The 57,671-nt window shown below is 58.7% G+C and carries 50 protein-coding genes and 4 tRNA genes (1 of these 54 running past the window's edge); 19 read left to right on the forward strand and 35 right to left on the reverse strand.

The window, feature by feature from the left end:
* Positions 1-35 precede the first annotated feature (35 nt).
* From ACJO5Y_RS14600 to ACJO5Y_RS14610, 3 genes are all read right to left on the reverse strand, one after another.
* Complete coding sequence (locus ACJO5Y_RS14600; protein ID WP_406988199.1) at positions 36-1,487, reverse strand: sigma-54 dependent transcriptional regulator; 1,452 nt, start codon at positions 1,485-1,487, stop codon at positions 36-38.
* Between the two features lie 71 nt (positions 1,488-1,558).
* The gene (gene fliT, locus ACJO5Y_RS14605) at positions 1,559-1,888 is read right to left on the reverse strand and encodes a flagellar protein FliT (RefSeq protein WP_406988200.1); all 330 of its coding nucleotides are present in this window, start codon (positions 1,886-1,888) and stop codon (positions 1,559-1,561) included.
* A gap of 71 nt (positions 1,889-1,959) precedes the next feature.
* Positions 1,960-3,318, reverse strand: a complete 1,359-nt coding sequence (locus ACJO5Y_RS14610) for a DUF1329 domain-containing protein (RefSeq protein ID WP_406988201.1) — start codon at positions 3,316-3,318, stop codon at positions 1,960-1,962.
* 274 nt (positions 3,319-3,592) lie between these two features.
* Here ACJO5Y_RS14610 and ACJO5Y_RS14615 point away from each other — a divergent pair, with 274 nt between their 5' ends.
* Entirely contained in the window at positions 3,593-4,087 is a 495-nt protein-coding gene (locus tag ACJO5Y_RS14615; RefSeq protein ID WP_406988202.1) for a DUF6586 family protein, read from the forward strand.
* 45 nt (positions 4,088-4,132) lie between these two features.
* Positions 4,133-4,393 carry a hypothetical protein gene (locus tag ACJO5Y_RS14620; protein ID WP_406988203.1) on the forward strand — a complete coding sequence of 87 codons (261 nt, stop codon included), beginning with the start codon at positions 4,133-4,135 and terminating at the stop codon, positions 4,391-4,393.
* A gap of 22 nt (positions 4,394-4,415) precedes the next feature.
* Here the strand turns inward: ACJO5Y_RS14620 and ACJO5Y_RS14625 are convergent, their stop codons facing one another.
* Together ACJO5Y_RS14625 and lexA are read right to left on the reverse strand one after the other, a co-directional pair.
* Entirely contained in the window at positions 4,416-4,916 is a 501-nt protein-coding gene (locus ACJO5Y_RS14625; RefSeq protein WP_406988205.1) for a cell division inhibitor SulA, read from the reverse strand.
* A 33-nt stretch (positions 4,917-4,949) separates the two neighbouring features.
* Positions 4,950-5,558 carry a transcriptional repressor LexA gene (gene lexA / locus ACJO5Y_RS14630; RefSeq protein WP_406988206.1) on the reverse strand — a complete coding sequence of 203 codons (609 nt, stop codon included), beginning with the start codon at positions 5,556-5,558 and terminating at the stop codon, positions 4,950-4,952.
* A gap of 162 nt (positions 5,559-5,720) precedes the next feature.
* Between lexA and ACJO5Y_RS14635 the strand changes: the two genes are divergently transcribed.
* The 3 genes from ACJO5Y_RS14635 to ACJO5Y_RS14645 are packed head-to-tail and all read left to right on the forward strand — an operon-like array spanning position 5,721 to position 8,164.
* The gene (locus ACJO5Y_RS14635) at positions 5,721-6,722 is read left to right on the forward strand and encodes an amidoligase family protein (RefSeq protein ID WP_406988207.1); all 1,002 of its coding nucleotides are present in this window, start codon (positions 5,721-5,723) and stop codon (positions 6,720-6,722) included.
* Complete coding sequence (locus ACJO5Y_RS14640; RefSeq protein ID WP_406988208.1) at positions 6,715-7,449, forward strand: gamma-glutamyl-gamma-aminobutyrate hydrolase family protein; 735 nt, start codon at positions 6,715-6,717, stop codon at positions 7,447-7,449. Before ACJO5Y_RS14635 ends, ACJO5Y_RS14640 begins: the two co-directional genes overlap by 8 nt.
* Positions 7,450-7,477: 28 nt before the next feature.
* Complete coding sequence (locus ACJO5Y_RS14645) at positions 7,478-8,164, forward strand: SIMPL domain-containing protein (RefSeq protein ID WP_406988210.1); 687 nt, start codon at positions 7,478-7,480, stop codon at positions 8,162-8,164.
* Here ACJO5Y_RS14645 and ACJO5Y_RS14650 read toward each other — a convergent pair.
* The gene (locus ACJO5Y_RS14650) at positions 8,161-11,922 is read right to left on the reverse strand and encodes a translocation/assembly module TamB domain-containing protein (RefSeq protein ID WP_406988211.1); all 3,762 of its coding nucleotides are present in this window, start codon (positions 11,920-11,922) and stop codon (positions 8,161-8,163) included. The two genes, ACJO5Y_RS14645 and ACJO5Y_RS14650, sit on opposite strands and share 4 nt — an antisense overlap.
* A 5-nt stretch (positions 11,923-11,927) precedes the next feature.
* A complete protein-coding gene (locus tag ACJO5Y_RS14655; protein WP_504928339.1) occupies positions 11,928-13,613 on the reverse strand; it encodes an autotransporter assembly complex protein TamA in 1,686 nt (561 codons plus the stop codon).
* Between the two features lie 278 nt (positions 13,614-13,891).
* Here ACJO5Y_RS14655 and ACJO5Y_RS14660 point away from each other — a divergent pair, with 278 nt between their 5' ends.
* From ACJO5Y_RS14660 to ACJO5Y_RS14675, 4 genes are read left to right on the forward strand one after another with little or no spacing between them, the layout of a single operon-like run.
* On the forward strand, positions 13,892-15,196 hold the full coding sequence (locus tag ACJO5Y_RS14660; RefSeq protein ID WP_406988212.1) for an acyl-CoA dehydrogenase family protein: 1,305 nt from the start codon (positions 13,892-13,894) through the stop codon (positions 15,194-15,196).
* Between the two features lie 25 nt (positions 15,197-15,221).
* Positions 15,222-16,433 (forward strand): acyl-CoA dehydrogenase family protein, encoded by a 1,212-nt coding sequence (locus tag ACJO5Y_RS14665; RefSeq protein WP_406988214.1) that lies wholly within the window; start codon positions 15,222-15,224, stop codon positions 16,431-16,433.
* A 40-nt stretch (positions 16,434-16,473) separates the two neighbouring features.
* The gene (locus ACJO5Y_RS14670) at positions 16,474-17,481 is read left to right on the forward strand and encodes a hypothetical protein (protein ID WP_406988215.1); all 1,008 of its coding nucleotides are present in this window, start codon (positions 16,474-16,476) and stop codon (positions 17,479-17,481) included.
* Between the two features lie 23 nt (positions 17,482-17,504).
* On the forward strand, positions 17,505-18,995 hold the full coding sequence (locus tag ACJO5Y_RS14675; RefSeq protein WP_406988217.1) for an amidase: 1,491 nt from the start codon (positions 17,505-17,507) through the stop codon (positions 18,993-18,995).
* Between the two features lie 5 nt (positions 18,996-19,000).
* Here the strand turns inward: ACJO5Y_RS14675 and oadA are convergent, their stop codons facing one another.
* The 8 genes from oadA to ACJO5Y_RS14715 all read right to left on the reverse strand — a co-directional run bounded on the left by oadA (position 19,001) and on the right by ACJO5Y_RS14715 (position 28,241).
* Complete coding sequence (oadA, locus tag ACJO5Y_RS14680) at positions 19,001-20,797, reverse strand: sodium-extruding oxaloacetate decarboxylase subunit alpha (protein ID WP_406988219.1); 1,797 nt, start codon at positions 20,795-20,797, stop codon at positions 19,001-19,003.
* Positions 20,798-20,819: 22 nt separating this feature from the next.
* Positions 20,820-22,241, reverse strand: a complete 1,422-nt coding sequence (locus tag ACJO5Y_RS14685; RefSeq protein ID WP_406988221.1) for an acetyl-CoA carboxylase biotin carboxylase subunit — start codon at positions 22,239-22,241, stop codon at positions 20,820-20,822.
* A 64-nt stretch (positions 22,242-22,305) separates the two neighbouring features.
* Complete coding sequence (locus ACJO5Y_RS14690) at positions 22,306-22,899, reverse strand: CBS domain-containing protein (RefSeq protein WP_406988223.1); 594 nt, start codon at positions 22,897-22,899, stop codon at positions 22,306-22,308.
* A gap of 89 nt (positions 22,900-22,988) precedes the next feature.
* Positions 22,989-23,318, reverse strand: a complete 330-nt coding sequence (locus ACJO5Y_RS14695; RefSeq protein WP_406988224.1) for a hypothetical protein — start codon at positions 23,316-23,318, stop codon at positions 22,989-22,991.
* A 121-nt stretch (positions 23,319-23,439) separates the two neighbouring features.
* Positions 23,440-25,965, reverse strand: a complete 2,526-nt coding sequence (gene secD / locus ACJO5Y_RS14700; RefSeq protein ID WP_406988226.1) for a protein translocase subunit SecD — start codon at positions 25,963-25,965, stop codon at positions 23,440-23,442.
* Between the two features lie 71 nt (positions 25,966-26,036).
* Positions 26,037-26,423: a hypothetical protein gene (locus ACJO5Y_RS14705; protein WP_406988228.1), complete on the reverse strand. Its 387-nt coding sequence runs from the start codon at positions 26,421-26,423 to the stop codon at positions 26,037-26,039.
* Between the two features lie 156 nt (positions 26,424-26,579).
* Positions 26,580-26,656, reverse strand: a tRNA-Met gene (locus tag ACJO5Y_RS14710).
* 241 nt (positions 26,657-26,897) lie between these two features.
* Positions 26,898-28,241 carry an acetyl-CoA C-acetyltransferase gene (locus tag ACJO5Y_RS14715; protein ID WP_406988230.1) on the reverse strand — a complete coding sequence of 448 codons (1,344 nt, stop codon included), beginning with the start codon at positions 28,239-28,241 and terminating at the stop codon, positions 26,898-26,900.
* A 210-nt stretch (positions 28,242-28,451) separates the two neighbouring features.
* Here ACJO5Y_RS14715 and ACJO5Y_RS14720 point away from each other — a divergent pair, with 210 nt between their 5' ends.
* On the forward strand, positions 28,452-29,858 hold the full coding sequence (locus ACJO5Y_RS14720) for a 3-oxoacyl-ACP reductase (RefSeq protein ID WP_406988232.1): 1,407 nt from the start codon (positions 28,452-28,454) through the stop codon (positions 29,856-29,858).
* A 125-nt stretch (positions 29,859-29,983) separates the two neighbouring features.
* Here ACJO5Y_RS14720 and ACJO5Y_RS14725 read toward each other — a convergent pair.
* The 6 genes from ACJO5Y_RS14725 to ACJO5Y_RS14750 all read right to left on the reverse strand — a co-directional run bounded on the left by ACJO5Y_RS14725 (position 29,984) and on the right by ACJO5Y_RS14750 (position 32,771).
* Positions 29,984-30,059, reverse strand: a tRNA-Val gene (locus ACJO5Y_RS14725).
* An 11-nt stretch (positions 30,060-30,070) separates the two neighbouring features.
* Positions 30,071-30,147, reverse strand: a tRNA-Asp gene (locus tag ACJO5Y_RS14730).
* Between the two features lie 85 nt (positions 30,148-30,232).
* Positions 30,233-30,308 (reverse strand) — tRNA-Val (locus ACJO5Y_RS14735).
* Between the two features lie 192 nt (positions 30,309-30,500).
* Complete coding sequence (locus ACJO5Y_RS14740) at positions 30,501-30,770, reverse strand: hypothetical protein (RefSeq protein WP_406988234.1); 270 nt, start codon at positions 30,768-30,770, stop codon at positions 30,501-30,503.
* A 107-nt stretch (positions 30,771-30,877) separates the two neighbouring features.
* Positions 30,878-31,726 carry a DUF2846 domain-containing protein gene (locus ACJO5Y_RS14745; protein WP_406988235.1) on the reverse strand — a complete coding sequence of 283 codons (849 nt, stop codon included), beginning with the start codon at positions 31,724-31,726 and terminating at the stop codon, positions 30,878-30,880.
* 67 nt (positions 31,727-31,793) lie between these two features.
* Positions 31,794-32,771, reverse strand: coding sequence for a coiled-coil domain-containing protein (locus tag ACJO5Y_RS14750; protein WP_406988237.1), 978 nt, complete (start codon positions 32,769-32,771; stop codon positions 31,794-31,796).
* Between the two features lie 159 nt (positions 32,772-32,930).
* Between ACJO5Y_RS14750 and purE the strand changes: the two genes are divergently transcribed.
* The 6 genes from purE to ACJO5Y_RS14780 all read left to right on the forward strand — a co-directional run bounded on the left by purE (position 32,931) and on the right by ACJO5Y_RS14780 (position 40,464).
* Complete coding sequence (purE, locus tag ACJO5Y_RS14755; protein WP_406988238.1) at positions 32,931-33,422, forward strand: 5-(carboxyamino)imidazole ribonucleotide mutase; 492 nt, start codon at positions 32,931-32,933, stop codon at positions 33,420-33,422.
* A gap of 369 nt (positions 33,423-33,791) precedes the next feature.
* Positions 33,792-34,910, forward strand: a complete 1,119-nt coding sequence (locus ACJO5Y_RS14760) for a 5-(carboxyamino)imidazole ribonucleotide synthase (RefSeq protein ID WP_406988239.1) — start codon at positions 33,792-33,794, stop codon at positions 34,908-34,910.
* A 72-nt stretch (positions 34,911-34,982) separates the two neighbouring features.
* Entirely contained in the window at positions 34,983-35,561 is a 579-nt protein-coding gene (gene sodB / locus ACJO5Y_RS14765) for a superoxide dismutase [Fe] (RefSeq protein WP_406988240.1), read from the forward strand.
* A gap of 255 nt (positions 35,562-35,816) precedes the next feature.
* Positions 35,817-37,877: a putative bifunctional diguanylate cyclase/phosphodiesterase gene (locus ACJO5Y_RS14770; RefSeq protein ID WP_406988241.1), complete on the forward strand. Its 2,061-nt coding sequence runs from the start codon at positions 35,817-35,819 to the stop codon at positions 37,875-37,877.
* A 56-nt stretch (positions 37,878-37,933) separates the two neighbouring features.
* Positions 37,934-38,521 (forward strand): LemA family protein, encoded by a 588-nt coding sequence (locus ACJO5Y_RS14775; protein ID WP_406988242.1) that lies wholly within the window; start codon positions 37,934-37,936, stop codon positions 38,519-38,521.
* Between the two features lie 11 nt (positions 38,522-38,532).
* The gene (locus ACJO5Y_RS14780) at positions 38,533-40,464 is read left to right on the forward strand and encodes a M48 family metallopeptidase (protein ID WP_406988244.1); all 1,932 of its coding nucleotides are present in this window, start codon (positions 38,533-38,535) and stop codon (positions 40,462-40,464) included.
* A gap of 5 nt (positions 40,465-40,469) precedes the next feature.
* On the opposite strand, the gene gspD is transcribed toward ACJO5Y_RS14780, so the two are convergent.
* The 6 genes from gspD to ACJO5Y_RS14810 all read right to left on the reverse strand — a co-directional run bounded on the left by gspD (position 40,470) and on the right by ACJO5Y_RS14810 (position 47,093).
* On the reverse strand, positions 40,470-42,425 hold the full coding sequence (gspD, locus tag ACJO5Y_RS14785) for a type II secretion system secretin GspD (protein WP_406988245.1): 1,956 nt from the start codon (positions 42,423-42,425) through the stop codon (positions 40,470-40,472).
* Positions 42,426-42,458: 33 nt separating this feature from the next.
* Positions 42,459-43,313: a type II secretion system protein N gene (locus tag ACJO5Y_RS14790; RefSeq protein WP_406988247.1), complete on the reverse strand. Its 855-nt coding sequence runs from the start codon at positions 43,311-43,313 to the stop codon at positions 42,459-42,461.
* On the reverse strand, positions 43,313-44,104 hold the full coding sequence (gspN, locus tag ACJO5Y_RS14795) for a type II secretion system protein N (protein ID WP_406988248.1): 792 nt from the start codon (positions 44,102-44,104) through the stop codon (positions 43,313-43,315). The genes ACJO5Y_RS14790 and gspN overlap by 1 nt, the downstream gene beginning before the upstream one ends.
* Before the next feature lie 197 nt (positions 44,105-44,301).
* Entirely contained in the window at positions 44,302-45,954 is a 1,653-nt protein-coding gene (groL, locus tag ACJO5Y_RS14800; protein ID WP_406988250.1) for a chaperonin GroEL, read from the reverse strand.
* Between the two features lie 78 nt (positions 45,955-46,032).
* Positions 46,033-46,320, reverse strand: a complete 288-nt coding sequence (gene groES, locus ACJO5Y_RS14805) for a co-chaperone GroES (RefSeq protein WP_011785505.1) — start codon at positions 46,318-46,320, stop codon at positions 46,033-46,035.
* Positions 46,321-46,550: 230 nt separating this feature from the next.
* Positions 46,551-47,093, reverse strand: a complete 543-nt coding sequence (locus ACJO5Y_RS14810; protein WP_406988251.1) for an FxsA family protein — start codon at positions 47,091-47,093, stop codon at positions 46,551-46,553.
* 94 nt (positions 47,094-47,187) lie between these two features.
* Here ACJO5Y_RS14810 and ACJO5Y_RS14815 point away from each other — a divergent pair, with 94 nt between their 5' ends.
* Positions 47,188-47,949, forward strand: a complete 762-nt coding sequence (locus tag ACJO5Y_RS14815) for an SDR family oxidoreductase (protein WP_406988252.1) — start codon at positions 47,188-47,190, stop codon at positions 47,947-47,949.
* A gap of 181 nt (positions 47,950-48,130) precedes the next feature.
* Here the strand turns inward: ACJO5Y_RS14815 and ACJO5Y_RS14820 are convergent, their stop codons facing one another.
* The 3 genes from ACJO5Y_RS14820 to ACJO5Y_RS14830 all read right to left on the reverse strand — a co-directional run bounded on the left by ACJO5Y_RS14820 (position 48,131) and on the right by ACJO5Y_RS14830 (position 50,502).
* Entirely contained in the window at positions 48,131-48,442 is a 312-nt protein-coding gene (locus ACJO5Y_RS14820; RefSeq protein WP_406988253.1) for an MGMT family protein, read from the reverse strand.
* Positions 48,443-48,606: 164 nt separating this feature from the next.
* A complete protein-coding gene (locus tag ACJO5Y_RS14825; protein ID WP_406988444.1) occupies positions 48,607-50,004 on the reverse strand; it encodes an AmpG family muropeptide MFS transporter in 1,398 nt (465 codons plus the stop codon).
* A gap of 15 nt (positions 50,005-50,019) precedes the next feature.
* The gene (locus ACJO5Y_RS14830; protein ID WP_406988255.1) at positions 50,020-50,502 is read right to left on the reverse strand and encodes a YajQ family cyclic di-GMP-binding protein; all 483 of its coding nucleotides are present in this window, start codon (positions 50,500-50,502) and stop codon (positions 50,020-50,022) included.
* Positions 50,503-50,619: 117 nt separating this feature from the next.
* On the opposite strand from ACJO5Y_RS14830, the gene ACJO5Y_RS14835 reads away from it, so the two are divergent.
* Complete coding sequence (locus tag ACJO5Y_RS14835) at positions 50,620-51,591, forward strand: response regulator (RefSeq protein WP_406988256.1); 972 nt, start codon at positions 50,620-50,622, stop codon at positions 51,589-51,591.
* A gap of 297 nt (positions 51,592-51,888) precedes the next feature.
* Here ACJO5Y_RS14835 and ACJO5Y_RS14840 read toward each other — a convergent pair whose 3' ends face one another.
* From ACJO5Y_RS14840 to ACJO5Y_RS14860, 5 genes are all read right to left on the reverse strand, one after another.
* Positions 51,889-53,100: an argininosuccinate synthase gene (locus ACJO5Y_RS14840; protein ID WP_406988257.1), complete on the reverse strand. Its 1,212-nt coding sequence runs from the start codon at positions 53,098-53,100 to the stop codon at positions 51,889-51,891.
* A gap of 210 nt (positions 53,101-53,310) precedes the next feature.
* Positions 53,311-53,718 carry a flagellar export chaperone FliS gene (gene fliS, locus ACJO5Y_RS14845; protein WP_406988258.1) on the reverse strand — a complete coding sequence of 136 codons (408 nt, stop codon included), beginning with the start codon at positions 53,716-53,718 and terminating at the stop codon, positions 53,311-53,313.
* A gap of 27 nt (positions 53,719-53,745) precedes the next feature.
* Complete coding sequence (fliD, locus tag ACJO5Y_RS14850) at positions 53,746-55,149, reverse strand: flagellar filament capping protein FliD (RefSeq protein WP_406988260.1); 1,404 nt, start codon at positions 55,147-55,149, stop codon at positions 53,746-53,748.
* 193 nt (positions 55,150-55,342) lie between these two features.
* Complete coding sequence (locus tag ACJO5Y_RS14855; protein ID WP_406988261.1) at positions 55,343-55,780, reverse strand: flagellar protein FlaG; 438 nt, start codon at positions 55,778-55,780, stop codon at positions 55,343-55,345.
* Between the two features lie 76 nt (positions 55,781-55,856).
* Positions 55,857-56,681 (reverse strand): flagellin N-terminal helical domain-containing protein, encoded by an 825-nt coding sequence (locus ACJO5Y_RS14860; RefSeq protein ID WP_406988263.1) that lies wholly within the window; start codon positions 56,679-56,681, stop codon positions 55,857-55,859.
* Positions 56,682-57,077: 396 nt separating this feature from the next.
* Here ACJO5Y_RS14860 and ACJO5Y_RS14865 point away from each other — a divergent pair, with 396 nt between their 5' ends.
* Positions 57,078-57,671 carry the 5' portion of a flagellin gene (locus tag ACJO5Y_RS14865; protein ID WP_406988264.1) on the forward strand. It continues 573 nt past the right edge of the window, so the window shows 594 of its 1,167 coding nt (coding positions 1-594); its start codon is at positions 57,078-57,080; the stop codon falls past the right edge of the window.

Below are 57,671 nucleotides of genomic sequence, written 5' to 3' on the forward strand. Positions count from 1 at the left end.
CCGCGGCCCCCTCCAAAAGCGGCCACCCCCAAACTTCAGGAGTCCTCGGACTCCCCCTCCCGAAGCCCATACTTGCGAACCTTCTCCACCAGGGTCGTCCGCCGAATCCGCAGCTTCTCTGCAGCACGGGCAACCACACCACTGGCCTCATCCAGCGCCTGCTGAATCAGCTGCTTTTCAAGGTTCGACAGGTAGTCCTTCAGGTCGATGCCATTGACCGGCAGCAAGGCCGGCGCATCCAGGCCCACCAATCCCGGAATACCGGACGGCATGCCGGAATCCTCGATGGGGCGGTTCTCGTCATAGTCATCCACGTAGCGGAACTTTTTGGGCAGCTCCTGAACGCCGATGACGCCATAGGGGTGCATGATCGCCAGGCGCTCCACCAGGTTGGCCAGCTCCCGCACGTTGCCCGGCCAGTCGTGTCGGCACAGGCTCATGATGGCGGCGGAGTTCAGTCGCAACGAGCCGCGTTTTTCCTTTTCCATCCGTGAGATCAGTTCGTTGATCAGCAACGGTATGTCTTCGACGCGCTCCCGCAAAGATGGCATCTCGATGGGGAAGACATTCAGCCGGTAATAGAGATCTTCGCGGAAGTCTCCGGTTTCGATCATGTCTTCGAGATTCTTGTGGGTGGCCGCAATCACCCTGACGTCGGCAGACAGGGTGCGGTTGCTGCCAACGCGCTCAAACGTGCGCTCCTGCAGGACCCGCAGGATTTTTACCTGCATGTTCAGGGGCATGTCGCCGATTTCGTCCAGGAACAGGGTGCCCCCTTCGGCCATTTCAAACCGCCCTACCCGTGCCGTGATTGCGCCGGTGAATGCGCCTTTTTCGTGACCGAACAGTTCACTTTCCAGCAATTCGGCGGGTATAGCACCGCAATTCACCGGGACGAATGGCTTTTCACGGCGACTGGAGTGGTAATGCAGGTTTCGTGCAACCACTTCCTTGCCGGTGCCGGACTCGCCGGTGATCAATACGCTGACTTCCTTATCGGCCACCTGCTGCATCAGCTCGCGTACTGACTGAATGGTACGACTGGTGCCAACGAGGCTACGGAACAGTTGCAGGCCGCGCTGCTGGCCGCGCTTCTGGGAGCGGGTGAACTGGTCGTGGTAGATCTGGGCGCGGTAGAGCGAGTCCACGAATTTGGTGTACGTAAGAGGCCATGACATCCGGGTGATGACACGCCCGCGATCATCTTCGGATACGCCTTTCAGCGGCGGATCGCCTACCATCAGGAGGGGCACACCCTGAAGCTTGCTGCACAGATCAGACACGGTTTCACTGATCTCCCGATCCTCGCCATTCAGGATGACCACGCTGATGGAAGCCAGTGCCTCGGTGTCCCCGCTGGCCGTCAGTGCAAGAGCTTCTTCGCCTGCAACTATCTGCTCTTCGCCAATAAACTCCAGAATGGTGACAATATCGTGGCGGCGGGATTCGTCCTCGCTCAGCACCAGCACTTTGTTATTTTTGGACATCCACATGAATCTCTTGGAAGGATTTGTGCGGTATTTAAGACCTTAAGAGCCCGAGAGTCAATTTTATGACGCTATTTGGAACGGTTTGTTGAAACGCTTTGGTACGCGCGGGCTGCATTCTTGTTACGGTTCACTCCTTTCAGGGCCTGTTCCGCCTCCTGACGAGCTTCCGCTGCCCCCGCGCTGGCGGCATCACAGAAGGTCTGGAGGCGCTCCAGCCGCTCCCTGACCGGCTCCACCGGAACCTCACCCGCTTCCAGTTGCGCCATCACAGGCTCAACCGTGGCCTTTACCTGGCTGTTGAGCTCTGCCAGTCGATCCCAGTCCTTATCGGCCAGTGCGTCGGCAAGCGCCTCGATCAGTTGGTCCATGACCTTGAGATGGTGCGGGGTTTCTGTCATTCATGACTCTCCTGTGATTGCCAGAGCGGCCCCGACTGCGGGCGGAAGATACCCTCCCGCCCGGCCCCTCATTACCGGCGTGCAGCCCGGCGGGCGGCAGAGGCGGTGAACTGGTTGCCACGGAACCCCGGGTTGAAGTCGTACGCGGGGAAGCCGTCATCCAGGCCGTCAATGTAGTAGCGTTTGGCTTTAAGATCGTACGTCATCTCCATGGTAGTCCAGAACGCCGGCTCACTGTAATAACTGATATTGTGAGCTTCGGAAACGCGCCACAGATTACCCTCGGCATCGTACTCCTCGGACGCCAGGATCTGCCAGCTGTCTTCATCCACATAAAAGACCCGGCGGGCGTATATATGGCTGATGCCCGTACGCAGGACGGCTTCCACCACCCACACCCGGTGCAGTTCGTAACGCGCCAGTTCCTGGTTGATATGGCCAGGGCGAATCACATCATCGGGACGCACCTCTCCATCGTGCAGCTTGTAGGCATTGTAGGGAACGAAGATTTCCCGCTTGCCCTTGAGCTGCCAGTTGTACTGATTGGGCGCACCGTTGTACATGTCCTTCTGGTCAACCGAGCGCAGGGAGGAGGAGTTCGGTAAGTCGGTTTCATAGGCCAGGTTCGGAGAGCGGCGCAGGCGGCGGGATCCGGCATCGTAGCGCCAGGCCAATCGGGGTGAGCGGATCTGGTCGAGGGTTTCGTGAACCAGCGTAATGGTTCCCGCCAGGTTGGACGGCGCGATGGTGTCGGTCTTCAGGTAGAAGATCTTGTTGTCGATGTCATCCAGATCCGCGCCGTTGCGACTGTAGGCGAAGAAGTAATCGTACTCGTTGACCACCTGATTGAACGAACCATTTACCTGGGGCGTTGCAGAGGCGCTACGGAACGAAATTTCCTCACCGCGATAACGCAGGATGTGGTTCCAGATCACCTCCAGGCCATTCTTCGGAATCGGGAATGGGCTCGTCATGTTGGTGTCCCTGACGCCATTACCGTTGTCCAGCAACTCGGCGGAGACGGCATTTTCACGGAACTTGTCATACACCTGGTCAGGGAAAGCGGCAGTACGGCGCGTCTGGTAGACCGGCATGAAAAAATCCGGACCATACTGCTCAAGCATACGGACATGGCCGTCGGTCAGCTTGTCACGGTAGAGGTCGAGATTACCCCGGGTAATCACAAACAACGGCTCGTCTTCCGGGAAGGGATTGACTTCGATGCTGCCGCGCTTCCAGCCAGCCGGCGGTTGCGACAACCCACCACTCCACTCCGGAATGCTGCCAGAAGCGTTCGCCTGTTTTTCGGCCCCCACCGGGGTCAGTTCACTGTCCAGTTTCCGCGCCTCGGACGCACTGACAGCCGCTGCCACCTGACCGCTTACAAACAGCGCCAATACGGCAACGCCTGTGACCAATTGCTTACGCATCCCTTACTTACCTCCGTCATACCGATGACACCCCGCAACACACTGCGAAGCGGTCCACCCTGGCAACACACCAAAATCGTGCAAATGTCGTTCAATGGGCGGCCTTTTTGCCAAATTCAAACGATCGTTTCAACTGAATGTTTGTGTTTTCTTGTTAAACCCATAGGTAGCAACAGGGGGAAGAAATCCATCGCTGAAAATGTTAGACTGTCAAATTAATCTGAAGCGCACTCTTGTCTCGCTTTTGCGCGCCCAACCCGTTTGGCAGGAAACCATGGCATCACAGTGGCATTCACTGGTATCGCAAAAACTGTTTATGGCCAGGACCTTGCTGCGCCAGGTGGATAGCGACGCGAACACCGCTGACTCGTATCGGGCATTGCAACGGGAAGCAGCGATCCAGGGAACCATTGAGCTGGCGTTGCGCGCCCGCAGTCTGTTGCTGGTTATGATCGCCCGCGTTTACCAGCAGAAAAACGAAGAGCCGGAATCTCTGGCAGCCCTGGCGTCACTGTTGGGAACCGAGTTGCCGGAAATCGCGGAACTGCTGGCATTGGCTCATCAGCCAGGAAGTTGGTGGAATCTTCTGGATCAACTGGATGCCGCTCAGGGCAAACCGCCGGCCACACGAAAAACGGTCAGCGCGGAGAACATCATTGCGGTTTCTGCGGAAACGGGGCCGGATCGGTCGTCACAAGCACTTAACACATTGCTTGACGCGCTCAAACAATTCGCTGATACCCTGGAAGACCGTCACAGCGAGTGGTAAATCGCATGGCACAGCAGGGTAGGAATCAACAGAAAGGTTATTTGAATGTCACCATCTTTTTTTGAAATCGTACAACTGAGCGATGGCGATTATGCCCTGCGTCGCATTGATGACGATGCCGCACCGCTGGTACGCATTTCTTTCTCTTCAGAAGCACGCGAAATGATGGAAGACCGCGACATGGCGGTAGCCAAAGCCATGATTGCTGCAGGCATCGAGGCGGTTGGCAACGTCACCCACGATATCGACTGGGAAGAGGATGAACTGGAAACCCAGGACGTCCAGCCCTCCTACACACTTCACTGACTTCACCCCGGCCAGCGCATCATCAGCGCTGGCGCAAGACGACTCCGTGACTGTTCCCTTGGGCGGACGCCTTTTGCAGCGTCTCCAGGGCTTCCCGGCTGAGCTTCCGGGTCCACATCACGACCGCGTGACAGGTACCGGCGCTGAGTGCACGCTCAGCCAGATCGCGCGCCGGGTAATCCGGCGTGGATCTCAACACCAGTAATTCACCGGCAACGATACCGTGCATCTTCTGCCATTTACTGACCAGGGCCTGGGGCGGGTCAATCCAGGCCAACCAGCGTTTTTCCTGGTTGAGCTGGGTCAGCATCGGCAACAATAGCTGAAAATTCTCAACCTGGCCTTCCGGCAGGATAATCTCGGTGACGTTGCCAGTGACCGGCGCAGACGCTGGGTCTGCTCGCCGGGCCCTGGCCGGTCCCGTGCGAACAACGGACGATTTCCCCGAATGCCTGGCAGACGCCTGGTAGCCACAGGCTGCCGGTGAATAGGCCAGATTCTGGTTAAAACTGAGTTGTTCCATGATACGCCTCGCCTTCAAGTTGACCGTTGCGGATCAGTGCATGTCCGAGCGACGGATAACACCAACACCAAGCCCTTCGATGAACAGTTCCTGTTCTGAGAGGTCCACCTCGATCGGATCAAACTCCTCGTTCTCAGCGATCAGGTACACCTTTGCACCGTCCTTGCGGAAACGCTTGACCGTCACTTCCTCGCCGACCCGGGCCACCACCACTTGTCCGTTATGCACGTCCTGGGTGCGATGAACCGCCAGCAGGTCGCCGTCAAGAATGCCAATGTCCTTCATGCTCATACCGCGAACCCGTAGCAGGTAATCCGCCGACGGGGAGAAGAAATCCGGCTGCAGGGTGCAGTGATCCTCTATATGTTCCTGGGCAAGGATCGGACTGCCCGCTGCGACCTGACCGATCACTGGCAGGCCTGGATCCTCCTCCGCTTCAGGCAGGCGGATACCCCGGCTTGCCCCCGGCACCATCTCGATGGCGCCCTTGCGGGCCAACGCCCTGAGATGCTCCTCTGCAGCATTGGCGGAACGAAAGCCGAGTTCCGCAGCAATTTCCGCGCGGGTAGGCGGATACCCGGTTTCGTCAACGTAACGCCGAATGATATCCAGTACCTGGGTTTGCCTTGCTGTCAGCTTCATGCGGTTGCCCCGTTATCCCTGTCTTTATATACAGTGATTTGACTATATACAGTGTTTTATCCAGTGTAAAGGTCAGTTCCTGTATTTTTTGTCAGCATGCGCCGGGATGCACCACATACGGTCTGTGATATGGTAAGGCCAACCCATTGAGGAGGCACAGGAATGAGCGACCAAAAGGCATGCAGGATGCCAGACATTCTCAGGACCGAATCCGGCGAAGAACGCCGTGTTGGCGTTGAAATCGAACTGTCGGGACTGAGTTACGAAACCCTGGTGCAACTAAGCGGAAAACTCCTGTCCGGGCAAGCCCGCCAAGCCTCCCGCTATGTGGCGGAACTGGACACCGATCTTGGCAAGTTCACTATCGAGCTGGATTCCGACCCCATCAAGGATCTGGACCTGCAGGATGAGAGGCTGCCGCAGTCCATGCGGGAGCTTGGCGGTCAGGCCATGGAGTTCATCGATGCTGCAGCGGAGAAGATCGTTCCGCTGGAGATTGTCAGCCCGCCGCTGCCTTTTACGTCACTTGAGCGGGTGGAAGTGCTGTGCGACGAACTCAGAAAGGCTGGCGCCCTTGGCAGCCGTGAGGCCCTTTACTATGCCTTCGGCCTCCAGCTTAACCCGGAACTTCCGGATCTCGGGGCGGACACCCTGGTGCGTTATCTCCAGGCATTCGCCATCCTGTATGACTGGCTCAAATCCAGACACCAGATTGACATCAGCCGCAAGTTCACCAGTTATATTGAACCCTGGAGCAGCACCTACACGGACATGCTGATTGCCGGTGACTACGCTCCGGATATCAAACAGCTGATGCGGGACTACCTGAAGTACAACCCTACCCGCAACAAGGCGCTGGATCTGCTGCCACTGTTCGCCCACCTGGATAAAACAGTGCTGGCGGAATTTGTCGAAGATGAGCGCATCAAGAGCCGGCCGACCCTGCACTACCGCTTGCCGGACTGTGATATCGACAATCCACGGTGGCACTTTTCCACTGTCTGGAATGACTGGGTGGTACTGGAGCAACTGGCCAATAACGCCGAGCACCTGGCGGAGCTGAGAGAAATGTTCCGGCAGAGCCGCAAACTGAGCCTTCGCAACCTCACCCTGAGCTGGCTTGATACCTGTGAGCAATGGCTGCGTAACAGGGACTATGTCTGACCCTATCCACGAAGCACCCGAACAGCCGGGACTGACCATCGGCATCAGTGGGCCCGCAAGGCGCAGCACTGCACACCGCCTGATCAGCCTGGCGCTGCGCTTGCACGGGGCGAAGATCCACTATATTCGCCCCGGCTCCAGGGTAGACGTTGCCCTGCTGGATGGACTGGTACTGTCGGGCGGCACTCACGTTCACCCGGAGCTTTATGGCCAGCAGCCGACCGTGACCGCCCGTTATGACCACCGGCGCGACCAGACCGATCACCGGCTGCTGGCAAGGGCGGAACAGCTCAACATCCCGGTACTTGGCATCTGTCGGGGCGCACAGTTCATCAACGTGTTCCACGGTGGCTCGCTGTGCCAGAACGTCACCCCGCTGCGGATACACACTCGTCACCGGCCACTGTTGCTACCCATGCAAACCGTGAGGCTGGTGAAGAACTCCCGGCTCGGCCGCCTGATGCATAGCCCGGTCATCGGCGCCAACCGGATTCACAGCCAGGCAATCAAACGCCTGGGGCGTAGCCTGAGAGTGGTTGCCCTGGACAATGACCATTTTGTGCAAGCCATCGAAAACACCGGCCACCAGTGGTTGATGGGCGTGCAATGGCACCCGGAATACCTGCTTTACCACGGCGGCCATCGCCGCATCTTCAGCCACTTTGTCCATGCTGCCCGGGCACGCAAGCTCGAGCGCCTGGAAGAAGAAACCGACGAAGCAACCTGACAACTGTAACCAGAACGGAGATCTGACCATGTTTTATGCACTTAAAAGGCATTTCGTAACCGGCCTGGCCGCTGCTCTGATTCCGCTGGCCGCACAGGCCGGGGAAGTGAGCCTGAGCGGCGAGGGTTCGGTAAAATACGCCCCCGACAGCGCCCGGCTCCAGTTCACGGCCAGTGCCGAGCACAACCTGCCTGCCAAGGCCTCGGACAAGGTCAATGAGTTGATGGGGCAGTGGCGTGACAGCATCGGTGAGTACCGGGACCAGCTCAACGATTACAGCGATGCCGACGTCAACCTGTATACCCGCACCCTGCCGGTCCAGGAGCGTGATCAGGAACCCCGGAAAATGGCCGTGGCCTCGCAAACCGTGAGCTTCACGATTGACGACCTGACGCTGCTCAACCCATTGCTGGAACAGGCCCAGAAACTGGGGCTGGACTACCACCTCGGCGCCGGGAACTTTTACCATTCCGACGAACAGGGACTCGAAAAAGAGGCCCTGGCACGAGCCATTGCCGATGCCAGATCCCGTTGTGAGTTTGTCGCCAGCCAGCTCGACCAGAGCTGCGGTGATGTGGTCAACATCAGCGTCAATGGCGGCCACCGGCCTGTGCCAATGATGATGGCGGAAGCCAAATCCCGTTCGGATGCAGTATCCAGTGTTGGAGACCGGGAACTCCAGGCCAGCGTCAGCGCCACCTTCGAGCTGGATTAAAAGTCCCGGGTGTAGAAGATATCCAGGGAAGCAGCCAGACCACTGGCTGCTTCCAGATAGAAGTAACGGCCCAGGTCATAGCGCAACGCCACCGTGGTAATGGGCTCGAAGATACCTACCCCATACCGCAGGCTCAGCTCATCGGTGATGTAACCGCTGGCAACAACGGATGCCTCGTCCCCCGTGCCTTCCGCTTCCAGCATCAGGTTGCGAATACCCAGTTCATCCCCGATGCCCTGGGTGACCTTGCTGGCCTGCGTCAGTCCCAGCGATATTGCCGCACGGCTCATTTGCCCTTCATCTCCCCGGCCCTGGGGCGGTCGTCCGAGGATGACGTAGGACAGGGCATCGCTCTGGGGCATCGACGGTTCGGAGAAGACCTCCGTTTCCGGTTCACTGACCGGCCCGCTGAGTCGAATCCCGGCAACCACGGTATCCACATGGCGCACCGCTTCGATATCCAGATAGGGTTGGGTGAGCGGCCCGACAAACACTATCCGCGCCCGGCGCAGCTCCAGTTCCTGGCCGTAGGCCTCGTATTGCCCATCCCTCAGCTGTAGCGATCCCCGGGTATCCATGTCATTGCCAATACGCAGCGTGCCCTCAAGGTCGCCGGTCACCCCGAACGCGGCGAAGGTGACCTGGTCCTCCCCCACCACCACGGTGACATCCATGTTGAGGGACCGAACGGCGGATTCTTCCTGCTCCACCCCCACAATCACCTCATCCTCTGACACCGACACCGCCTGCTCCGGAAGCGCCTTCACTTCGATTTCGCCTCTTGGCACGTCCACCCGTCCGGTGACCGACAAATCTCCGTCCCGGAAAGCCAGGGTAATATCCGGCGCAACTTCCACCCGGGCGTAGGGGTCGTAGGTCACTGGCAGCCGCTCACCGGTGATGGTCACCTCCACAGACGGCGATGACTCCCAGGACAGCTCGCCAGACAGCCTGCCGTCGCTGCGATCATGACTCTTCCAGCGACCACTCAGATCCGCTGAGTAACCATTCAGCGTCAGCGCGAGCACCACATCCTCCAATGGCAGAGGCAGCGAAGGATCCACAAAACGACCACCGCTGAGGGCGATTTCACCATTGATCGCTGGTTTCATCAGCGGTCCGGACAGCTGCCCCTGCCCATTGATTTCGCCCTCGACTTCCTCCAGGCCGGCAACAACCCCAGCCAGCGCAATATCCAGTCCCTCCAGACTGAAATCACCACTGACAGTGCGATTCCCGGCTGTCGGATCAACCGACAGGTTGACGGCAAAATCCCCAAGTTCCGGCCCGGACAGCCGCACAGCCACATCCGCCACTTGCGGCTTCATATCCACATTCACGGTAAAAGTCTCGTGGCGTAATGTTTCCCAGTCCTCCTGAACCAGTACCTCGAACTCGCCAGCACCCGCGTCGAGGGCAATCGAGCCGTCCGGGCCCTGATCCGTCATTGCCAGATTGATATCGGCGTTGATCCGCGCATGCCAGCGCAGGGTTTCCGGTAGCAGCGGGGCAAGAGACCGGGACGGAAAGTTACTCACCCGGTAAGCCAGTTGCGGATTCGGCATCAGTGTCTGATCTTCCGCACAGATCGAGCTGTCCTGCCAGCGCCAGCAATGGGCGCCCAAAGCCAGCGTGCCCTGGTTGTCATACTCAAGTTGCGCCGGCTGTTCCAGGGTCCAGGTCTGGGACTGGCCCGGCAGGTCGAGTTCACCGCTGTCGAGGGAACCACGCCAGCTGTCCCAGGCTTCACCAGCGCCGCCGGCCAGAGCCAGGTCGAGATCGGCCTCGTCGTGGAGCGCGTGCACCGTTAACCGGTGCTGCTGCTGAGTGCCCGACAGGTCCAGTTCCAGTCGCTCCAGGCTTTGGCCACCCGCGCGGATATCGTCCACTCTTGCGCTGGCGTCCACAACCAGGCCACTGGCGAGACTGGCTTTGACCTCTGCGTTCGAGATTGCCAGCTCGTCCTGCCATACCAGGTCATTTGCGGTAACGCTCACCTCACCCTGGGGATCTTCGGGACTCCCGCTTACCGCCACAGACGCCACCAACTCCCCCGCCAGTCCGGGTACCAGGATCTCCGGCTCCGGCACCTGGATGTCCAGGTTACCGGCAATCTCGGGGCCCCAACGGCCACGACCACTGATCCGGTTTTCGCCAACCTCAAGGTTCAGGCCCGCGATATCCCAGACGCCCGCTGCGGCTTTCAGCTCGCCGCTGGTCGTGGCCGGCTCATCCTGCCAGGTACCGGAAATATCCCAGTCGGCCACCATGTCCGGCAGCCCGTCATCCGCCAGTGTCCCCTGGCTGTTGAGATCGCCGCTCAGGCTGGCCTCGAGGATCGGTGCCCAGTATCCGGGGTTGAACTCTTCAAGGGTCAGGCCGGCGTTCCAGGCCAGTTGCCCGGCAAAATCAATATCCGCATCACCAGTAAGGGAGCCGGCACCGGTCCTGACCGTCAGGTTGGTCAGTGACACCGTTTCCAGGTCACCTTCCAGGGCCGTCTCCAGATCCGCATCCCCCAGGGGGCCAGACACGGCAGCGTTGAGCCGGGCGTTGTAGCGGTTATCACTGTAGGAGACCTCGCCCTCCAGGCGACGAAGGGCAACCGGCGGCTCTTCGAGATCGGGAATCAGGCTGTACCAGGGGAAAGACTCCAGACCAATATGGGCGGTCGCACTCAGGGTTTCCTCCCAGCTTACATCCCCCTGAACCTGCAGGGTGCCTTGTTCCGAACCCTCACCGGGCCCGGCCATCTCCAGCACCAGGTTCGATACGCCGGTAGTGGTCAGCAAGCCCCGGAGCGAGGTTTCAATACCCCCCCGGGTACCCGGCAATGTGGTCGTGGAGCGGGTAACGAAGCCTTCCTCGAGGCTGCCATTGACAGACAGTTGCCAGTCTTCCAGTGTCAGGGTCGATGGCAGGGTATCCAGTGCGAGGAACGACGGCGACTGGAGATTGAGACTGGCCGGCAAGCGCTTATCCAGCGGTGCGAGCCGACCTTCAATGGCGGCGGCGAGGTACCCGCTGCTGCGTCCGGACACCCTGAGATCCCTGGCGCTGCCCGTCAGGTTCAGGGCCAGTTGCCAGTTGTCGCCAGCGGGGGGCGGCAGCGACACATCCACGTTCAGGTCCAGCGGCCAGTCACCACGGGTTTCCAGGCGTCCGGCGGCGTCCACGGCAATCTCATCCAGACGGTAACTCACCCGGTCGATCACCCAGTCGGTCCCGGATCCGCCCGCTTGCATCTCCAGCCGGTCCCAGACCTTGCCATCATTCACGGTGAACGGGCCCAAACGCACGTCGCCGATTTGCACGCCCAACGGCAGATTGACCAGCGGCAGATCGATATCTTCCCGGGGCTCTTCCGGGTCCGATGAAGGTTGCAGTTTCAGATCAATGGCATCGGCATGGAGGGTGTCCAGGCACAATTCCTTGCTGAACAGGCAACCCGGGGACCAGTCGACCACCACCGCATCGATGCGAAGCCCGACACCATAACCCTGCCACCTGACCGATTCGGCTTCCCAGTAGCCAAACAGAGACCCCCGGTCTCCTTCGGTCTGCAGTCCAGGCACCTGATCAATCACCCACGCCGTACCAGCCTCGGAGCGGAGCACCAGCAACAGTATGGCAACCAGAATAATTGGCAGCAGGACAACCGTCAGCACCGCCACCAACAGCCAGAAACGCCAGCTGCGGCGCTTGCCGTTATCCGCGGGGGCCTGGCCCTCCGGTTCTGTTGCTGAATCCCTTTCCACGTCCGTCACAGCTCCGGCCCCATCGAGAAGTGAATCCGCCAGTCACCACCGAACTCATCATCCAGCCCCTTGGCGATATCCAGGCGCAAAGGCCCCACCGGGCTCACCCAGCGAATGCCCATGCCTGCTCCGGTCGCCAGCGGATCGAGCAGGTCATCCACCGCGTTGCCCCTATCGACAAAAGCGGCCACCCGCCAGTTCTGTATGAACTCATACTGGTATTCGACACTGCCCACCATCAGGTAACGACCACCAACGGCCACGCCCTCCTCATCTTCCGGTGACAGGGTTTCGTAGCCGTACCCCCGCACGCTCTGGTCCCCGCCGGCAAAGAAACGCAACGACGGCGGCACGTCATCAAAGCGATTGGTGGCCACCGCTCCCATCTGGAAGCGCGCCAGGAACCGGTGTTTATTGGCCAGGGTATACAGCCCCCGGGCCAGGAAGCTCACATGGAGAATATCGGCATCGGACAACACTTCCCGGTGCGCACCGGTCACGTCGAACTGGACCCGATACCCCCGGGAAGGGTCCAGTGGCGAGTTGGCGTGCAGTTTTGAATAGCCCACCCCCGGCAGCAACAGGCTACTCGTGTCCTCTTCACCGCCACCGATCCGAAAACGTTCGCCCTCCCATCGCAGGGAGGCCACCTGCATCCACTCTGAATCCAGCTGATGCTGCCACTGCTGACCAAAGGTGAGCCTTTCGGATTCCACATCCTCAATATCCTCACGCTGATACCCTGCGCTCAGGCGGATGGAATCTGTCATCGGCGGATCCAGGGGCAGCTCATACCAGGTACTGAGGCTCTGGCGCGGGCCGGACAATTCTGTTTCCGCGCCCCGGCGATGGCCCATGGGGTTGATCCAGTGCTCTCGCCAGTTGCCCCGGAGACGCGGACCAACGTCCGTGGAGAAACCCACACCGGCCGCAACGGACCTGGGCGGACGGGTCGTCAGGTTGACTGTGACCGGAATGACCCGGTTCTCGGCATTGCCGGGAGACGCATCAATGTCCACTCCGGAGAAGTAACCGCTGTTGGACAGATCCCGGTTCAGCCGGGCAATTTCATCGGCGTGGAAGGGTTGTCCGGAATCAAAGGTCACAAACCGCTCAAGGAGGTCGTCCTCAAACCCGTGCCCCTCTGCGAAGCTCACCTCCCCGAGTTGGTACCGCTCTCCGCTGCGAAAACGGATGACAATGTTCGCGGTTCTTTTTTCCGGATCCACCTCCAGCTTGCGGGTGACAAATTCCCCGTCAAAATAGCCCAGCACCCGGGCGCGGTTCTGGATCGATTGCCGCAGGGAGCTGTATTGACCGTGGTCCAGCACGTCACCCTCCACCGGTGACTCGGGTATGGCGCCCAGGAAATCGCCATCATCCGATGCCGGGCCTTCAATCACCACTTCGCGGGAAGCGATGCGCACCGGCTCACCGGGCACCACCGTCAATGTCAGTTCGGACAGCGCGTCCTCCCCCTCACCTTCCGTCACGCTCCACTCAATGATGGGACTGTAGTAGCCGAGGGCTTTCAGCGCCTGCTGTACCTGCTTCTTCGCGGTACTGGCGTAGCGGCGCAGGTTGTCTGCACTACGCCCCTCAACTTCGCCGACAAATACGTCGGCATTGTCCTGCAATTGAGGAAAGTCACCTTCAACTTTCACCACCACCTGATTCGCCAGGACCGGCACGGGAAACAGCCACAGCAGACACCCTAGTAGTGCGCCTGGAAACCGAACTTGTCTGGTATGAGAGAACATCCGTTTCTGAATCGTCTTATGAATGAGGAAAGAAGGCGCCAGCACGAGCAAGTTTAACGGATTGACCGGACCGACCACCAGCAACGCGGGTTTTGCCAATGGCTCCCGCCGTCGACACGCCCATGATCAGACCAGATTCTATCCAATAACAATCTATCTGATAGTAACAGGAGCGCCGGGTTCCCGCGCGCTTCCACAGGAGACTGACGATGACAAGGGATCCCATAGGACTAGCCCTGTCCATGATGAACCGCCTTGCAGCCAACCCGCTGCTGGACCGCTTTGGCCTGCGTACCACCACCGAGAGAACCGCCTATCATGGCACCCGGGTCGGTTTCCGTACCCTTGCTCTCGCTGGCCGTGAATTCAAACGGGTCTCCAGCTGGCTGCCCAGGAAACGCCTACCCGGCAAACCTGCACCTGCGCTGTTTGATCTTACGCTGGATGACGACCAACAGATGATCGTGGACAGCCTGCACCGCCTGGCCCGGGATACCCTGAAACCGGCCGCTGCCGATGCCGACGAGGCCGGAGCCCTGCCCGCCGATGTGTTCGACGCCACAACAGAACTGGGATTAACCCTTTACGCCGTACCAACGGAATTTGGCGGCGTTGCCGAAACCCGGTCCCCCGTCACCAGCGTTCTGATCGCAGAACAACTGGCGTGGGGTGACATGGGGCTGGCGATTGCCCTGCTGGCGCCATTCAGCGTCGCCCAGGCCATTACCCGCTGGGGCACGGGAGAACAACAGTCACGCTACCTGCCGGCGTTCTGCGAAGAACGTCCGCCGGTTGCCACCATCGCCATCGACGAGCCACGGGCGCTGTTTGACCCGCTCAACCTGACCACCACGGCTGAAGCCACAGCCAGCGGATACCGGCTGAATGGCGAGAAAAACGGTGTCATCCTGGGTGCCCAGAGCGATCTGTTGCTGATCGCCGCTGCGCTCAACGGCCGACCGCGTCTGTTTATTGTGGAAGCCGATACCCCGGGCATGACACACCAGGCCGCCCCCACCATGGGACTGCGGGCAGCCCAGCCGGTAACGCTCACCCTGAACAACGTTGAAGTGTCCACCGACGCGCTGTTGGGCGACGACGACTTTGATTACCAGGCTTTTCTGGATCTCGGCGCCCTGTTGCGCTGCGGGCTGGCTATCGGCACCTCCCAGGCCGTGCTGGATTACGTCATTCCTTACTGCAATGAGCGGGAGGCGTTTGGCGAGCCCATCAGCCACCGTCAGTCGGTGGCATTCATGATCAGCAACCTGGCCATCGAGACAGACAGCATGCGCATGCTCGCCTGGCGGGCTGCCAGTCGCGCGGAAACCGGCCAGACTTTCCAGCGGGAGGCCAGCCTGGCCAGACTGCTGTGCGGTGAAAAAGCCATGGAAATCGGTACCAACGGCGTCCAGCTGCTCGGTGGCCATGGCTTCGTGAAAGAACATCCGGTTGAGCGCTGGTATCGCGACCTGCGCTCCGTCGCCACCCACACCGGCGGCGTCCACGCCTGAGCCTGAACAATACTGGAGTAGCACCATGAATCTGGAAATACCGAAGAAATTTACCCCGATTGTTCGCCAGGCCCGGCAGGTCGCCCAGGAAGTCTTCCGCCCCATTTCCCGCAAATACGACCGCGCCGAGCACGCCTATCCCAAGGAACTGGACATGTTTGCCTCCATTATGGACGGCATGAACGACGGCGCGCCGGATGGCGGAGCCGGTGCCGGCAAGCTGGCTCGTTCCGGTGACAACGGCGGCGGATCGGGCAATCGCAATGGCACGAATATGAAAACCGTACTGGGATTGACGGAACTGTGCTGGGGCGATGTCGGCCTGGCGTTATCCATCCCGCGCCAGGGGCTGGGCAATTCCGCCATCGCCGCCGTTGCCAGCGAACAACAACTGGCGCGGCTGGGCGACACCTGGGCTGCGATGGCCATTACCGAACCTGGAGCCGGGTCCGACTCCGCCGCCATCCGCACTACGGCCAGGGAGGACGGCGACCACTACGTGATCAATGGTGAGAAAATCTATGTGACCGCCGGCGAACGGGCCAACGCCGTCGTGGTCTGGGCCAGCCTTAACCGCAACAAGGGGCGGGCCGCGATCAAATCCTTCGTGGTTGAGAAAGGCACTCCCGGCATGACCGTTGAGCGCCTGGAGAAGAAGCTGGGCATCCGCGCTTCCGATACCGCCGCCATCCGCTTCGAAAACTGTCGGGTACCAAAAGAAAACCTGCTGGGCGATCCGGAAATCAGCGTCGACAAGGGGTTTGCCGGCGCCATGCAGACCTTTGACAACACCCGCCCGGTGGTGGCCGGCATGGCCATTGGTGTGGCCCGCGCCGCACTCGAGCGTACTCTTGAAATCGTGGAACGGACCGGTATCGACCTCAGCTACCGCTCCCAGACCTGGACCCAGCCCGCCGTAACCCGCGAACTTCACCTGCTCGAAGCAGAACTGGAGGCCGCCCGTTTGCTCACCCTGCGGGCCGCCTGGATGGCTGATAACGGTCTGCCCAACTCCAAAGAAGCTTCGATGGCAAAGGCCAAAGCCGGACGCGTAGGCAACACCATCACCCTGCGCTGTGTGGAGCTGTGTAGCAGCCTGGGCTACGGCGAAACCGAACTGCTTGAGAAATGGGCCCGTGACTCAAAAATTCTCGATATTTTCGAGGGCACCCAGCAAATTCAGTTGCTGATCATCGCCCGCCGGTTGCTCGGGAAGTCGTCCGCAGAGTTGAAATAGGCTAACCTGTGTGAAAATTCACAGGAATTCAGGCACCTGAATGCTGAAAATCAACCGGGAAAATCTCAAGTCCAGTCACCAGACGATCTGGCTCATCATCGACTTCCTGATGCTGGGCCTGCTCATCGCCAACCTGGCCCTGATCATTTTTGATTCCGTCTACGCCTTCAGCGCCATTGAAGGCTTTTTCGCGGAAAATACGCCAGGGTTTCACGGCCTTTACGAGCCAATCCATGAAAACTTCCTGTTCTATGACCTGATCTTCGTCAGCATCTTCCTCACCGAGTTCTTCCTTCGTTGGGGATACGCGGTGAAGGCCAGTGTTTACGACCGCTGGTATTTTTACCCGTTCATCCACTGGTATGACCTGGTGGGTTGTATCCCGGTCGGCAGCTTCCGCTTCCTGCGGATCCTGCGGGTTATCTCTATTGTTTACCGGCTGCATCAGTACAAGATCATCGACGTCACCAACATGCGCGTCTACCAGTTCGTGAACTTCTACTATGAGGCATTCATGGAAGAGTTGTCGGACCGCATCGTGCTCAAGGTACTGTCCGGCGTGCAACAGGAGGTAAAGCGAGGTTCACCGCTGTTTGAACGCATCCAGCACGACATCGTCTATCCGCGCAAGGACCTGCTGACGGACTGGATTTCACAACGGGTGGCCCAGGCCGCCCAGGAAGGTTATGTACCCAACCGGGGAGCGCTGCGAAGCTACCTGGAAGACCGGGTGGACAGTGCTCTCAAACAAAACCTTGAACTGTCACGGCTGAAGTACCTGCCGGTGGTGGGCCCCACCATCCAGGAAACCCTCGAAGAAGCGGTGGGCGATATCGTTGCTAACGTTATTCACCAGATCCTCGAGGACCTGGCGTCCGCGTCCAACCACGCCTTCATCGAAGACATCGTCAACGTGTTCATGCCTGATCCGGATGACGCCCGGGCAGAATCCGTCGCAAACGAAGCATTGATCAACCTGATCCTGGAAATCCTGGATGCGGTCAAGGCCCAGGTGCGAGTCAAACACTGGCGCGAAGAATTGCCATAACAACAGCAAAAGAGTCGAGATCCATGCCCTCATCACAACATGCCCTGCACTATCGCCCAGCTCATGAGCTTGTACAGGAACTCAGCAACGGCACACTCACCAGCGAAGCCGTAACACAACATTTCCTGGACCAGATCCGGCATCACAACGACACCATCAATGCCGTGGTTACCCTGAACGAACAACAGGCGCTGAAGAAAGCTCGGGAGGCGGACGACAAACGCGTATCCGGCGCCAGCCTCGGCCCGCTTCACGGCCTGCCCCTGACCCTGAAGGACACCTGGGAAGTGGCGGGCATGACCTGCACCGCGGGCGCCCCGACACTGCGGGAGCATCAGCCGCAACACCATGCCGATGTGGTCCAGCGCCTTGAGGACGCTGGCGCCATCATTATCGGCAAGACCAACGTGCCGATCTACGCCACCGATCTGCAGAGCTACAACAAACTATTTGGCGTGACCAACAACCCCTTTAACCGCGATCATACCCCCGGCGGTTCATCCGGTGGCGCCGCAGCGGCGCTGGCCGCCGGCATGACACCGCTGGAGGTGGGCAGCGACCTGGCAGGCTCGATCCGTACGCCAGCCCACTTCTGCGGGGTATTCGGCCACAAACCGTCCAGGGCGCTGGTGTCCTTCCGCGGCCATATTCCGGGGCCGCCCGGCACACAATCCCGCCCGGATCTGGCCGAAGGCGGTCCGCTGGCCCGCACCGCCAGGGACCTGCAACTGCTGCTGAGCGTCATCGCCGGCCCCACGCCACTCGAAACCCGCAGCTGGTCGGTAAACATGGCGCCCGCCGCCTTTTCATCCCTGGACCAGGCCCGCGTTGGCCTTTGGCTGGAAGATCCGCTTTGCCCGGTGGAGGAAGAGCTGACCAACGGTTACCGCACCCTGGGGCGGGAACTCGAACAACGGGGCGCCCTGGTTGCACAGGCCCGGCACCCCCTGCTCAACCTGGAACATATCCTGCCGCCCTACTTCAACTTGCTGGGCAGCCTGTTGAGTACGTCCCTCAAGCCCGCCCAACGGCGGCAGATGCTCTGGGTGGCGCGCCTGGAAAAGTGGCTGAAATTATTGGGCCCACTCACACCGTTCATCGGCGAATACGGACGAGGCGTGAACCAGCCAGTCCACCAGTGGATAGCGGTGAGTGAAACGCGGGAGAAAATGCGCGCAGAGATAGACACCCTGTTCGAGGAATTTGACGTGCTGCTCACGCCGGTCACCCCCACCACGGCGATACCGCATGATCACAGTCACCCGGTGTTCAAGCGCCGCATCTCCGTCGCTGGTCAGCCCAGGGCCTATATGGACCAGTTCTGCTGGATCGCCTTCGCCACTCTTCTCGGCCTGCCTGCCACATCGGTGCCCGTTGGGCGCAGCAATGACGGACTGCCGTTCAACGTGCAGGTGATTGGCGCCCCCGGGAAAGACCTGACCACCCTCCGTTTTGCGGAACTGCTGGAGCAGGAAGGTTTGGCGGGTTTTACCCCGCCCCCCGGCTTTGAGTAGGCACCCTACTCGATCTCGATCAGCACCTCGCCGGGAACCACTCGGTCGCCCTTGGCAATAAAGACTTCCGAGACCTTGCCGGAAACCGTCGCCTTGACCTCGGTTTCCATTTTCATGGCTTCGATCACCAGTACCGGATCGCCGGCACTGACGGTGTCTCCCGGCTGTACCAGCACGTCCACGATGTTGCCCGGCATAGTTGTGGTGACCTGCCCCTCGCGGGAGGCGTTGGCCCGCCGTTTCTTGGGAGAGCCTTCGGAAACGTCACCGACGGATTCCAGGTGAATTTCCTCCGGCATGCCGTCCACGGTCATGAAGAAGCGCCGTTCGGTTTCATTGACCGGGTTGGCTCCGGTCACATGAATGTCATAGGTTTCCCCGTGCACGGTGATACGGAACTCGCTGGACACGCCACCGGCGGACTGCGCCGTCGGTTTCGGCTCCAGGGGTTCCGGTTTCAGCGTGCCGTCCTGACGCTGCTGGAGGAAACTGCGGCCCTGATCCGGGAACATGGCATAGGTCAGAACGTCTTCGTCGGACGCCGCAAGCTGGCCTATATCGGTCTTTAACGTGGCCAGCTCATGGGGAATGTGGTCTGCGGGGCGATCATCAATCAGCTCCTCCTGGCCCACCGCACGGCGCTGCAGTTGGTCGTTGACTGGCGCCGGCGCCTTGCCATACCAGCCCTGCAGGTATTTCTTCACTTCATTGGTGATGGTGTCGTAGCGCTTGTCGGACAACACATTGAACACCGCCTGGGTACCGACAATCTGGGAAGTGGGCGTAACCAGTGGAGGGTAGCCAAGATCTTCCCGCACCCTGGGGATCTCCTGGAACACGTCACGAATACGCTCCAGTGCGCCTTGCTCCTTGAGCTGGTTGGCCAGGTTCGACATCATCCCGCCAGGCACCTGGGACAACAGCACGGAGGTATCAACGCCGTTATAGGCGCTTTCGAACTGATGGTATTTGCCGCGCACGTCGCGGAAATGGTTGTTGGCCTTCTCCAGCAACGCCAGATCCAGCCCGGTCTCATAGCCCGCATCATGCAGCGCCGCCACCAGGGATTCGGTGGGCGGATGGCTGGTGCCACCGGCAAAGGCGGACAACGCCGTGTCAATATGATCGACCCCCGCCTCGACTGCTGCCCACTGACACATCTGCGACATGCCAGAGGTGGTGTGGGAATGCAGGAACACCGGCACCGTGAACTGCTGTTTGAGTTGCCCCACCAGATCCGCCGTGGCCGCCGGTGTCAGCAGTCCGGCCATGTCCTTGATGGCAATACTGTCGACGCCCAAATCCACCATCGCCCTGGCCTGCTCCAGGTAGGTGTCGGTGTTGTGCACCGGGCTGACGGTGTAGCACAGGGTACCCTGGGCGTGTTTACCTGTCTGCTTGACGGCACGGATGCTGGTTTCCAGATTGCGCACATCGTTGAGGGCATCGAAGATCCGGAACACGTCTATGCCGTTTTCGGCGGCTTTCGCCACAAACGCTTCCACCACATCATCCCCGTAGTGACGATACCCCAGCAGGTTCTGACCGCGCAGCAGCATCTGCAGGCGGGTATTGGGCAGAGCCTGGCGCAGGGTGCGCAGGCGTTCCCAGGGGTCTTCCTTGAGGAACCGCACACAGGCGTCGAAGGTAGCGCCACCCCAGCATTCCAGCGACCAGTAACCGGCCTGGTCCAGCCACTCGCAGGCCGGCAGCATATCCTCCGTACGCAGGCGGGTGGCAATCAGGGACTGATGGGCGTCCCGCAGGATAACGTCGGTAATATGAATCTTGCGTTTACTCATGAACGTTCTCTCCAATATTCGGTTACAGGCCCGCCTGGGAGGCAATAGCGGCCGCAATCGCAGCGGCAACGGATTCAGGGCGGGTCTTGGAGCTGTATTCCAGCAATTGCGGGTTGCGTTCCACGAAACCGGTGTTAAAACGGGCCGCCCGGAAATCCGGGTGGTCCAGGATCTGCTGGTAATAGGGAATGGTGGTCTGCACACCGTAAATGGCCATGTCCGACAGCGCGCGATGGGAACGCTCAATCAGTTCTGGCCAGTCGCGGGCCCAGACGATCAGCTTGGCGCACATGGAATCGTAGTACGGTGGAATCTCGTAGCCGCTGTACATGGCGGCGTCGGTCCGCACCCCGGGGCCACCGGCGGAGTAATAGCGGCTGATACGTCCGAAGCTCGGCAGGAACCCGTTTTTCGGATCTTCCGCGTTGATACGGAACTGGGCCGCAAAGCCACGGTAGCTGATGTCTTCCTGGGTCAGCTCCAGCGGCTCCCCGGCGGCGATGCGAATCTGGGACTTGATGATATCAATGCCGGTGATTTCCTCGGTGATGGTGTGCTCCACCTGCACCCGGGTATTCATCTCCATGAAATAGAAGCTGCCGTCATGATCCAGCAGGAACTCCACCGTGCCGGCATTGACGTAACCGCATTCCCGGGCCACGCGAACCGCCAGTTGTCCGATGTACTCACGCTGTTCGTCGTTCAGTTGGGGTGACGGCGCCACCTCAATCAGCTTCTGGTTACGCCGCTGGATCGAACAGTCCCGTTCATAGAGGTGAACCACGGAGCCCTGGCTGTCCGCGAGAATCTGCACCTCGATGTGACGGGGCTCGATGATGCATTTCTCCAGAAACACCTCGGCACTGCCAAAGGCTTTGGTGGCCTCCGAGATAACCCGCTCGTAGTTCTGGCGCAGTTCCTTCTCATTATCGCAGCGGCGGATCCCCCGGCCGCCGCCTCCGGACGTGGCTTTCAGCATCACCGGATAGCCGATGGCGGCGGCCTGGTTCACCGCGTCTTCCACATCGGATAAATTGCCATCCGAACCGGGTGTTACCGGAACGCCTGCTGCCAACGCCGTTTGCCGCGCCCGGGTCTTGTCACCCATGGCAGCAATGGCCTCGGCGGATGGCCCCACAAACGTGATACCACGCTGCCGACAGATTGCCGCCAGCTCGGCATTCTCGGACAGAAAGCCATAACCGGGATGCAGCGCATCACAACCGGTTTCCACCGCCAGGTTCACGATGTGGTGCGGGTTCAGATAGCCCGCGAGCGGATCACTGCCGATACGATGGGACTCATCGGCCTTCTTGACGTGCAAGGCGTAACGATCCGCCTCGGAAAAAATAGCCACCGAACGGATGCCCAACTCCTTGCAGGCCCGGGCAATCCTGACGGCGATCTCCCCACGATTGGCAATCAGCAATTTGCTTATGGCCATTGGGTACCTCCTGTAGTGCATGAAACGGCGCCGCGATCACGCGGCGCCACCGGTGAACAGGCCTTCAGAACCGTCCCTGCACGGCGTTCACGATCTCCGAAAACGACGTAGCGCGGGGCTTCAGATCCAGCGAAATCCGCGAACGGGCGGCCAGATCAGCCGCCAGAACCATGCCACGGAGCGCCACTCTGTCCTCCTGGTCATCATCCATAATCAACAGCCAGGGTTTGTGGGTCTTATCAAATGTTGACACCAGTTCGCCCACCGACGCCTCTATCAGGTCGCGGTAGTGAATGGCGGGCAAGTCGTTTATCCGGATCATGATGTCCTGGACCAGGATATCGGTTGCAGCGACGCCCCGACGAGAGGCGAGCCCCAGCGGCACCTCACCGTTAAGGATATCCAGGCTGATGACCCCAACATAGTCGCCCTCCGCATTGACCACCAGCTTGATCGCGGTATCCGCCTGGTTCATTCGCGACCGGGCTTCGGGAACGCTCAGCTGCGAATCCATGACCGGAGGTTTCCGGTTCAGGAAATCCGTCAGCAAATGAATTGCGGAATCCTGGACATCCAGATTCAACGAGGGTTCGAGACCATGAATGGAATAGGTGCCATGGAGGCTGCACAGGCGCAGGGATTGAAACTGGTTGCTCATAATGGACGTTCTCACGTTAATTCTTGCAGGCACACGCAACAGCTCCTCAACCGAGGATCATCAAAATACTGGCGTGTATGGAAGCGGAATCAGGTGAGTGCGGGTGGTGCCTGGGGCAGTACCGGGTAGCTGACAATACGGATGCGCCGGACAACGCCCACGCCCATCCCGACCTGCAATGACGTTGCGTCAACAGGTGCGTCTGACGAGGTTCGGGGCGTGGCGGAGTATGGATCATCGCCAGAAGAGTTGTCACCGCTGTCCACCAGGAACGGTGGGGAGCTGTCCCCGAGCAGCTCGAACTGACCTTCGTGGAAGGCTGGCGTGCTCCAGGACGCCGACCACAGCGTAAAGCCCGTTATCAGCAGGAGGCAAAGCCCCAGCTGTAACAGTCCCTTATAACGTGTGGTCGATGACATGGCGATATCCGGTTTTGACATTAATCAAAGCGTTATAAGTTTTAACACATTCACCGCTGGCATCAAAAGAAGAATTCTCATCATGCCTATTGGGTGAAACCATGTTGCGATCACCAGACTCTTAAGGTATCAGCTCCAGTTCCCGTCGAACTTCCTCAGCCGTTGGCCGCAACTGGGCCAGGCCCTTCCGGGCTCGCCGCTGGCCCAGATAGTACAGAATCGGCGATGCAATAAAGACCGACGAACTGGTCCCGATCACGATGCCGAACAGCATGGGCAAGGCAAAACTGGCTACGGCCACACCGCCGGCGATCCCCATGGGCAGCAGCGCCAGGAACGTGGTCACCGAGGTGAACACAGTGCGGGTCAGCGTCGAGGAAATGCTCTCGTTCAGCAGCGCCAGCATGGGTCGCTCCGGCGTTCTCCGCAAGTTTTCCCGGATACGATCAAACACCACCACCTTGTCGTTGACGGAATAACCAATCAGGGCAAGCAGCGCCGCGACTGCCGTCAGGTTGAACTCCACGCCGGCCAGGGCAAAGAAGCCGATAGTCTTGGTGATGTCCAGTGCGATGGTCAGGGTAGCGGCCAACGCGAAATGGGATTCAAACCGAACCCAGAGGTACGCCAGCATTCCCGCGCCGGCGAGCAGAATCGCCAGAATCGTGGCATCACTGAAGCCACCGCTGACTTTGGGACCAACCATATCAACCCGGGGGAACTCCGCGTCCGGCTGGGCCGATGTGACTGCCGATTTCAGCGACGCCACCTGCGCCGCTGTTGCCCCAGGTTCTCCCTGTTCAACAGGCAGGCGGACGAGGAAACGCCCGTCAGCGCCGAACTCCTGAATGGCAGCTTCATCCAGGCCATGGGATTGCAACGTGGTGCGCAACTGGTCCACCGTCACTGTCCCGGCCTGTACCTCAACAACGGTCCCGCCAGTAAAATCAACACCATACTTCAGGCCAGGCTGGACAAACAGGCCAATGGCAGCAATCGACAGCACCGCGGACACCGCCAATCCGGTCACACGACCGCGCATAAAATTCACGCCCCGCTCGCTGAGCCTGTCCAGCCAGCCAATGCCGGAAATCACCAGCGGTTCCCGAACCCTGCCCCGGATGCTCCACTCCATAATCAGTCGGGTGACCGCAATCGCGGTGAACAGGGACGTCAGCAAACCGATACCAATGGTGACTGCGAAGCCCCTGACCGGGCCACTGCCAACCAGAAACAGCAGGCTGACCGCAATCAGGGTGGTGAGGTTGGAGTCCAGGATTGTCGTATAGGCCTTACCAAAGCCTTCCCTGAGAGCCATCCACGCCGGTTTGCCACTGCGGGATTCCTCCCGGATACGCTCGTTGATCAGGATATTGGCATCCACAGCCATGCCTATAGTCAGGATAATTCCGGCGATGCCCGGGAGCGTCAGGGTGGCTCCAAGCAGACTTAACACCCCGAAGACCAGCCCGACGTTCACCGCCAGACCCACACAGGCAATCACCCCCCACCGACCGTAGATCCCCAGCATGAAGGCAATCACCATGGCGGCCCCCAACAGACCGGTAGTCAGGCCCATGGCGATGGCGTCACTACCAAGGTCAGGACCAACCGTGCGCTCCTCCGCTACATGCAATGGGGCTGGCAAGGCGCCGGCCCGCAGCAGCAGGGCGAGATTGCTGGCTTCTTTGGTTGTGAATGCGCCGCTGATTTCTCCGCTGCCTCCGCCGATCACACCACGAATGACCGGAGCCGTGATCACTTTGCCATCCAGCACAATAGCCAGAGCACGACCAATATTGTCCCGGGTCATCTCGCCGAACAGGCGCGCACCGTCGTTGTCCAGCTTGAAAGTGACAACCGGTTCACCGGTGTCGGGGTTGAAGTCCATGCGGGCATCACGAATACGCTCACCGGGCATGGCAACCCGCTGTTCCAGTCGATACCGGCCATCTCCATTGGCATCCGGCAGAGTCGTCGTGGCAACCTCTTTTCCCGACATCTCCCGCGCCACCCAATGGAAGCTCATTTTGGCCGTGGTACCCAGCAACTCACGGATTTCACCCGGATCGGCAACACCCGGCATCTGCACCAGAATGCCGTCGCTGCCCTGGCGGGTGATGGTGGGGTCCACCAGCCCGGTTTCATCGAGCCTTCGGCGCACCACTTCCAGACTCCGATCCACCGCATCCCGGGACACACTCTCCCGCCAGGCATCGGTCAGCGTCAGCACCAGTCGCCCGCCCTGCTGATCTACATCAAAACGGCGCACGCCATCGGGGGTGTCCCGGGCCAGTTTATGGGCAAGGCTGGCCGCTTCGGACAGCTGATCCGGCTGGCGCACCGGCACCTCGATGTGATCCCCGGTAAACTGGGCCCGACCATAATGAATGCCTGCCTCACGCAGCGCTCTGGCCAGCTCCTCGGCAATGGCTTCGTGCTCGCTGGCGAACAATTCCTGCATGTCCGCCTGCAACAGCAGGTGGGAGCCACCCTGAAGATCCAGCCCCAGAGAAACGGTGTTATTCAGATACCAGTCCGGTAATTTCCCGGACAGATTATGGGAAAGAAGATTCGGTAATGCGCTCAGTAACCCGAGCACAATCACCAGGCCGTAGACTACGACCCGCGTACGCAGGGATTTCATGGGTAATCCTCAAAGCAAACTTCGTTAACCGGAACGACTGCCCGTAACAACAGTCGTCATCAAGCGGAGGATTACGCCAGGGGTGGTGCGCGCAGAAGGGGAATTACATAGCGGGCCGCTGAAGGCAGATCGCCCGCATCGACGTAGGAAACACTGGCAATAACACGCTGGCCAGCCCAGGAGTCCATCGAACCGGCGCTCCACCACTGGGGAGCATCCCGGTCACCATCCGCCGCAGAGTCCTTGCCAACGTAACCACTCTGCGCCCTGACAGATTCGTTGTGGCTGGCAACAACCAGATGATCGAGCGTGCCGACAAACCCATGGTTCAGGCTAGTGGCAGCGGCGTGCTGATGGGTAATGGAGGAGAGAAAAGCAAGCAGCAGCGCCAACAGTGGCAGCACGGCCAGAGGCATTTGAATCCGGGAGCGGATGGGGTAATGAGTGTCGTTGGTCATGCTGTTGTCCAAGGTTACGCTATGAGTCTGGCGCGCGGACAACAAATAGTCAACGAGTTGAATGGCCATGTATGGAAAGTACTTAGCGAGCTATTGCCGACTCAAAAGCCCCCTTCAGAAACAAGAAAAGCCGGTCAAAGACCGGCTTTTCTAAAGTGGTAGCGGGGGCTGGATTCGAACCAACGACCTTCGGGTTATGAGCCCGACGAGCTACCAGACTGCTCCACCCCGCAATAAACCTTTACTTATCTTCTGAATCCGAGTCCGCCTCTGGGCGGGCTCATAAGCCGAAGGTCGAAAATACTCCCTTCGGCTTTTGCGGGATTGGGAGCCCGACGAGCTACCAGACTGCTCCACCCCGCATCAAACTGGTTGTTTACCGGGGAACCCCCGATCAACGAGGTGCGCATAATAAGGGTCGGACCCGCGTCTGTCAAAGGGAAAATTCAATTTTTCCCTTTGGAGCCCAAAAACTTATCGCTCGAGGATCGCAGTCACGCCCTGACCACCTGCAGCGCAGATGGAAATCAGGCCACGGCCGCTGCCTTTCTGTTCCAGCAGCTTCGCCAGGGTAGCGACGATACGGCCACCGGTGGCGGCAAACGGGTGCCCCGTTGCCAGGCTGCTGCCCTTGATGTTCATCTTGCTACGATCAATGCTGCCCAGCGGCTTGTCGAGGCCCAGACGGTCCTTGCAGAAAGCGGGATCTTCCCAGGCTTTCAGGGTCGACAGCACCTGAGCGGCAAACGCCTCGTGAATTTCGTAAAAATCGAAATCCTGCAGGGTCAGCCCTGCCTTTTCCAGCATCCGGGGCACGGCGTAGGCCGGGGCCATCAGCAGGCCTTCTTTCTTGTCCACGAAATCCACGGCGGCCACTTCGGAGAAGGTCAGATAGGCCTGCACTTCCATGTTGTTGGCCTTGGCCCACTCTTCGCTGGCCAGTAGCACGCAGGAGGCGCCATCGGTCAGGGCGGTGCTGTTGGCGGCAGTCATGGTGCCGTTTTCGCGGTCAAAGCAAGGCTTCAGGGTCGCCAGCTTCTCCAGCGTGGTGTCCGGGCGCAGGATATTGTCCTTGTCGAGGCCCGCCAGCGGGGTGATCAGGTCATCAAAGAAACCTTCTTCATAGGCCTTGGCCAGCTTCTGGTGGCTCTCGAAGGCCAACTGATCCTGTTCATCACGGGGAATCTTCCACTCGTGAGCCGTCACCTGGCAGTGATCGCCCATGGACATACCCGTGCGAGGCTCGCCATTTTCCGGAATTTCCGGCACCAGATGGCCCGGGCGGAAACGACCCAGAATCTTCAGGCGGTCCTTGGTGGTTTTGGCGCGGTTGAGGTCGAGAAGAATTTCACGCAACCCCTCACCTACCCCAATCGGCGCGTCGGAGGTGGTGTCTGTGCCTCCGGCGATGCCGCATTCAATCTGTCCCAGAGCAATCTTGTTAGCCACCAGGATGGCAGCCTCCAGGCCGGTGCCACACGCCTGCTGGACATCATAGGCGGAGGTTTCCGGCGCCAGGCCGGAGCTGAGGACGGATTCGCGGGTCAGGTTGAAATCGCGGGAATGCTTGATCACCGCACCGGCAACCACCTCCCCCATACGCTGGCCCTGCAGGCCATAACGGTCCACCAGTCCCCGCAGCGCGGACGTCAGCAGCTCCTGGTTGCTGATTTTGCTGTAGGCGGTGTTGGAACGTGCAAACGGAACCCGGTTACCACCGATCACCGCAACCCGGCGAACGCCGGCCGGCGCTTTGGCCTTTGGCTTGCGCGGGGCTGATGTGGTTTTCTTCTGTGTGGTTTTCTGTGCCTGTGCCATGATGAGATCCTGTATTAACGTGTGTATCCATTGCGGAGCAGTCTAGCGCTAACGGGGTCTGGCTCATTGGCATGCCTGACAATCCGGTCAGGGCATTGAGTCAATCCAAATGGCGCCTGAATCCTTAACCTGTACAACGACTCAAAACCATTGCTCACGGTGAATCCGATTGCATGGCCACCGTTGAACACACTACGAAGGAACGCTCTTATGTCTGACCTCTACCTCAAATTCGTCAACACGCCGGTGGGCAAAACTGCGGCCCAATCCCTTGGCTTGCCGTCCCCGGTTCCCCTCAATCGCTGGAAGCGCAGCGACCAGCCATTCATCGAAGGCAATGTATTGGTTGGCGCCGCCAGTGGCGCCAAGGCCATCAGCGCCATCGGCAGCGTGCTGGGAGCCAGCGCTGCCAAGGTACATCATGCGGATGGTCCGGATACTTTGAAGGATTCCGCCAAGGCTGGCAACAAGGCCCAGCCCCTGAATGTCAACGGTGATATCAATGAAAAATTCTCGGCCCTGGTGTTTGATGCCACGGGCATGAAATCGCCTAACGATCTGCGCGCGCTGTACGATTTCTACCACCCAACCATCAAGAAACTCGGTGGCAACGCCCGCGTACTGGTCATTGGCCAGGAGCCAGCCACCTGTCGCAAACCGGCCCAGGCCGCAGCACAGCAAGCGCTTGAGGGCTTCGTTCGTGCCGTCGGCAAGGAAATCGGCAAGAAAGGGGCGACCTCAAACCTGCTCTGGATGGCTCCAGGTGCGGACAAACAGCTCGATTCCAGTATCCGCTTCTTCCTGTCTGCCCGCTCGGCCTATGTCTCCGGCCAGGTGGCCCGCATTGGCAAGAGCACCGCGGCTCCGGCCACCAATCCGGTTGCTCCGCTGTCCGGTAAGGTTGCCCTGGTCACCGGCGCTTCCCGTGGTATCGGCGCGTCCATTGCTGAAACCCTGGCCCGGGACGGCGCAACCGTGATCGGCCTGGATATTCCGCCAGCCATGGAAGAGCTGCAGAAAGTCACCGACGCCATCAAGGGCAAGGCCCTGGCCTGCGACATTACCGATGCCGGCGCACCAAAGTTGATTGCCGATTTCGCGGAAGAACATTTCGGCGGCATCGATCTGGTCATCCACAACGCCGGTATCACCCGCGACAAGACCCTGGGCAATATGCCGGAGCATTTCTGGGACATGACCATAGCGGTGAACCTCACCGCCGAAGAACTGATTGATGAAGAGCTGATGCATCGTGAGCTTCTGCGCGAGAATGGCCGTATCGTGTGCATCTCGTCCATCAGCGGCATCGCCGGCAACTTCGGCCAGACCAACTACTCCACGGCGAAGTCCGGCGTGATCGGTTATGTCGAAGCCATGGCAAAGCAGCTGAAGAATGGCATCACCATCAATGCCATCGCCCCTGGCTTCATCGAGACGCAAATGACAGCGGCCATGCCGCTGACCATCCGTGAAGCGGGCCGGCGCATGAACAGCCTGTCCCAGGGCGGTCAGCCGGTGGATGTGGCAGAGGCCATCGCATGGTATTGCAACCCCGGCTCGAACGGCGTGAACGGAAACGTTGTGCGGGTGTGTGGGCAGTCGTTGATTGGCAAGTAACGCCGGTATAAGTGGTGTCGGATTACGGCCCTCCGGGCCTGATCCGACCTACAAACCACACAGGCACGCAAAAACACCGACAGCCTGCTGGCCCGGTTGCGATATGACTTCGAAGGGGAGAAAAATGGTGGGTGGTACTGGGATCGAACCAGTGACCCTCGCCTTGTAAGGGCGATGCTCTCCCAGCTGAGCTAACCACCCGGGAATAAAAATGGCGGAGCGGACGGGACTCGAACCCGCGACCCCCGGCGTGACAGGCCGGTATTCTAACCAACTGAACTACCGCTCCGCATCAATTCCAGCCTTTCGGCCCTGAGACCTGTAAAGGTGAAACCTGAAACCGGACGGGGTAGTCCGGTGATGCTGCGTGAAAATGGTGGGTGGTACTGGGATCGAACCAGTGACCCTCGCCTTGTAAGGGCGATGCTCTCCCAGCTGAGCTAACCACCCAACTTTCACACTTTCAAACCATCGTCTCTCAACGATTCACTTGCCGCTTTCGCGGCTTGCCAAGTCAGCGGTGCTGTCTCGATCAAGTGAGACGCGCATTTTAAGCATTTGCCCGGCGGTGTCAAATATTTTCCGGAAATTTTCCAAAAAAAGTGGCAACCCGTTAAAAAGCGGGCATTTTATGATCAGATGTTATGGTGATGGCTTGCGCTTTTTCTGGCCGTCCACTGACTTCAGAGCCGGTCTCTTCTGGCCAGCATTCCGGGCTTTCCTTTGCAGCGACAATTCGCTGACCCGCAGCTTGCGATCACCCGGAAGCGCCCTTTCTGCCAGCGTGCGGTTGAGGTGGTCCAGGCGTTGCCTGAACTCTTCTATTCGCTTGCCTGTAGCCTGCACAACCGCAGGCACCAACTCATTGGAAAACCGGCTCATGCCGTGCCGCAGCGAATCCTTCAATGACATAGTCCTTTACCCTGTGCATGTGACTAACCTAAGTGTAGTAATGCCGCCAGAGTTCTACAATTGTGAAACCGCTCACACTTTACGTCGCTTTGGCCAATCCGGCCGGCTCAGAAAATCCACCAGCCTCCGGATGATTCCGCCTCTTCTTTACACCTACGCTCTTCTTCCAGTGCGGCGTATTCCCGCTCCAGCTCGCGGATTTTCCGGTCGCTCTCCAGCGGCACAGCGGGGCCACCGCCAAACGGCCAGAACCAGGAGGGCGAATGGTACTTTCCCTCCTCTTTCATGCGCTCGATTTCCAGCTCCCGCTCCTCTTCCAGCAGCACCATCCGCCGCTCGAAATCAACGTCCTCATTTTCCTCCACAATGGACACGGCGGCGTGGTTGGGGGCCAGTAAATCACTGTTGAGAAAACGGGTGGACACCAGCTCTGTCGCCCGCATGGCATACGCTCGGCTGACCAGTTGCAGGTCACCCTCGGCCAGCGGATGCTCAAGGTCGAGATCCGGGGTCGGGCGCTCTGGCTCGGTCAGCTCGTTATAGCGAAGGTAATAAATGCGGCCGGGCTTCACCTTCAATGTGGCATCCGCAATCAGGCTCAGGCTGAAAGAGTTCAGCCCCTCCAGCCCCAGCAGTGGTCGGCGCATCGCGATGTGACGCTCCCCCGGACTGACTTCCAGCCAGGTAAAGCTGTTATTGCGGATATTGAAATAGTGCGTGTCATCCACGTAGACGCTGGGGGCCTCGATTTCATCCGCCGCCCACTGGGAATGGGTGCGATAGAAATAGATCAGCGCGTGGTCCTGATTCCACTGATCGTTCGCGATATGAACAAAATCGTGCCCGGACACCGGGTGCAAAAAGGATCCAACGCTTTTGCCAATGGACTGATAAACGGTACAGCCGGAAACCAGTACCAGCATCGACAAAAGCATCATGGGCGATCGGGTTTTCATTGTTATTCACTCTTAGTCCTTTGCGAGTGCCCCGATCATAGCAACAGCAAAACGGCAGAACTGAGAGCTACCGCAAGGTCTCGCTCCGCAGCTCATCCACCTGCTCGGACAGACGCACCAGCCGGGACGTCAGCTGGGAGCGGGAGGAATCGATGGACTCAACTGTTCGTTTCAAGGCCCCCAGTTCAGAACGGACAGCCTTCACATCACTACCGTTGGCCAACTCCCCGACATCTTTCTCCAGCGCCCTGATGCGACCTTCCAGACCATCAACACCTAGTTTCTGTTCCCGCTCGAATCGCTGAATACGGCGATCCACAACCTGATCCACCCCGTCCAGCGCGGAGTTCAACTCTGTCAGCCGCTTATCGGCCTGCTCCGTAGACTCCTTCAGGCTGACAATCTGCTGCCCCAGATCCTTGCGCAACGACGCCACCTCACCGGACAGGGACGACTCCAGCTCATCCACAGAAGCCGCCAACTGCTCACGGGCAGACACTTCGTCTTCCACATCACCGGCCAGCGAATCCAGGCGGGTGGCATGCTCATCCAGGCGTTTTTTATTGCGCTCGTTCGCTATAGCCCAGAGCTTGCGGATTTCGCTGTCCGCTGTATCCAGGCGCTCCTCCTGATCCGTCAGAGTCTGCTCGATGGACTGGCCTTTCTCCTCCAGGTTTTCCCCGGTTTCGGACAGATCACCCTCGAACCGCGCCAATGCAAGCTTACTCTGCCGCGCCCAGTACTCCGCATCCTCCAGTTGCCCTTCCAGGGCGTCGATCTGTTTCGCCTGACTGAACCAGCCGCCCCCGGCAACCACCGCCAGCACAACCAGCGCGACCCACACCACCGCCTGGCCGCCACGTCCGTTGCCACCACCGCCATTGGACTTCGGAGCTTTCGCGCCTGGCTCCCTGCCCTTACCACCACCCGCGCCTTTTGCTGCAGCCTTTTTCGGCTTCTCCGCAGACTCGGGTTTTCTGGGTGCACCACTACGAATACGGGACTCAGCTCTCAGTTCATCGTCATCTGGACGGATTGGTTCCATTACAACTCCCGGAATATGGACGGTTCAGGTAATAAGGCTCGATAATACCCGTACTGACGGATTCATTAAAATAACGGCGGATCAATAAAGCACGGTTTGCATGCTTATTAGGCAAAACATACAATGGCCGGCTTTCCAACATACACAGGACTGTTGCATATGCAGCCGCTTGTAGGTCTCATCATGGGCTCCAAATCGGATTGGCCCACCATGGAACACGCCGCCAACATGCTCGACAAACTCGGCGTCGCCTATGAAACCCGGGTAGTTTCCGCCCACCGCACACCGGATCTGCTGTTCGATTACGCGAAAACCGCCTCCGACCGGGGCCTGAAGGTCATCATCGCCGGTGCTGGCGGGGCCGCGCACCTGCCGGGCATGGTTGCCTCCCAGACATCGCTGCCGGTACTGGGGGTTCCTGTTCAGTCCAAAGCCCTTAACGGCCTCGATTCCCTGCTGTCCATTGTCCAGATGCCCGGCGGCATTGCCGTTGGTACACTGGCGATTGGCAAGGCCGGCGCCACCAACGCGGGCTTGCTGGCGGCACAGATTGTTGGAACGTTCGATGATGACGTGCGTAAAGCCGTCGATGATTTCCGTGCGAATCAGACTCAGACGGTTCTGGATAATCCGGACCCAAGGGATCAGTAAGCCGGTCACGGAGTAAGAAACGTTCGGAGCCTTCTGTCCAAAACACGCTACGAGCACATCCATGTGCGCTTGTTTCGGGCCGTCCATGGCCCTCAACAGTTTTGGACAGAAGGCTCCGAACGTTTCCCCAGGCTTTGGTGCATGATGATCAAACAAGCATGGGATTCAGATGTAGGTTGGATTAGGCAAAGCCGCAATCCAACAAACCCAGACCAACGGACTCAAAAGTTCATTGAGCAGGGTGGGTAGGTCTTCATAAAAAACACCGCCTGTCTGAGCATAGCGAGTTAAAGCGGAGTTTTTTATGAAGACCTACCCACCCTGCTCCGCCACCAAGACAAATGGCCATATAATGCCAGGAGAACACAGATGAGAATTGGTGTACTAGGCGCCGGCCAACTGGGACGCATGCTGGCCCTGGCCGGTTACCCACTGGCCAAGACGTTTGTATTCTACGACATGTCCGGCAGCCCCAGCGCCGGGCTGGGGGAAGTCATCATCGACCGGGAAGGCGAGTACCTGGACGACTTCCTCTCCCGCGTTGACCGGGTCACCTACGAATTTGAACACCTGCCGGTTGAGGTGGCCGAAAAAATCGCCGCCCACAAAACCGTACACCCTTGCCCCCGTGCACTGCAGGTCTGCCAGAACCGCGAAGCCGAGAAAACCCTCTTCGGCGAACTCGGCATTCCCACTCCGGAATGGAAAATCGCAGACAGCGCCGAATCCCTGCAGGCCGCTGCCGAGGAACTCGGCTGCCCCGTCGTTGCCAAATCCAATACCGAAGGCTATGACGGCAAAGGCCAGGCCGTACTCAAAAGCCCGGAAGAAGCTGCCGCTGCCTGGAAGTCCATCAGCCACCCACGCCTGATCGTGGAAAAGTTCGTCGACTTTCAGCGGGAAGTCTCCATCATCGCCGTACGCGGCGAAGACGGAGAGCTTGCCTTCTATCCTATTGCCGAGAACGCCCACCATGAAGGCATCCTGCGTTACTCCATCGCCCCGGCGCCCGGTCTGGAGAAACACATCCAGGACGATGCCGAACGCTACATCAAGGCACTGTTGAACGAACTGAACTACGTCGGCGTACTGACACTGGAACTGTTTGAAACCCCCACCGGCCTGGTCGCCAACGAAATGGCCCCGAGGGTTCATAATTCCGGCCACTGGACCATTGAAGGCGCCATGACCAGCCAGTTCGAAAACCACATCCGGGCGGTCAGCGGGCATCCGCTGGGCAACGTCGCGCCCCGGGGCGTGAGCTGCATGATCAACATCATCGGTGAGCATGGAGACATTGAACGTATTCTGGAACTGCCTTACGCTCATGTTCACCTCTATAATAAAGGTGAACGTCCAGGCCGGAAGCTCGGTCACGTGAACGTTCTGGCAGACAGTTACGAAGAACTGGTATGGCGGGTCAAGAACTGCGCACAGTTCCTGCCCGGCAGCCCGGAGTTTAAAAGTTCTTTAACACCAAAGGGTTGATATAACTCAAAGCAGCCCTATATTCCCTAAGTGTCATTCACATAAACAGAGAGAACCAGGGAGAACGACCTCATGGCATTTGAACTTCCCGCACTACCGTACGAAAAGAACGCACTCGAACCGCACATCTCTCAGGAAACACTCGAATACCATTACGGCAAGCACCACAACACCTACGTAACCAAGCTGAACGGTCTGGTTGAAGGTACGGACAACGCCAACAAGTCGCTCGAAGACATCATCAAGAGCGCCAGCGGCCCGCTGTTCAATAACGCCGCCCAGGTTTGGAACCATACCTTCTACTGGAACTGCCTGAGCCCGAACGGCGGCGGTGAGCCGACCGGCGCAGCGGCCGATGCCATCAACAAGGCGTTTGGCTCTTTCGAAGAATTCAAGAAAGAGTTCAATGACAAGGCCGCCAACAACTTCGGCTCTGGCTGGACCTGGCTGGTGAAGAAGGCCGACGGCAGTGTTGCCATCGCCAACACCAGCAACGCGGAAACACCGCTGACCGGCGCCGACAAGCCGGTTCTGACCGTTGATGTCTGGGAGCACGCGTACTACATCGATTACCGCAACTCCCGCCCGAACTATCTGGAAGCTTTCTGGAAGCTGGTGAACTGGGATTTCGTGAACGAAAACCTGGCATAACATCGCCCGGAATGTCATGCAGAGCCTGCTCTGCACAAAAAACGCCCGCTGACCAGCGGGCGTTTTTTTGTATACGATCTACATAATCCTTACAAATTGAAACACCCGCACTCTGAAAACTTTGGAACAATTGCCGATACTGAACACAGTGGCGCCAATTTGAACCATACTGAATAACAACAAACAGCTTTCGATCCGCCCCCCCTCGGCAGGACATCGGAGCTGATCCTGATGTAACGGATGAAATGAGCCTTCATGCAGAACACCTTTGAGGTAGAACATCGCCTGAGTTACCGGGTACTGCGCTGGGTATTGGGCGTCGCCCTGATCAGCGGCATCATCATCAGCGCCATCCAGATTGCCCTCGATGCCGGTCGAGTGTCCCGGTCTCTGGATGATCATGCTACGCAGACCATCGCCCTCGTTCGTGATGCCGCTACCCAAGCCGTGTTCAGCATTGACAGCGAACTCGCCCAGCAAGTCGTTGATGGCCTGTTCGAACAGGAGGCCATTCATCAGGCCAGCATCACCCACCCGGACGGAGAGCCCCTGGGTTCCGGCAACCGCCCCTTACAACAAGGCCCGTTCCGCCCGATCACCGCTTCCATCTTCAGCCCGGAGCGGGAATACCGGGAGGCGCTGTCGCGCCCCAGCAACCCCGGCACCATCTACGGTTACCTGGAGGTTCACTACGATACCGCCCATGCCGCGCGAACCTGGCTTGAGCGAGCTGCCGTCACCTTTGTCTCCGGTATCGCCACAGCCATCATTCTCGGTATGGCCCTGTACGTGGTTTTCCACCTTTTGCTGACACGGCCATTGCTCCGCATTGTCCACTCCGTCAAGCAGGTCAATCCCGAGCATCCGGATGACCGGCTGCTGTCATTGCCTCAGGGCCATCAGACCGATGAACTCGGCCTCTGGGTCAACGCCACCAATAACCTGCTGGTCTCCATCGGCGACACCCAGAAGCGCCACCTCGAGGCGGAAGACCGGGTCAACCGGTTATCCCGCTATGATCAACTGACAGGCCTGCCCAGCCGCGAGACCTTCATGGAGCTGTTGAAAGCAAACATTGAAGAATCGGCCGCCAGGAAAAACTCCCTCTCCCTGATGGTCTGCGGCATCGACGACTTCAAGTCCGTCAATGAACAGTGCGGATTCAGTACCGGTGACCTGATCCTGCAAATCATTGCGGACCGCCTGATGCAGCGATTGGGCAGCCACCGGTTCACTGTCGCCAGGCTGGGAAGCGATCAGTTCGCCGTGGTGGAAAAAGGCCTGCGGGATGATTACCAGGCCGCCGATACCGCCGAACTGGTCCTCGACTGCATCAACCAGCTCATGAACTTTGACGACCAGACCGTCGCCATAACCGCCACCCTGGGCATCGCACTCTTCCCCAATGACGCCGCCAAAGCCGACCGGCTGCTGCAATGCGCAGAGCAAACCATGGCCCTGGCCAAACAGGGAGGCAAAAACCACTTCCAGTTCTATGTCGCCAGCATTGACCGGGAAATCCGTGAACGCAAACAGCTGGAGAAAGATCTTTCCAGCGCCCTGGCCAACCACCAGTTCCACCTGGTCTATCAACCCCAGGTCAACCTGGAAAGCCGCCGGATCATCGGGGCGGAAGCCCTGCTTCGCTGGGAACACCCGGTCAGGGGGCTGGTGCCACCGGATCATTTTATTCCCATTGCCGAGGTCAACGGCATCATAGTCGAGATCGGACAATGGGTGCTCGACCAGGCTTGCTGGCAGGCGGCTCGCTGGGCGGCCGATGGCATGCCGCTGAGGATTGCTGTCAACCTGTCGGCGGTTCAGTTACGCCAGGACCGCATCGTTGATGACATCCTCAGCACCCTGAAACGACATAACATCCCGGCAGGGCGCCTGGAACTGGAAGTGACTGAAACCAGCTTCATGACCAATCTCGAAGACGCCGTGGCGAAACTGCACCGGTTACACAAGGCGGGCATCAGCATTGCGGTGGACGACTTCGGCACCGGATACTCTTCGCTGACCTACCTGAAGCGCATGCCGGTCCAGCACCTGAAAATCGACAAGCAGTTCATCCGTGACCTGCTGGTGAACGATGACGACACCCGCATCGCCAACACCATCATCGACCTGGGCCGCAGCCTGAACCTCTCCGTGGTCGCCGAAGGGGTCGAAACCGAGGAACAGGAGTATTACCTGACTCAACGCGGCTGCAAGCTGGCCCAGGGTTATTTCTTCAGCAAGCCATTGTTACCTCGCGATTTTGAGACCTTCGTGGCTGGCTTTCACGAGAAAATAGTAGAAAATAACGCCTGACCTCCCGGCACCACATTCCGGAATCCAAATCGCCCTACCCGTTTCAAGGAGTTGTCATGGGAACCACCATTATCGGCTTAATCGTTATTGCGGTTGCTGTTTTTTATCTGGTCTACATCTACAACCGGCTGGTGTCTCTGCGTAACCAGTTCAAGAACGGCTTCGCCCAGATTGATGTCCAGCTCCAACGCCGCCATGACCTGATCCCCAACCTGGTGGAATCGACCAAAGCCTACATGGCCCATGAACGCAATACGCTGACGGCGGTTATGGAAGCCCGCAACAACGCAGTCAGCGCCCAGAGGGATGCCGCCAGCGATCCCGGCGAAAGCACCAAAATGCAGCGACTGGGGTCGGCGGAGAACCTGCTCACCAAGGCCCTCGCCAATTTCTACGCCGTCGCTGAAAATTACCCGGAGCTGAAAGCCAACGAAACGGTACAGCAACTGATGGAAGAACTGTCCAGCACGGAAAACCGGGTCGCATTCGCGCGCCAGGCCTACAACGACGGCGTGATGGGCTACAACATTTTCCGCGAGCAGTTCCCCAATAACGTGCTCGCCGGCCTGTTCGCCTTCAAGCCCACGTCCCAGCTTGAGCTGGAAACCCCGGAGGCCCGCCAGGCACCCAGAGTGGCCTTCTGAGGCCATAAACCATGGCTCATCAAGGCTTCTTCCAGCGTCAGGCCAATGCCCGGCGTAATACCACACTACTGGTCGTCCTGTTCCTTGCCGCCGTGATCCTGATCACCCTCGGGGTCTGCCTTGTGGGGTACCTGGTGACCCGCAGTGAATCCTCCGGCCTGGCATTCCACCACTGGCTGTTGAGCCAGCATGGCGCGATGACAGCCGCCGCCGTTGTCCTCCTGATTGTACTCGGGTCACTGGTCCGCTGGCTTGACCTGGCCGGGGGCGGAGAACGGGTGGCCAACATGGTCGGCGCACGGGAAATTGACCCCGACACCAGGGACGCCGAAGAGCGCAAGTTGCGCAATATAGTCGAGGAAATGGCCATCGCCAGCGGGGTTACGGTTCCCCGGTTGTATGTGATGGATCAGGAGACCGGTATCAATGCCTTTGTCGCCGGTTATACCCCGGGGGAAGCGGTGATGGTGGTGACCCACGGAGCCCTCACCCACCTTACGCGGGACGAACTGCAGGGCGTGGTGGGGCATGAGTTCAGCCACATCCTGAATGGTGATATGCGACTGAACGTACGGCTGATTGCCATTCTGGCGGGCATCCTGATGCTGGGGCAGATCGGCGGGTTCATGCTACGCGCCGGGTTCTACCGCTCGCATTCGTCGCGCACCTCGAGAGACGGTAGGGGTCAGGCCATCCTTGGTCTGATCGGGCTCGCCCTGCTGGTGATCGGGTATATCGGAGTCTTCTTCGGACGGCTGATCCAGGCCGCGGTGTCCCGGCAACGGGAAACCCTCGCGGATGCCTCATCGGTCCAGTTCACCCGCAATCCGGAAGGTATCGCCGGGGCGCTGTTCAAGATCGGCCTGAAGGGTGGCTACCTGGACACCACCAGTCACGCCAGTGACATGAATCACATGTGTTTCGGGGAAAGCGCCCGCATGAAGCTGTCATCCCTGCTGGCATCGCACCCGCCGGTGGAGGATCGCATACATGCAATCCAGCCGGGCATGCTGGCGCGCCTGCGAAGCCGGCTCAGGGATACGGAAGCCTCCCTGGATCTGTCCCCTGGCCAGGAAGCGCCCCGCGCCGCCAACGCTTCTGGCTTTGCCGGTACGCAGTACAGCACGGAGAAATCGGCGGCCGGATTCTCCGGCAACGTGGGCACCGTGACCAGCGCCGGCGAAGACTATGCCATCGCCCTGCTGGCACAGATCCCCCAGACCTTTCGCAACCTGCTCTACACCCGCGCCGGTGCTGTACAGCTCTGCTACGCCCTGCTGATTCACACCCTGCCCCGCAACGAGCAGGACGACGCCCTGGCGCAGATTACCCGGCACCCGCTTCTAAGCCCCCAACGGGACTTGCTGGACAAGTTCCTTCCCGCCCTCGAAAGCCAGGGAACGGCCATCCGTTTCCCGGCGCTGGAACTGGCCATGCCGGCATTACGAAAACTCGATCCGGAAGAAAGGGATGGACTTCATACCGCAGTGCGGCAGCTGATTGGCGCCGACCGGAAGGTCACTCTTTTCGAACTGGCCATGAGCAGCTTCCTGAAGCGCCACCTGATGCCTGAATCTGCACGGGTGGTACCGGTACGATACCGCAACTATAAAGCCGTGCTACCGGCTCTGAAGTGCCTTATGAGCCTGCAAGCCAGGGCCGGCGCCCGGATCGGGGACGAAGCGGAGAATCTGTACCGGGAAGCCATGGCAGGCTTTGCCAGCACCGAGGAGGCGGGAACCCTGCAAGCGAGGGTATCACTGAAGGAGCTTCAACAGGCACTGACGATCCTGAACCAGCTCTCCCCCCTGCTGAAGCCGGCCATCATTGATGCCGCCGGTCACTGTGTGACCCACGATGGGCGGGTGGATGTCACGGAGTATGAAATGATCAGGCTGGTGGCGGATCAGCTGGATTGCCCGATGCCGCCACTGCCAGCCTGACCCGCTTACTGGATGCGATCCGGGCCGGGATTGAACAGGTTATCGATCTCGGGCCGCTGCTCTGGTTCAGGCAACCCCAGCTTCTTGCGCACCCCCAGATTAACCTCCCACAAGCCGTTGTACTTCTCGGAGGTCATGGCAACCGAGTCCGCCTTGTCCAGCAGGATCTTCGGACGCAGGAAAACCAGTAGGTTGCGCTTGATACGGCGCTCGGACTCCGAGGAGAACAACCGGCCAAGCACCGGGATATCACCGAGCAGGGGCACCTTGCTGCGATTGACCAGCAGGTCGTCCTTCATCAGGCCACCGAGCACGATGGTTTCGCCATCATCCGCCAACACTGTCGTTTTGATCTCTCGCTTGCTGGTCACAATGTCCGAGGCGTCCGCGACACTTTCCGCGATATCCTCGGTGGTCTGCTCCACAACCAGGCGCACCAGACCGTCAGCACTGATGGTTGGGGTGACTTTCAGGGTCAAACCGATGTCGCGGCGTTCAATGGTCGTGAAGGGATTGGTGGTGCCATCACCAGTCACGGTGGATTGACCGGTACGGAAGGGCACATTCTGGCCGACAATAATTTCTGATTCCTGGTTATCCAGGGTGATGATACTGGGCGTAGACAACAGGTTCGCCGCTGCGGAGGTCGACAACGCCTGCAACAGCACGCCCCAGCTCAAACCGTCCTCGTCCCGTTGGCCCGCACCCACAGTGATGCCGCCAGTAGCAGGCTCAATAAGAGAGTCGTTAATGATCGCACCCAGCACATCGCCCAGGCTTCGGCCTACGTTGCCAAAGTTGGTACCGGCAATCGGCGTCGACTCGCCAGACTCATCCCCCACTGCAACCTGAACGCCAAGATCCTCACCCAGCTCATCACTGATTTCGACGATCGCCGCCTCAATCAGGACCTGGGCCCGGCGCACATCCAGCTGCGCCACAATCTGTTCCGCTTCCTGCATAATGGAAGGTTCACCCCTGACGACCAGGGCATTCAGCCCCTCATCGGCAAACACGGAAAAGCCGGTACTGCGACGACCGCCATTCTGGGAGGCACCAGAGCCGCCCCCGGCTGTTTCCTCGACAAGCTCCCCCATAACACCTTTGAGCAGTTCAGACAGGTCTGCGGCATCGGCATGCTTCAGGCGAATAACTTTCGTGGTTCCCCCGCTGGCGGAAGGCTGGTCAAGCTTGAGGATCAAGCTCCGCATTTTGTCCCGGAAAGTTTCATCACCCCGCAGAATCAAACGGTTGCTGCGTTCATCGGCGGTGACGCTGTACTTACGTGCGGCGTTCTCACCACCGGCCTGCCCCAATTCGTCGGGCGCCAGCTCCTGAAGCAGCTCCACCATGTCACCGACCCAGGCCTCATCCAACTGGATGACTTCCACTTCGTACTTGGAGGGGCTGTCCAGCTCGCGGACAATCTGCTCGATACGGCGAATATTGGCCGAGTGATCGCTGACAATCAGGGCGTTAGCCGCTGCCACGCCGGCCAGGTGGCCATATTTGGCGACCAGCGGTCGCAGGATCGGGACCAGCTCCAGGGCGTTGGCGTTATCAATCTGGATGACCCGGGTGATCAGTTGTTCGGAAGGAGTTTCCGTAAAGCGATCCAGGGACTCCGCCGACTGCTTGGCATCCACCTGCTGCACCACCTTGATGACTTCCTCCCCCGGAATGGCAGTAAAGCCATGGACCTGCAGCACCGCCAGGAACAGGTCGTAGATTTCATCCTTGTTCATCGGGGCGCTGGACAGCACCGTCACCTTGCCCTTGACCCTCGGGTCCACTACAAAGCTGTAGCCGGTGATGTCTGCCACCTGGGTCACAAACGCGCGGATGTCCGCATCTTTCAGGTTCAGTCTCCAGGTTTCATCCTGTCCATACGCAAGAGACATCAGAGGCATCAGGAGGACCAATACCATGGCCCGAAACAGATTCGTCTTATGGTTATACATCTGGCGATTTCGTCCTGTTATCGATGAACCCGGTCAGCGCCACTGCTCGGGTATGGCATAGCTCACGGTCAGGGTGGAACCGTCCCGTTCAATTTCGATTTCCAGCTGGGGCTCCGTGCGCCAGCTGTCCAACAACGACTTGTCCTGCTCAATATCACCCAGGCGCTGCCCGTTGACGGCGGTAATCACGTCACCGGCCCTCAGGTTAACGGCATTGAGCATGGCATTGGAACCGTCGTACACATATCCCCCCGAACCCGAACCATCCGTCGGTGAGAGCCCGTAGGCGGCCAGCGCGGCCGCGCCCTGGCTGTCCAGCTGGTCCCGGGCGTCGGCAAGGAACTGGTCGGGCGATTCTGCCGGTTCCTGCGGTTCATCCGCAACCAGCGCATCTCCGCCGGTCTGTTCTTCGAAAGCGAGGGACTCATACCGACCATTGCGACGGATCAGGATACGCCCGGGCTCCACTTCCACCAATTCGGCGTTCCCCGGGAGTGCATCCCCTACCCGGTAATGTTCGGTTTCGCCGTTACTTCCAGCAACTATAGCACCTGAGTCCTCCGGGCGCTCCGCCAGCAGTACCCCTTCCAGGCGCAATTTCAGTCCGGTTTCCGGAGCCGACCGGCGAACCACCTCCGCCACCCGGTTTTCACCCTGGGGGCGACCAAACAGTTCGTAATTGGAAACAGGCGTATCCAGAGACGCATTGCCCCTGCCTGGACCACCCCCTTCCACCCCGGCGCTTGCAACAAACGGCTGCTCGTCCCACAGCGCCAGCCAGGTCACCCGCGCCAGCGTCACCGCGAGATAGACCACCAGCAGCAGCAGTAAAAGATTCGCCAGCAACCGTGCGATACGCGCCTGCCCCTGAAACGAAAGCGCTGCCATCAGAACCCTCCGGGCAGCAACGGCTGCCGGACACGGAACACCACATCATCCGGCTGGGCCGAGCCCGACCAGGGCTGATCCGCCAGATCGACCATGCGCTTGTAGACACGCAATTCCATGGTTCCGTTCCACTGGATATTGGCATCCGCCGCTGGCCCATCACCGCCCTGCTCCAACACCGTCAGGGCAATGCCGTTGTTGGTGGTGTCCAGGTTCGCCTCCATGGGCGGGAACTCGGCCTGCCCCGTCTGATTCCCCATCGGCCAGGTCACCAGTCCACCATCCCAGCGGCCATAGCCACGGGCATCGGCCAGGCGATTGTCTTCCCAGGCAACCCGGAGGCGGTCGATGGTAATGTCGCCCTCGATCATGGCGCCGCCACTCTGGCGGATCAGGTCTTCAAACTCCGCCACGGCCACGTAGCCACGGGCGTCCAGATTCACATCGCCCGGCCAGACGACAACAACATCACCGTTCAATTGCGATTGTGACGTGGCAATGGACACCGCCAGCGGCCATTGCAGGGAGGAAACCGAAGGCCAGCCCAGCTCCCAATCGGCACGAACCGGGTAACCGGCGACCACCATAGCTGCAGCACCACGCCAGACTGTACCGGAAACCTGCTGTACCTGAACCTGGGGAGGCAGTGTGAGATGGGATGAGGCCTGATGCCAGATCCAACCAGCCGGTACCCATACAATCAACGCCACCAAATAGACGAGCAATCCAGCCAGCAGAAGCAAAAGCAGCTTGCCGGGACGGAGAAAAGGTTTTGCTGCGGATTCAGTCATTCAGCGACACATTAAAAATTAACCGGTTGCCGAGTCTAGCAAAGGGAATATGGCAGGTCATGAAACAAATGCACAAAGCCGGAGGTTTTTCTTGTCAAATGATGCCGCCACGGATGCCAGACACAAAAAAACCCGCGCAGGATGATGCCTGCGCGGGTTTTTCGGGTCTCCGGCTTGCGGAGAGAGGTTACGGGGGCTTACATCATGCCGCCCATGCCTCCCATTCCGCCCATGCCACCCATGTCCGGCATACCGCCGCCGGCTTTCTCGTCTTCCGGCTCATCCGCCACCATGGCTTCGGTGGTGATGATCAGGGAAGCAACGGAAGCCGCAGCCTGCAGCGCGGAACGGGTTACCTTGGCAGGATCCAGGATGCCCATTTCCAGCATGTCGCCATACTCTTCCGTGGCGGCGTTATAGCCGTAGCTGCCTTCGCCCGCACGGATGTTGTTGACCACAACAGACGGCTCGCCACCGGCGTTCTGTACGATCTGGCGCAGCGGCGCTTCCATCGCACGGCGCAGGATGTTGACACCAGCCTTCTGCTCCTCGTTGATCGCATCGACCTTGTCCAGTGCGGCAATGGCACGGATCAGGGTAACACCACCACCGGCAACAACGCCTTCTTCGACCGCAGCGCGGGTAGAGTGCAGTGCGTCTTCAACACGGGCTTTCTTCTCTTTCATTTCCACTTCGGAGCCGGCGCCAATCTTGACCACGGCAACACCGCCAGCCAGCTTGGCCACGCGCTCCTGCAGCTTCTCCTTGTCGTAATCGGAAGAGCTGTCTTCGATCTGCTTACGGATCTGCTCAACGCGAGCCTCAATGTCGGACTCAGCGCCAGCACCGTTGATCACCGTGGTGTTTTCCTTGGTGATGTTGATGCGCTTGGCAGTACCCAGGTCGTCCAGAGTGGTGTTCTCCAGAGTCAGGCCCACTTCTTCGGAAATCACGGTACCACCGGTCAGGATGGCGATGTCCTGCAGCATTTCCTTGCGACGATCACCAAAGCCAGGCGCTTTCACAGCGGCAACTTTCACGATACCGCGCATGTTGTTGACCACCAGCGTAGCCAGCGCTTCGCCTTCGATGTCCTCGGCGATGATCATCAGCGGCTTGCCAGCCTTGGCAACGGCTTCCAGCACCGGAAGCAGTTCACGGATGTTGGAAACTTTCTTATCAACCAGCAGGATGTATGGGTCTTCCAGCTCTACGGACATGTTGTCCTGATTGTTGATGAAGTACGGAGACAGGTAACCGCGGTCGAACTGCATACCTTCAACCACGTCCAGCTCGTCTTCCAGGCCACGGCCTTCCTCAACGGTGATAACACCTTCTTTGCCCACACGCTCCATGGCGTCGGCGATGATCTTGCCGATGCTCTCGTCGCCGTTGGCGGAGATGGTGCCCACCTGGGCGATGTTGCGGTTGTCATCACACGGCTTGGCCAGATCACGAATGGCCTGAACGGCGGCGACGGTGCCCTTGTCGATGCCGCGCTTCAGATCCATCGGGTTCATGCCCGCAGAGACCGCCTTGATACCTTCGCGAACAATGGCCTGGGCCAGAACGGTCGCAGTGGTCGTACCGTCGCCGGCACTGTCATTGGTCTGGGAAGCCACTTCCTTGACCATCTGGGCGCCCATGTTCTCGAACTTGTCTCTCAGTTCGATTTCCTTCGCTACGGACACACCGTCTTTAGTTACGGTAGGCGCGCCAAAGGATTTTTCCAGAACCACGTTGCGGCCCTTGGGACCAAGAGTCACCTTGACCGCGTCCGCCAGGATATTAACGCCTTCAACCATGCGCTTGCGCGCGCTGTCGCCGAATTTAACGTCTTTTGCTGCCATGTCTTCTATTCCTGTTCGTTAAACCGAATTCGTTGAATCAATCGGAATAATGAGGGTTCGTGCCGGTCGCTTTCGCGATCACTCAAGCACGCCGTAGATATCGTTTTCGCTCATGATCAGGAGCTCTTCACCGTCAACCTTTACGGTGTTACCGGCGTACTGACCGAAAACCACGGTGTCACCAACCTTGACCGCCAGTGCACGGGTTTCGCCATTATCGAGGATCCGGCCATTGCCCACGGCGATAACCTCACCCTGGGACGGCTTTTCCTTGGCATTGCCCGGCAGCACGATGCCACCTGCAGTTTTCTCTTCTTCTTCCTTACGGCGCACGACAACACGATCGTGTAGCGGACGAATTTTCATTGCTCGGTTTCTCCAATAGTCAGATTAATGTGGCAATGACATTTGCTGTTAAAGGTCGGATCAGCGTGTGTAACCCGACGGCTGTTGTAGGTCGGATTAGCGAAGCGTAATCCGACAAATTGCCCGGCTATTAACTAGCTGTATTCCAACTGTTATCAGCCCGCAGCGAACTTGTGTGTTCTATTTGGGGTGACCGGTAGGTATTTTCAACACCCGCGATAAAAAAATTTTTACTTTTTTTCGATGCGGTCGTGATCACGCTCGGTTTCATCCCGGTACTCACCATCGATGATGTCGCCGTTGGCGTCCCGGTCGAACGGACGTTGCTGGCCAAAGGGATTCTCGCGATTATCAAACGGCCCCTGTCCGAACGGTCCCTGACCACCGCCGGCGCGGAAATGGAAACCGCTGACCTGGCCAGACACCACCAGCCGCTTCAGAGCCTGGGCGACAAACCAGTGCCGCGTACCCGGAATCAGACACAGAAAGCCGACGGTGTCGGTGATAAAGCCCGGCGTCAGCAGCAGCGCACCGCCAACCGCCAGCACCAACCCCTCGGCCACCTCTTTTGCCGGCAGCTCACCACTATTCAGCCGTTGGTTCGCCCGCAGCAACGTGGCCAGACCCTGCTGGCGTAACAACCAGGCACCGACCACCGCTGTGAGCAAAACCAGGCCAATGGTATTCAGCACACCGATCATGCCACCGACCTTGATCAGCACCGCCATCTCGGCAATGGGCATGATAATGAATAGAAACAGGAAAACGGGCAAGGTGCCTCCTTGATGATATAATCCGCGCACCAACAAAAACCGTTCAGGCACACAGAAAACGTAAAACCACTGTAGAACTTAGTTAGGGCAAAACATGAAACTTCAAGATTCCGTGATTGCAATTACCGGCGGTGGCCAGGGTCTGGGCCGCGCCATGGCCGAATACCTCGCTGCCAGGGGTGCGAAACTGGCACTGATCGACCTGATGCCGGAAAAGCTGGACGAGGCCGTTGCAGCCTGCAAAGCCGCCGGTGTCGAGGCGAAAAGCTACGTGTGCAACGTCGCCAAGGAAGACGATGTGGAGAAGACCTTCGCGGCAATCGTCTCTGACTTCGGTCAGTTGAACGGTCTGATCAACAACGCCGGCATCCTTCGTGACGGTCTGATGGTCAAAGCGAAAGACGGCGAAATCACCAAGCGTATGGAACTGTCCCAGTGGCAGGCCGTCATCGACGTCAACCTTACCGGCGTCTTCCTGTGTGGCCGCGAAGCCTCCACCCAGATGATCAAGAACGGCGACCAGGGCGCGATCATCAACATCGCTTCCATCTCCCGCGCCGGCAATATGGGCCAGAGCAACTACTCCGCCGCCAAGGCCGGCGTATCCGCCCTGGTTCCGGTATGGGCGAAAGAGCTGGCCCAATATGGCATTCGCTGCATGGGTATTGCCCCGGGCTTTATCGAAACCGAGATGACCGCGTCCATGAAGCCGGAAGCCCTGGAGAAAATGACCGCCGGCATCCCGCTCAAGCGTATGGGTAAACCGGAAGAGATTGCCTCTGCTGCGGCGTTCATCTTCGAGAATGACTATATGTCCGGTCGGATGATCGAGGTGGATGGGGCTTTGCGGCTCTGATTTCCTCGCTCACTGGGGTAGCCCTCTGGTTAAGGGGGCTGGTCCCGGGGTGGGGGTACCTTTTCTTTCGGAAAAAGAACTCGCTGCGCTCAGACACCTTTGTTCCTGCAGAAAAGGTACCCCCACCCCGTGACCGACTTAACTCCGAGGGGGAAGTCCCCTATGACTCAGAGCCTGGTTGTTATGGCCGCCACTGAAAACGTTTCATGGACACCCGGCTGTTGAAGACTTCCACGCCCTCTTCACGTAAGCGGAAAACCTGGGTTTCGTAGGTTTCGGAGCCCTGGGGAAAGGCTATCTGGCCGGAACTGCGGATGACTCGATACCAGGGGATGGAATGGCCTGACGGTAGCATGCCCAAGGCTCGCCCCACAAACCTTGCCTGGCGCCCAAGTCCAGCCATGTCGGCAACCTGCCCATAGCTGGCAACTGAACCCGGTGGTATTGAAGCCACAACCTGCCAGATTTTTTGCTCTTTAGTAGGTTCAGACATGATTGGCTCTCTTCAACAACTAGCGGCAGTTAATCCAGCCCACACGAACCCGTCTGATCGGTCCAGGGATGGGGTGCCTTTTCTGCCGGAATAACGGTGTCTGAGCGAAGCGAGTTCGTTTTCCAGAAGAAAAGGCACCCCACCCCTGGGCCAGCCACCTATGTTCACCGGGGCTCGGGCACCCCCTCAGCCTCCTCATTACGAGGCGCCAAAGCATCCAGCCGTTCGCCCTGGCGAATCATGTAGATGGCCAGGAGGATGGCGGGGACGCCCATAAAGCCGGCGACGAGGAAGAACTGCGCGTAGCCGAAATCCGCCACCACGATGCCGGAGAAGCCGCCGATGAACTTGCCTGGCAGGGTCATCAGGGAGCTGAACAACGCGTATTGGGTAGCGGTAAACGACGCACTGGTCATGCTGGAGAGCCAGGCGATGAGTGCCACGTTGGCGATGCCGCCGCTCAGGTTATCGGCGCTGACCACGGCGGCCAGGGTGATTATATTGGGCGGGTACTGGGCCAGCAGCACAAACAGCAGGTTGGTGGCCGCCGTCATCACCGCCCCCAGCAACAGAATACGGCGCACGCCATAGTGCACCACCATCACCCCCCCGATCAGCGAGCCGGCGATGGTCATGAAGAAGCCGAATATCTTGGTCACATCCGCCACCTGGGTTTTGGAGAAGCCCATAAAATCCAGGTAGAACGGATTGGCCATAACCCCCATGGCGATGTCGGATATGCGATACACCGCCACCATCAACAGAATCAGAAGCGCCAGCTCCTTATAGCGGTGGAAAAAGTCCAGGAATGGCCCGGCCACGGCGGCGTAGAACCAGCCCACCAGACGGGCCAGCTGGGGATTCAGGTGGGCGCGCTTGCTGGCTTCCTCCTCGATCTTGTGGGCAATGTCCTGGGCGGCGGCGAAGTGGTTCACCTCAGGCTCACGCACTACCAGCACCGTGACCACACCAACGCCGACCAGCAGCGCCATCACCTCATAAGACACTTGCCAGGACCAGAATTCGGCCAGATACAAGGCACCGGCACCGGCCACCAGCAGCGCCAGCCGATACCCGAAAATATAGGTGGCCGCCAGGGCCGCCTGCAGCCGTTCCTCGGCAATCTCGATCCGGTAGGCATCAATGGCCACATCCTGGGTGGCGGAGGAAAACGCCACCAACAAACCACAGAGCGCCATCATTTCCGGGGCGGCGATGGCATCCACATGGGCCATCAGGTACAGGCCCGTGGCGATGCCGGACTGGGCCAGCAGGATCCAGCTCCGGCGTTTGCCCAGCAACCTGTCCAATAGCGGCAGCTTCAACCGGTCCACCACCGGGGCCCAGAACACCTTGATGGAATAGGTGATGCCCAGCCAGCTGAAGAAACCAATGGTGGCGGTTTCCACACCCATATCCGCCAGCCGCGCGTTCAGCGTCGAAAATACCAGCAGGAACGGCAGGCCAGCGGAGAACCCCAGGAACAACAGGGCGACGACCTGCCAGCGAGTGTAGGTGTAGAGCGCATCCCTGAGCAGTGCCAGGCGTGTACCGGATAAGATGGCGCGGCCTCCGGATCAGTCGCGGAAATTGTTGAACTGCAGGGGAATATCCAGCTCGGTTTCTTTCAGCATGGCGATGGCGGATTGCAGGTCATCCCGCTTCTTCCCGGTCACCCGGACCTTGTCACCCTGGATACTGGCCTGCACTTTGAGCTTGGCATCCTTGATCATCTTGACGATTTTCTTGGCCATGTCGGTTTCGATGCCCTGCTTCAGCAGCAGGTGTTGCTTGACCAGTTTGCCGGCCTTGCTCTCACCGTCCTCGGACAGGGCACGGCTGTCGATATTGCGCTTGGCAAAAGCCATCCGCAGCATGTCCAACAGCTGCTCCAGCTGAAATTCCTGCTCGGCGCTGATGGTAATGCCCTTGTCATTGTGCTCGATATTCGCGTCCACATTCTTGAAATCCCAGCGGTTGCCCAGATCCCGCTTGGCCTGGTCCACAGCGTTGGTGACTTCGTGCATATCAATTTCGGAAACAATGTCAAAAGAGGGCATGGTCGTTATTCTCCGCAAAACGTAATGGGTATACTCTATCCACGTAAATAAGGGCAGAGCATAGCAAGACCCGCCCCTCACCGCATCTGACAATGGACTGGTAAGAAGTAGACAACAATGCCAAATCTGGACCTCCCCATCCTCGTAGTAGACGACGCAAAGTTCAGCAGTATGGTGGTTGGGCGCACCTTGCGAAATGCCGGATATCGCGACGTACGTATCGCCAACAACGCGTTGTCGGCCCTCGAGCTGATGGAACAACGCCCGGTCAGCGTGCTGATTGCCGACTGGCTGATGCCGGAAATGGACGGCCTGGAGCTGACTGACCAGGTGCGCCAGCAGGACGAGCAGGACAACCACTACACCTATATCATCCTGCTGACCGCCCGGGAAAGCGTGGAAGCCCTGTCTGAAGCCTTCGACCGGGGCGTGGACGATTTCATCTATAAATCCGACATGACCAAGCAGCTGATTCCCCGGATTTTCGCCGCCGACCGCATGGCCGACCGGCAAAACACCCTGCTGCGGGCCAACTCCCTGCTGATCGAGAACAATCGAGAACTGGAAGCCACCAACATCATCGACCTGGAAACCGGGCTGTGCAACAACAAATACGCCCGTGACCGACTGGGCAAATCCCTGCGTCATGCGGAATCCCGCAACGGGTCAACTGCGTATGTGCTGTGCGGTATCCGCAACTGGCAGGAACTCAAGCGCAAGCACCCGCCGTCGGTGATGAGTGAACTGGCCATCGGCATCGCCCGCCGCCTGAGCCACCTGATTCGCCCCATGGATACCCTGTGCCGCGTTGGGGACAACCAGTTTGCCATCGTGGCCTATTTCCCCCGCAGTGAGAACTGCACCACCACGACGTTCCGGCGGGTGTTTGATGGCATTAACCACAAGGCATTGAAAACCACCGCCGGGTACATTTCCGTGGAAGCCGGCATGGTGTTGTGCAAATCCGACGCCCAAAGCGGCACGCCATCGGTCCAGGAGGTTGAGCAGGCAGCGGTTCAGGGGCTGGTGGATGCGTATGAGACGCGGCGGTTTACGGAGACAATGCCGGCGGCGGTGGAGAAGGTTTAACCCGACATCACACTCGGTAACACTGAATCACACTTCACCAACAGACTTCAGAGCGCGAAAGCCCTATTCTGCAATTGTGGATTCAAGCAGTATCCCCCATGGCGGAGGAGCCGTGTAGTACCTCCGCCGCCGTATGGGAGACGGATCCATCGAATTAACGAATTTTTCAGGCACTTTCGTTCTTTCCTTAAGTTTTGTTGTTAAGCCAGCTCCCATGAGCTGGCTTTTTTATGGAAGAAACAAAAACAAAAACGCCCGGAAAAATCCGGGCGTTTTGCAACCTGCTGAACGTCAGCCTTAAAGCTTTCGCCCCTTGCCAGCCGCAATCCGCAACCTCAGCGCATTCAGCTTGATGAAGCCTTCCGCGTCTTTCTGGTCGTACGCGCCCTGGTCTTCCTCGAAGGTTGCGATCTTCTCGTCAAACAGCGAGTCTTCGGACTTACGGCCCACAACGTCCACATTGCCCTTGTACAGCTTCAGCCGCACGGTGCCGTTGACGTAGGTCTGGGTCTGGTCGATCAGCGCCTGCAGCGCCTCACGCTCCGGTGACCACCAGTAACCGTTGTAGATCACTTCCGCATAGCGCGGCATGATGCTGTCCTTCAGGTGGGCCACTTCGCGGTCCAGGGTGATGGACTCGATGGCCCGGTGCGCGCGCAGCATGATGGTGCCGCCCGGGGTCTCGTAGCAGCCGCGGGACTTCATGCCCACGTAGCGGTTCTCAACAATGTCCAGGCGCCCGATGCCGTTGTCGCCCGCCATTTTGTTCAGGGTTTCCAGCACCACATGGGGCTTCATGTCCTGACCGTCGATGGCAACGATGTCGCCCTGCTTATAGGTCAGCTCAACATAGGTCGGCGTGTCCGGAGCGGCTTCCGGGGAAACACTCCAGCGCCACATGTCTTCCTCGGCTTCCGACCAGGGATCTTCCAGGTTGATGCCTTCATAGGAGATGTGCAGCAGGTTGGCATCCATGGAGTATGGAGACTTGCCCTTCTTCTTCTCCACCGGAATGTTGCGCTCGTCACAGTAGGCCAGCAGCTTCTCGCGGGAGTTCAGGTCCCACTCGCGCCAGGGGGCAATTACCTTCACGCCCGGCTTCAGCGCGTAGGCGCCCAGCTCGAAACGAACCTGGTCGTTACCCTTGCCGGTGGCGCCGTGGGAGATGGCATCCGCGCCGGTTTCATTGGCAATCTCGATCAGGCGACGGGAGATCAGCGGGCGTGCGATGGAGGTACCCAGCAGGTACTCCCCCTCATAGATGGTATTGGCGCGGAACATCGGGAACACGTAATCGCGCACAAATTCTTCGCGCAGATCCTCGATGTAGATTTCCTTCACGCCCAGCGCCTCGGCTTTCGCCCGCGCGGGCTCCACTTCCTCGCCCTGGCCGATGTCAGCGGTGAACGTCACCACCTCACAGTTATAGGTATCCTGCAACCACCGAACGATAACGGAAGTATCCAGGCCACCGGAATAGGCCAGCACCACCTTCTTGATATCAGACATGCCCTTGCTCCAAATCCTGAAATAGGGGTCAATAAATAAGGCGCATATTGTACGGGAGAGAGGGGGGAATGGCTATAAAGAGCCCCTCTCCCGCGAGGGGAGCTTATGGAGCAAAGTAAGCGGGTATCTCTATTTAGCCCCTCTCCCCTGGCGGGAGAGGGGTTGGGGAGAGGGGCAGGCCGACGCATCAGGAGGGGAGATGCAGCCTCCTCAGCCAGCCACCTGGGCCCGCTGCTGATTCACAACTTCTTCACGGATACCGTCCCAGCCTTCCTTGACGGAGCGGAGCAGGTCGGCCACTTCATCGAGTTTGGCAACGTCGTTCTTAAAGCTGGCATCAAGCAGCGTGCGCTCCATATAGTCATAGAGCGATTCCAGCCTGGAGGCCAGTTCACCGCCCTGCTCAAAATCGAGGAAGCTTCTCAGGCCACCGATAATCTCAATGGTTTTTGAAATAAGTTTTCCCTTACCCTCAAAATCCCGGGCCTGCATGCGCGCCTTGGCCATATTGATCCGTTCCAGCGCCCCGTTATACAGAAGCTGAATCAGTTTATGTGGATCGGCATCGGTGATGCTGGTTTGCGTATTGATGCGCTGGTATTGCTGAAGACCGTTCATAACTAACCCCTGATGATTCAGCCGAAATTAACTCTGGCCGTTCTGTGGCGACAAAGAGGCCAACTGTTGAGCGACAAAATCGCCGCTACTCTGGATTTGCGAGATGAGGGAATCCGCTGCTGAAAACTGCTTTATCAGCCTCTCCTCATATGAAGCGATTCTCATATCCAATCGATCGCGCTGATCCTGTATATCTCGCAGGGCATTATTAAGCCCTTCCGTGCGGTTCGCCAAAGCGCCATCGCTAGCCAGGAAATCAGTCACGGTATTGACCATGCGTTCGGCAATACCCTCGACGCCATCCTTTTCGGCGAACAGCGCCGTCATTGCCTCAGGATTTTCCTGAAGCTGCTCCTGGAACCTGGCCTGATCAAACTCCAGCTTGCCCGTGCTGGGCTGAGTCTTAATACCCACATCCGCCAACATGCGAATCGGAGAATCTTCCAGGCCCTCTGGAATGGTGGTCATCATCCTGCGAAGTTCATTCTGAATCCCGCGAACCGTGGAGTCCCCACTCAGCACACCGCCCTGACCAGATTCCGGGTTGAAACCAGCATGCTTCTTGATCACATCCTGCAGGGCGTTGAACTTGTCCACAAATTCCTGAACCCGGCCGGCAACCGCTTCAGCATCCTGCTCAACCTTGACGGTGGAAGTCCCCAATGACTTGATGTCAAAGTCAACGCCATCAACCACACCTTCGATAGTATTGGTTGGGCGGGTAATCTCAATACCATTCACCTCAAGCTTAGCGTCCATCGCTGCAACGGTCTCGTCCATGTTGGACGTTGTACCGTCAAAGACAAACTGAGACAGCCCTGCACCGTCAGTATTATTGCCATCACCATCCGCAACCGATATCTGGATGGCGTTTTCTTCTCCGGCCTCATCAGCGGACAGCACCAGCCTGTATCCGGAACCGGTGTCGACCACCCCGGCCGATACCCCGGCATTTGCATCGTTAATCGACGCAGCCAGGCCTTCCAGGGTGTCATTGCTCCCATCAACCGTAATGTCCGTAGCCACACCACCAACATTCAAGGTTAACGTACCCGAACCTACCGAGGTGGTATCGCGATCTGCAAATGCACCAGAAGCAAGCGATTGAGCCTGGGCCATCTGCGTCACATTCAGGCTATAGGAACCACGGCTTGCCTTGGACGCATCTACAGATACCCCGGCAACGCCTTCGTTAGAAGAGGAAGCAGAGAACGCCTTCAACCCTTCAGGTGTGCTGAGCGCTTCCATCGGGCCACGCAAGGCCTCCACAGCACTACGGATACCCCCGTAAGCGGAAATTTTTGCTTCTGTCAGGGACTGCTTCTGGTCCAGTCGCTGCTGCGTCGGCGCCCGCTCCGCATTAACCAGCTGGTCAACAAGGTCATTACTAAAAATGCCTGACCCGGCTCCCAACGATGTAATTGCTGCCATGATTCCGCCTCCTGAAAGGCTGTGTGACTCAATTACTCTGTTTAACGGCCAAAAGCGGCAAAACTTTGCCCATCAAACCGGCATTTTGTAACAGAGTGTAATTAACCCATGCGCCAAACGCACAAAGCCGCCGGACCCAAGGGTGCGGCGGTGCTGAAAGGCAGTTATTCAACTGGCCGCGAGCGGCAAGGTATTACACCTTTGCGTTGAATAACGTCAGCGGTTCATCCTGCTGCAAGTTTTCTGCCAACCTCAACGCAACCTCGTCAGGGATCTGTCGAATAACTTCTTTGGTTTCCTGATCCACCACACGCACGATGGTCTGGCCCAGATCGTTATTCACTTCGAACTGAAGATCCCGCTGTACCGTCTGAACATAATCGTTCAGTTTAGTCACTGCGTCGTCCAATTGCTCCCTTTGTTCTTCGCTCCTCGACTCCAGCCGCGCGGCCTTTGACGATTCCTGAACCTGGGAAGCCTGCATCGACTCAGCACGGCCAGTAAACGAGGCGGCAAACTGAGCGGAGACATTGCTGCCTTCGTTCTGAGGTGACGCGTTTGCCCGAGCCGGAGCTTGCTCACTGGAGCGTACCAGCTTCAAATCCGAGCTATTCAGGTTCACGTCATTCATAGCTTACCTCGCTATCCTCTAACGGCGACGAGCCACCCTTTCAATTGAGAGGGTGGCCACTATCGCAAAGCCCCTATTACTGCAGGAGTGACAGAACCTGGTTAGGACGGGCGTTGGCCTGAGCCAGGACCGAGATACCAGCTTGCTGCAACACGTTGGACTTAGCCAGCTTAGCGGATTCAGAGGCGAAGTCGGCGTCCAGAATCCGGCTATTGGCAGCGCTTTGGTTCTCGATAGCAGTACTGATATTGGCAATGGTGCTTTCCAGACGATTCTGCTTGGCACCAAAGTCCGCACGAGTGCTGTTTACGGTATCCAGCGCGGTATCAATGGCTGTAATCGCCGCATCCGGATCGCCAGCATCACCAATGTCGAGAGCGTCAACGCCAAGCGTACCCGCCTGCATGTCAGCAAAATTGACCTCAATCGTCTGGCCTACATTAGCGCCAATTTGCAGAGTTACTGGTGCGCCAGCGGCAGTTGCATCCAGAATTGTCTGACCATTGAATTCTGTTTCAGTCGCGATGCGCTCGATTTCCAGAGCACGCTCCTGAAATTCGGCGTCCAGGGCATCAAGGTCAGATGCGCTGTTGCTACCGTTAGCCGCCTGGACAGACAGCTCACGCATGCGCTGCAGGTTGTTAACAACTTCGTTCAGCGCACCTTCAGCAGTCTGCATCATTGAGATACCGTCGTTGGCGTTACGCTGAGCGACGGTCAGACCACGAACCTGCGCGTCAAACCGTGAGGAAATCGCCAGACCAGCAGCATCATCCTTGGCGGAGTTGATGCGCAGACCGGATGACAGACGCTGAAGAGCCTGATCAGAAAGACTCTGAGATTTACCCAATTGGTTCTGAGCGTTGATAGAGGCGATGTTAGTGTTGATACCGAGAGCCATAGTGCTTCTCCTTCGACCGATGTCGTTTTTTCATGGAAAAGGTGTGGCGCCCGTTTTTTTGGTTTGAAGCGCCGCCCTGTTATTCCACTTAACGGCGCTACCTCTGGTTCCTTTAGAAAAAAACTCAGAGATTTTGTTAAGGATTGTAAAAGAACCGCAAAAGCGGCAATACACTTCCGACTATACGCGCCAACATTCCGGCAACGGATCGAAATCTGACGCCAAAACAATCAATTATCTCTTTATTTTTCAACACATTAAACAAAATTCCGGAAAACTGGCACAGCTTTCGCTAACTCTCCCTCAAAACGGCAATTCCATGAATGTCCGCCGGCAATGCGTCCCCATTTTGATCGGGCACGGGGTTACCGGCACCTCAGAGCAGGGAGAAACAACATGCCTCAGATCATAAATACCAACATTGCTTCGCTGAACGCTCAGCGCAATCTGAACTCATCTCAAAGCGACGCCAACACCGCGCTGCAACGTTTGTCATCCGGCCTGCGCATCAACTCCGCCAAGGATGATGCTGCTGGTCTGGCGATTTCCGAACGTTTCCAATCTCAGATTACCGGCCTGAACATGGCCCAGCGAAACGCCAACGACGGCATCTCCCTGGCCCAGACGGCCGAAGGTGCGCTTGATGAGATCACCGCAAACCTGCAAAGGATCCGCGAACTGGCAGTACAGTCCGCCAACGCATCAAACAGCACATCGGACCGGGAAGCACTGAACGCGGAAGTTCAGCAACGCATTGCCGAGGTCAACCGCATTGCCGGCCAAACCTCATTCAACGGCCTGAAGGTGCTTGACGGCAGCCTGCTGACGCAAACCTTCCAAGTAGGTGCCAATACCGGTGACACCATCAGCGTGAGTGGATTCGACTCCCGAGGCAGCCAACTGGGCTCAGTGATTGGTCAAACAACGGATATTTTGCAGCTGGAGGACGGTACGCCTGAAACCCTCGAAGACATCTTCGCGGATGGAAGA

Origin of the sequence: Marinobacter alkalisoli (assembly GCF_045449855.1) — a bacterium.
Taxonomy (GTDB): Bacteria; Pseudomonadota; Gammaproteobacteria; order Pseudomonadales; family Oleiphilaceae; genus Marinobacter.

Bases quoted from the DNA above. Each gene is read 5' to 3' on its own strand.
- ACJO5Y_RS14720 (WP_406988232.1), top strand. From the start codon at position 28,452: ATGTCTGACCTCTACCTCAAATTCGTCAACACGCCGGTGGGCAAAACT.
- groES (WP_011785505.1), bottom strand. From the start codon at position 46,320: ATGAAAATTCGTCCGCTACACGATCGTGTTGTCGTGCGCCGTAAGGAA.
- ACJO5Y_RS14615 (WP_406988202.1), top strand. From the start codon at position 3,593: ATGGCATCACAGTGGCATTCACTGGTATCGCAAAAACTGTTTATGGCC.
- ACJO5Y_RS14690 (WP_406988223.1), bottom strand. From the start codon at position 22,899: ATGAGCAACCAGTTTCAATCCCTGCGCCTGTGCAGCCTCCATGGCACC.
- ACJO5Y_RS14780 (WP_406988244.1), top strand. From the start codon at position 38,533: ATGGCTCATCAAGGCTTCTTCCAGCGTCAGGCCAATGCCCGGCGTAAT.
- ACJO5Y_RS14760 (WP_406988239.1), top strand. From the start codon at position 33,792: ATGAGAATTGGTGTACTAGGCGCCGGCCAACTGGGACGCATGCTGGCC.
- ACJO5Y_RS14610 (WP_406988201.1), bottom strand. From the start codon at position 3,318: ATGCGTAAGCAATTGGTCACAGGCGTTGCCGTATTGGCGCTGTTTGTA.
- ACJO5Y_RS14855 (WP_406988261.1), bottom strand. From the start codon at position 55,780: ATGAATGACGTGAACCTGAATAGCTCGGATTTGAAGCTGGTACGCTCC.
- gspN (WP_406988248.1), bottom strand. From the start codon at position 44,104: ATGACTGAATCCGCAGCAAAACCTTTTCTCCGTCCCGGCAAGCTGCTT.
- ACJO5Y_RS14770 (WP_406988241.1), top strand. From the start codon at position 35,817: ATGCAGAACACCTTTGAGGTAGAACATCGCCTGAGTTACCGGGTACTG.
- fliS (WP_406988258.1), bottom strand. From the start codon at position 53,718: ATGAACGGTCTTCAGCAATACCAGCGCATCAATACGCAAACCAGCATC.
- gspD (WP_406988245.1), bottom strand. From the start codon at position 42,425: ATGTATAACCATAAGACGAATCTGTTTCGGGCCATGGTATTGGTCCTC.
- ACJO5Y_RS14790 (WP_406988247.1), bottom strand. From the start codon at position 43,313: ATGGCAGCGCTTTCGTTTCAGGGGCAGGCGCGTATCGCACGGTTGCTG.
- ACJO5Y_RS14660 (WP_406988212.1), top strand. From the start codon at position 13,892: ATGACAAGGGATCCCATAGGACTAGCCCTGTCCATGATGAACCGCCTT.
- ACJO5Y_RS14635 (WP_406988207.1), top strand. From the start codon at position 5,721: ATGAGCGACCAAAAGGCATGCAGGATGCCAGACATTCTCAGGACCGAA.
- fliD (WP_406988260.1), bottom strand. From the start codon at position 55,149: ATGGCAGCAATTACATCGTTGGGAGCCGGGTCAGGCATTTTTAGTAAT.
- oadA (WP_406988219.1), bottom strand. From the start codon at position 20,797: ATGAGTAAACGCAAGATTCATATTACCGACGTTATCCTGCGGGACGCC.
- ACJO5Y_RS14775 (WP_406988242.1), top strand. From the start codon at position 37,934: ATGGGAACCACCATTATCGGCTTAATCGTTATTGCGGTTGCTGTTTTT.
- ACJO5Y_RS14695 (WP_406988224.1), bottom strand. From the start codon at position 23,318: ATGTCATCGACCACACGTTATAAGGGACTGTTACAGCTGGGGCTTTGC.
- ACJO5Y_RS14715 (WP_406988230.1), bottom strand. From the start codon at position 28,241: ATGGCACAGGCACAGAAAACCACACAGAAGAAAACCACATCAGCCCCG.
- ACJO5Y_RS14685 (WP_406988221.1), bottom strand. From the start codon at position 22,241: ATGGCCATAAGCAAATTGCTGATTGCCAATCGTGGGGAGATCGCCGTC.
- ACJO5Y_RS14835 (WP_406988256.1), top strand. From the start codon at position 50,620: ATGCCAAATCTGGACCTCCCCATCCTCGTAGTAGACGACGCAAAGTTC.
- sodB (WP_406988240.1), top strand. From the start codon at position 34,983: ATGGCATTTGAACTTCCCGCACTACCGTACGAAAAGAACGCACTCGAA.
- ACJO5Y_RS14665 (WP_406988214.1), top strand. From the start codon at position 15,222: ATGAATCTGGAAATACCGAAGAAATTTACCCCGATTGTTCGCCAGGCC.
- ACJO5Y_RS14840 (WP_406988257.1), bottom strand. From the start codon at position 53,100: ATGTCTGATATCAAGAAGGTGGTGCTGGCCTATTCCGGTGGCCTGGAT.
- ACJO5Y_RS14815 (WP_406988252.1), top strand. From the start codon at position 47,188: ATGAAACTTCAAGATTCCGTGATTGCAATTACCGGCGGTGGCCAGGGT.
- ACJO5Y_RS14670 (WP_406988215.1), top strand. From the start codon at position 16,474: ATGCTGAAAATCAACCGGGAAAATCTCAAGTCCAGTCACCAGACGATC.
- ACJO5Y_RS14860 (WP_406988263.1), bottom strand. From the start codon at position 56,681: ATGGCTCTCGGTATCAACACTAACATCGCCTCTATCAACGCTCAGAAC.
- ACJO5Y_RS14745 (WP_406988235.1), bottom strand. From the start codon at position 31,726: ATGAAAACCCGATCGCCCATGATGCTTTTGTCGATGCTGGTACTGGTT.
- ACJO5Y_RS14830 (WP_406988255.1), bottom strand. From the start codon at position 50,502: ATGCCCTCTTTTGACATTGTTTCCGAAATTGATATGCACGAAGTCACC.
- ACJO5Y_RS14750 (WP_406988237.1), bottom strand. From the start codon at position 32,771: ATGGAACCAATCCGTCCAGATGACGATGAACTGAGAGCTGAGTCCCGT.
- ACJO5Y_RS14645 (WP_406988210.1), top strand. From the start codon at position 7,478: ATGTTTTATGCACTTAAAAGGCATTTCGTAACCGGCCTGGCCGCTGCT.
- lexA (WP_406988206.1), bottom strand. From the start codon at position 5,558: ATGAAGCTGACAGCAAGGCAAACCCAGGTACTGGATATCATTCGGCGT.
- ACJO5Y_RS14675 (WP_406988217.1), top strand. From the start codon at position 17,505: ATGCCCTCATCACAACATGCCCTGCACTATCGCCCAGCTCATGAGCTT.
- fliT (WP_406988200.1), bottom strand. From the start codon at position 1,888: ATGACAGAAACCCCGCACCATCTCAAGGTCATGGACCAACTGATCGAG.
- ACJO5Y_RS14705 (WP_406988228.1), bottom strand. From the start codon at position 26,423: ATGACCAACGACACTCATTACCCCATCCGCTCCCGGATTCAAATGCCT.
- ACJO5Y_RS14740 (WP_406988234.1), bottom strand. From the start codon at position 30,770: ATGTCATTGAAGGATTCGCTGCGGCACGGCATGAGCCGGTTTTCCAAT.
- secD (WP_406988226.1), bottom strand. From the start codon at position 25,965: ATGAAATCCCTGCGTACGCGGGTCGTAGTCTACGGCCTGGTGATTGTG.
- groL (WP_406988250.1), bottom strand. From the start codon at position 45,954: ATGGCAGCAAAAGACGTTAAATTCGGCGACAGCGCGCGCAAGCGCATG.
- ACJO5Y_RS14820 (WP_406988253.1), bottom strand. From the start codon at position 48,442: ATGTCTGAACCTACTAAAGAGCAAAAAATCTGGCAGGTTGTGGCTTCA.
- ACJO5Y_RS14620 (WP_406988203.1), top strand. From the start codon at position 4,133: ATGTCACCATCTTTTTTTGAAATCGTACAACTGAGCGATGGCGATTAT.
- ACJO5Y_RS14625 (WP_406988205.1), bottom strand. From the start codon at position 4,916: ATGGAACAACTCAGTTTTAACCAGAATCTGGCCTATTCACCGGCAGCC.
- ACJO5Y_RS14640 (WP_406988208.1), top strand. From the start codon at position 6,715: ATGTCTGACCCTATCCACGAAGCACCCGAACAGCCGGGACTGACCATC.
- purE (WP_406988238.1), top strand. From the start codon at position 32,931: ATGCAGCCGCTTGTAGGTCTCATCATGGGCTCCAAATCGGATTGGCCC.
- ACJO5Y_RS14600 (WP_406988199.1), bottom strand. From the start codon at position 1,487: ATGTCCAAAAATAACAAAGTGCTGGTGCTGAGCGAGGACGAATCCCGC.